Origin of the sequence: Nocardia sp. NPDC051833 (assembly GCF_040681225.1) — a bacterium.
Classification (GTDB): Bacteria; Actinomycetota; Actinomycetes; order Mycobacteriales; family Mycobacteriaceae; genus Nocardia.
Window position 1 is genome coordinate 2223626 of the sequence record NZ_JBFAYK010000001.1, and the last position, 55088, is coordinate 2278713.

Here is a 55088-nt window from a genome sequence, read left to right on the forward strand (position 1 = left end):
TCGGCGTAGAGCCGGACCTCGATCGAGTGGCCGCGCTGGGCGGGCTGGGTCGCCGGCAGCGGCAGGCCCGAGGCCACCTGCAACTGCAGGCGGACCAGGTCCAGGCCGGTGGTCTGCTCGGTGACCGGATGTTCCACCTGGAGACGGGTGTTCATCTCCAGGAAGAAGAAGTCGCCCTTCTCGTCGGCGAGGAACTCCACGGTGCCCGCGCCCTCGTAGCCGATCGCCTCGGCGGCCAGGCGAGCCGCCTCGAACAGCCGATCGCGCATGCCGTCGATCTTCTCGACCAGCGGCGAGGGCGCCTCCTCGACGACCTTCTGGTGCCGACGCTGGATCGAGCACTCGCGCTCGCCCACCGCCCAGGTCGTGCCGAAAGTATCGGACATGACCTGGACTTCGATGTGGCGGCCGGTCTCGAGGTAGCGCTCGCAGAACACGGTCGGATCGCCGAAGGCCGACTCCGCCTCGCGCCGCGCGGCGGCGATCTGATCGTTCAGCTCGCCCAGCTCACGCACCACGCGCATGCCGCGACCACCACCACCGGCGGACGCCTTGATCAGCACCGGCAGGTGCGCCTCGGTGACCTCGGCGGGATCGAGCTCGGCGAGGACGGGGACACCGGCGGCGTCCATCATCTTCTTCGACTCGACCTTGGAGCCCATCTGCTCGATCGCCGCGACCGGCGGACCGATCCACACCAGGCCCGCGTCCAGCACCGAGCGCGCGAATTCGGCGTTCTCGGAGAGGAATCCGTAGCCGGGGTGGATGGCGTCGGCCCCGGCCGAGAGCGCGGCCTCGATGATCAGCTCGCCGCGCAGGTAGGTCTCGGCGGGGGTGTTGCCGGGCAGCCGGATGGCCGCGTCGGCCTCGGCCACATGCGGGGCCGCGGCGTCGGCGTCGGAGTACACCGCGGTGGTGCCGATACCCATCCGACGGCAGGTGGCGAACACGCGGCGCGCGATCTCACCACGATTGGCAACAAGAACATTCGTAATCGCCATGTCGCGCCTCACATTCGGAAGACGCCGAAGCCCTCGGCGCCCTGGATCGGGGCTGTGTGAATGGCCGACAGGGCCATCCCCAGCACGGTGCGGGTATCGCGGGGGTCGATGATGCCGTCGTCGAAGAGCCTGCCCGACAGGAACATCGGCATGGCCTCGGCCTCGATCTGCGCCTCGACCATGGCGGCCAGCCCGGCGGCGGCCTCCTCGTCGAACGGCAGGCCCTTGGCCTCGGCCGCGCCGCGCTGCACGATGGTGAGCACGCCGCCCAGCTGCGCGCCGCCCATCACGGCCGACTTCGCGCTCGGCCAGGCGAACAGGAAGCGCGGGTTGAACGCGCGTCCGCACATGCCGTAGTGACCGGCGCCGTAGGACGCGCCGACCAGCAGCGAGATGTGCGGCACCGTCGAGTTGGCGACCGCGTTGATCATCATCGCGCCGTGCTTGATGATGCCGCCGTGCTCGTAGTCCTTGCCGACCATGTAGCCGGTGGTGTTGTGCAGGAACAGCAGTGGCGTGTTCTTCTTGTTCGCCAGCTGGATGAACTGGGTGGCCTTCTGCGATTCCTCGGAGAACAGCACGCCGCGGGCGTTGGCCAGGATGCCGATCGGGTAGCCGTTGATCTCGGCCCAGCCGGTGACCAGGCTGGAACCGTAGAGCGGCTTGAACTCGTCGAAGTCCGAACCGTCGACGACGCGGGCGATCACCTCGCGCGGATCGAACGGGATCTTCAGATCCGAGGGCACGATGCCGAGCAGTTCCTCGGGATCGTAGAGCGGCGAGATGACCTCGGCGCGCGGCTCGGGGCCCTGCTTCTTCCAGTTCAGCCTGCGCACGATGTTGCGGCCGATCCGGATCGCGTCCTGCTCGTCGGCGGCCATGTAGTCGGCCAGACCCGAGGTGCGGGCGTGCATCTCGGCGCCGCCGAGGGTCTCGTCGTCGGAGTCCTCACCGGTGGCCATCTTCACCAGCGGCGGCCCGGCCAGGAAGACCTTCGCGCCCTCCTTGACCATCACCACGTAGTCGGACATGCCGGGGATGTAGGCGCCACCGGCGGTCGAGTTGCCGAATACCAGCGAGATGGTGGGAATGCCCGCGGCGGAGGCCTGGGTGAGGTCGCGGAACATCGCGCCACCCGGGATGAAGACCTCCTTCTGCGTCGGCAGATCCGCGCCGCCGGACTCGACCAGCGAGATCACCGGCAGGCGGTTCTGCTTGACGATCTCGTTGATGCGCAAGGTCTTACGCAGGGTCCACGGGTTGGAGGTGCCACCGCGCACGGTCGGATCGGGCGCGACGATCATGCACTCGACGCCCTCGACGATGCCGATCCCGGCGATCGTGGACGCGCCGACATGGAAGTCGCTGCCCCAGGCCGCGAGCGGGCACAGTTCGAGGAACGGCGAGTCCTCGTCGAGCAGCAGCTCGATGCGCTCACGGGCGGTGAGCTTGCCGCGCTTGTGATGCCGGGCCACCTTGTCGGGGCCGCCACCGGCGATCGCCTTGGCGAACTCGGCCTCGACCTCGGTGAGCTTGGTGGCCATCGCCTCGGCGGCGGCGGTGTACTCCGGCGACGCGGTGTCGACGGCGGAACGGAAGGTCGTCACGACTGGTACCCCAATACTTTCGACGCCAGCATGGTCAGGATCTCGTTGGTGCCACCGCCGATGCCGATGATGCGCACATCGCGGTAGATGCGCTCCACCTCGGACTCGCGCATGTAGCCCATGCCGCCGTGCAGCTGGACCGCCTGGTTGGCGACCCATTCCGCGGCCTCGACGGCATTGTTCTTGGCGAAGCAGACCTGGGCGATCTGGTTCGTGTCCCCGGCGACGAAGCGCTCGACCAGGGCCCGGGTGTAGGTGCGCGACACGTCGACCCGCTGGGCCATCTCGGTCAGCGTCATCTGCACCTTCTGGCGGCTGATCAGCGGGCGGCCGAAGGTCTCCCGGTCCCGGCACCACTGCACCGTGAGGTCGAGGGCGCGCTGGGCCAGCGAGTACGCCTGCACCGCGAGGCCGACCCGCTCGCTGACGAACGCGTTGGCGATCTGCGCGAAGCCGGTGTTCTCGCCGCCGACCAGGTTCGCCGCTGGCACCCGCACGTCGACGTAGGAGAGCTCGGCGGTGTCCGAGCACAGCCAGCCCATCTTCTCCAGCTTGCGGCTGACGGTGAAGCCGGGCGTCTCGGTGGGCACGATGATCAGCGAGACGCCCGCCGCGCCGGCGCCGCCGGTGCGGACCGCGGTGACCACGAAGTCGGCCCGCGTGCCCGAGGTGATGTAGGTCTTGGCGCCGTTGATGATGAAGTCGTCGCCGTCGCGCACCGCCGTGGTGGTCAGGTGGCCGACGTCGGAGCCACCGCCGGGTTCGGTGATGGCCAGCGAGCCGATCAGATCACCGCGCAGCGTCGGCACGGCCCACTTCTCGATCTGCTCCTGGTTCCCGGAAGCGATGATGTGCGGCAACGCGATTCCACAGGTGAACAGCGAGGCCCACAGCCCGCCGGAGGCACCGGCGAGATGGATCTCCTCGCCGACGATCATCGAGTCGATGATGCTGCCGCCCTCGCCACCCGCCGATTCCGGGTGCTCGATGCCGAGCAGGCCGAGTTCACCGGCCTTCTTGTGCAGTTCGCGGGGCAGTGCGCCGTCGCGTTCCCAGGTGTCGAGGTCGGGCAGGATCTCCCGCTCGACGAAACCGCGCACCGTGGCGCGCAGTTCCCTACGTTCCGGTGTGTCCCAAACAGATGTCATGCGAACAGCTCCGTCGGCATATCGATGTGGCGGGAGCGCAGCCATTCGCCGAGCCCCTTGGCCTGCGGGTCGAACCGTGCCTGGTAGGCGACGCCCTTGCCGAGCAGACCGGAAATGATGAAGTTGACGGCCCGCAGGTTGGGCAGCACGTGCCGGGTGACGGTCAGCGTGGCCGTCTCGGGCAGCAGTTCCTGGAGCTTGCCGACCGTGAGCGTGTGCACCAGCCAGCGCCACTGCTCGTCGGTGCGGACCCAGACGCCGATATTGGCGTCGCCGCCCTTGTCGCCGCTGCGGGCCAGGGCGATGGTGCCGAGCGGGACGCGAGCGGTCTCCGACGGCGGCAGGTCGGCGGGCAACTCGGGCTCGGCGACCGGTTCCAGCACCGCGGTTTCCGCGGCGGGCTCGATCGCGACGCGGGTGCCGTCGGCCAGCACCGCGGTGTGCGGCACCTCGTGCGCGTCGACGAAGCCCGGCGTGAACACGCCGTAGGGCGAGCCGTTGCCCGGCAGGGTGGTGAAGGTCGCGCCCGGGTAGCTGGCCAGCGCCAATTCCACGGCGACATTGGAGAATCCGCGGCCCACCTTGTTCGGGTCGGGGTCGCGCACCACGCAGCGCAGCAGCGCGCTGGCCTGTTCCTCGGTGTCGGCGTCGGGACGGTCGAGCCGGGCCAGCGTCCAGGTCAGCTCGGCGGGCTTGGCGGGCAGCCAGGCTTCCAGCTGGCGTTGCGCCAGCGCGGCCTTGGCCTCGATCTCCAGGCCGGTGAGGATGAACTCCATCTCGTTGCGGAAGCCGCCGAGGGTGTTCAGCGAGACCTTGAGCTGCGGCGGCGGCGCCTCCCCGGTGACACCACTGATCAGCACCCGGTCCTTGCCGTCCTGGCTCAGCTCGATGCTGTCGAGGCGGGTGGTGACGTCGGGGCCCGCGTAGCGCACGCTCTGGATCTCGTACATGAGCTGGGCTTCGACGGTGTCGACGGTGACCGCGCCGCCGGTGCCGTCGTGCTTGGTGATGACGCTCGACCCGTCGCGGCGGATCTCGGCGATCGGGAAACCGGGGCGGCCGAGGTCACCGAGCTCGGTGAAGAACGCGAAGTTGCCGCCGGTGGCCTGGGTGCTGCACTCGATCACGTGACCGGCGACCACGGCACCGGCGAGGGCGTCGTAGTCGGTGCGGCCCCAGCCGAAGTGGGCCGCGGCGGGACCGACGATGACGGAGGCGTCGGTCACCCGGCCGGTCACGACGATGTCGGCGCCGGAGTTCAGGCACTCGACGATGCCCCACGCGCCGAGGTAGGCGTTGGCGGTCAGCGGCTGTCCGAGGCCGAGGTCGGCGGCGCGGCCGATCAGGTCGTCGCCCTCGACGTGCGCGATCTTGGCGTCCAGGCCCAGGTCGGCGGCGACCTTGCGCAGCCGCTCGGCCAGCCCGGCCGGGTTGAGGCCGCCCGCGTTGGTGACGATCTGGACGTTGCGCTCCAGCGCGAGGGCCAGGCAGTCCTCGATCTGCTTCACGAACGTCTTGGCGTAGCCGAGGCTGGGGTCCTTCATCCGGTCGCGGCCCAGGATGAGCATGGTGAGCTCGGCGAGGTAGTCGCCGGTCAGCACGTCGAGGTCGCCGCCCTCCAGCATCTCGCGCATCGCGCTGAGCCGGTCGCCGTAGAACCCGGAGCAATTTCCGATCCGGATCAGGTCCGGGTCCGCCGAGAGTGCACTCATGAACCCCAGGATCACATCGGTTCAGAAAAAAAGCAAGCATGCGTGCTTGTTAATTGCGGGCAATCCACCAGGCAAGATGGAAGCCATGTCATCGGTCCTCCTCTTCGCCCTGGCCGGCTTCCTGCTCGGCGGCGCCTACACGACCTGGAAGAACAACCGCGCGATGTCGATCGCCCTGATCGCCGCCGCCGTCCTCGCCGCCATCGGCGCGGCCCTCTGGCTGCAGTAGCGTCACCAAGCATTTCGAAAGCGGCGGGCAAGCCCACCGCGATTAGCTTTCGCCGTCCTGTTGTCCGGCCGGTCGGCCGCCTCGCGTCGGGGGAAGCATCCATGTTCGATTGGTACGTCGGTCTGCTCGCGTTCAGTGGTATCGCGATGATCGTGATGGCGAACGTCAAGGGCGGGCAGAGTGAGTTCGCGCAGGTCCTCAACGCCGTGTTCGGTATCGGGTTCCTCGGCTACGCGGGCTACCTGGCGTTCGTCTTCGACGGCGGCAGCTACCTGATCTTCTTCCAGGCTTTCATCCTGCCGGTGCTGCTGCTGATCAACTTCGTGAAGTCGACGAACTGGACGGCGCTGACCACCAGGCCGACGCCCACCCAGCAGGCCTGGCGCGCGTACCAGCGCGAACAGCAGCGTGGCTGAGGTCAGCTCGGGGCGGTGAGTTTGAAGATGCGGACGTCCTCGGGGACGCCGTTGAGGGGGGCCGCCCAGAAGTTGCGTTTGTAGGGCTTGACGGTGGCGCCCAGTTCGTCGAGGGTTTCCGGGCGCAGGGCGGCGAGGGTGGTGCTGGACAGCATCGTGTTGCCGTTGCCGCCCGCTTCCATCATGCGGGCGGCGATGTTGACGTCGACGCCGAGCCAGTCGCCGCCGATCTCGCGGGGGGAACCGGTGTGCAGGCCGACCCGCATGCGGGGCTTGTAGCCCTCCACCTCGACCGCGGCCAGATTGCGGCGGGCGGCGACGGCGGCGCGGACCGCGCGATCGGGGGACGAGAAGACCGCCATCAGGCCGTCGCCCATGCGCTTGACCACCTGACCGCCCCGCTCGGCGATCGGCGGCTCGATGGCCTTGGCGACCTTGCGCAGCAGTTCCAGGGTGCGCTCGTCGCCCGCGGACAGCGACCAGCTGGAGAACGCGACCAGGTCGGTGAACACGATGGTCACCTCCTCGGTACCGCGACCGCGGCCGATCCGCTCGAGCGCGGCCTGCCACACCTGGAGCGCGCCGAAACCGATCTCCCTGGCCGCGCTGGGAGTGCCACCCACGATCTTGTCCGCGGCACGGGCGACCGCGCGAGCGCCACCGGGACCGGAGACCGAGAGCGGATCGCCGAACGCCGGGTCACCGGGGAGCTGCTGACGAGCCTTGCGCACCGCACCGATCACATCGGCACGCCGATTGGCCGCCTGCAATTTCGAGGAGAACTGGACGCGCCGCCGACCGGACCGGGCATCGTCGGCGTCCGACGTCTCGGACCGCGCATTTTCGGTGGGCTCCAACGGGATAACCACCTCCGCGGCAGCGTCACGCCGCCGCGGATCAACCCCGCCAGAAGGCGTTTCACTCACGCCCAGATCGTACCTGTTCCGTCCCGCTGCTCTTCCAGACAAAAAGAAGCCCTCGGCGTCCGGGCAGCGGACGCCGAGGGCGGTCCCGGGCATCTGCGAGGGCAGCCCGGGACGTCTGTCAGGCGTCTCGGCGGTTGATCATCACCAAGGCACCGGCGAACACGATCGCCACGAACACAGCGAAGTAGATCAGACTGCCCCACACGCCCCAGTGCCAGTTACCCGAAACGTCCTCGACGGTCAGGAATCGGTTGGCGTTCTGGAACGGCAAGAACGGCTTGACGGTACGGCCGAAGCTGCCGAACGCGCCGAGCAGACCCTCCAGCAGCAGCGACCACAGCACGATCAGCGAGATCGCGGCGGCGGACTGGCGCACCAGCACGCCGACGCCGATGGCGAGCACCACGCACAGGAAGGCGTAGATCGGGATGCCGTAGATGGCGCGCCAGTTGCCGTCGAGCACCAGTTCCGGCGCGTCGTCGCCGACGAACAGCTTGGCCACCACGAAGGCGATCAGCGCGAGCACGCCGGTCAGCACCGCCGCGTACCCACCGACCAGGCCTGTCTTGGACAGCACCACCTTCGTGCGGTTCGGCACCGCGAGGAAGCTGGCGCGGATGACGCCGAACCGGTATTCACTGGTGACCGTCAGCGCGGCCATGATCATCAGCACCATCACGCCGAAGCCGGAGACACCGGAGACCACCACGCTCGGGGTGAGCAGCGTCGGCACGTCCCCCGGCTGGGTGTTCTCGGCCTTGGTGACGAGCGCGATCAGCACGGCGAGACCGATGCCGAGGAGCACGACGATCGCCGAGCACCACCAGGGCGACCGGGTCGAGGTGAGCTTGATTCGTTCCGCAGCGAGCACGCCCATCAGAGCGCACCTCCCATCACCTGGTCGAGGCCGGCGCCGTGGTACTCCACGGCGCCGCCGGTCATCCGCATGAACGCCTCCTCGAGCGACGCCTGCTGCGGCGCCAGCTCGTAGAGCGTGACGTTGTTGGTGCCCGCCACCTTGCCGACCTCGTCGCTGGTCACCCCGGCGACGATCAGCGCGGCGTCGCCCTCTTCCCGCACGGTCATGCCGTGCGAGGTGAGCAGGCTGCGCAGCTGATCCAGCTGCGGGCTGCGGACCCGGACCGACTGCTCGGAAGCGCGGTCGATGAAGTCCTTGGTGGTGGTGTCGGCGATGAGCTGACCCCGGCCGATGACGATCAGGTGCTCGGCGGTCTGGGCCATCTCCGAGAGCAGGTGGCTCGACACCAGCACGGTGCGGCCCTCGGCGGCCAGGCGCTGCATGAAGCGGCGGATCCAGAGGATGCCCTCGGGGTCGAGGCCGTTGACCGGCTCGTCGAACAGCAGCACCTTGGGGTCGCCGAGCAGCGCGCCCGCCAGGCCGAGCCGCTGGGACATACCCAGCGAGAAGCCGCCGGCGTTCTTGCCCGCCACCTCGGACAGGCCGACCAGCCGCAGCACCTCCTCGACCCGCGACTTGGGGAGGTCGTTGGAGGCGGCCAGCCACTCCAGGTGCGCGCGCGCCGATCGGTTCGGATGCACCCACTTGGCATCCAGCAGCGCGCCGACCTGGGTCAGCGGACGCTCCAGATCCTCGTAGCGCTTGCCGTCGATCAGCGCGGTGCCCGAGGTCGGCCGGTCCAGGCCGAGGATCATCCGCATGGTCGTCGATTTACCGGCACCGTTGGGTCCGAGGAACCCCGTCACCTGTCCGGGATGGACGGTGAACGAGAGGTCCTGCACCGCGACGGTCTGGCCGAATTGCTTCGTCAGGCCCTTCAGCTCGATCATGCGCCCCAGCTTGCCGCACGAAGATGGCGAGCGCGTCGCCGTGAGGTCGCGAGTCGGGTCATCCTCGAGGATGACCCGACCCCGAGACGGGGACTACCGGGCTGGGGAGGAAGCCTGAGCCCAGAAGCGCTTGGGGATGCGGCCCGCCTCGCGGGCCAGGTAGCCGGCGCGGACGGCGGCGGCCATGGCCGAGGCCATCAGTTCCGGGTCGCGTGCCCTGGTGACGGCGGTCGCCAGGAGGACGGCCGAGCAGCCCAGTTCCATGGCGAGGGCGGCGTCGCTGGCGGTGCCGATGCCCGCGTCGAGGATGACCGGCACGCCGGCGGCGGCCACGATCATCTCGATGTTGTGCGGGTTGCCGATGCCGAGGCCGGTGCCGATGGGGGCACCGAGGGGCATCACCGCGGCGCAGCCTGCGTCTTCGAGGCGGCGGGCAAGCACCGGGTCGTCGTTGGTGTAGGGCAGGACGACGAAACCGGCGTCGACCAGCTGTTCGGCGGCGTCGAGCAGCTCGAACGGGTCGGGCAGCAGGGTGCGCTCGTCGGCGACGACCTCGAGCTTGACCCAGTTCGTCTCCAGCGCCTCACGTGCCAGCTGCGCGGTGAGCACGGCCTCGGCGGCGGTGCGGCAGCCCGCGGTATTGGGCAGCAGGGTGATGTCGAGGCGTTTCAGCAGGTCGAGCACGCCGGTGCCGCCCGCGGCGTCGACCCGGCGCATGGCGACGGTGGTGAGCTCGGTGCCGGAGGCGATCAGCGCCTCCTCGAGGACGGCCAGGTTCTCGGCGCCGCCGGTGCCCATGATCAGGCGCGAGCCGAACTCCTTGTCCGCGATCCGCAGCGGTGCCGGCTCAGCCACCCTGCACCGCCGTCAGCACCTCGATGGTCCAGCCACGGCCGACCGGCTCGTCCCAGCGCGACTTCGGGAACACCGCGCCGTCGACCGCGAGGGCAACGCCCTGACACGGCAGTTCGAGCCTGGTCAGCAATTCGCGGATGCTGAGCGGCTCGGCGAACTCGTGGTCGACACCGTTGACGGTGACGCCGATCGGGATGGTCGAGGTCATCGAACTCCTCCTGGGGACAGCCGCAGCGCCGGAAAGCGTTGCGGTGATGCGATCTCCGCGATGGCGGACGACTCGGCGTCGAGCAGTCCGGGGACGAGGGTCGCGGTGAGCGCGAGGGTGAGCATGCCGTTGCGGCCGTGGCCGGTGGCGGCGACGACCCGGTCGTCGAGCGCGCCGAGCAAGGGCAGGTTGTCGGGGGTGCCCGGCCGCGAGCCCGCGTTCGCCTCGGCCAGTTCGTATTCCGCGATGCCGGGCAGGATCGCCTCGGCGTCGGCGATCAGATCACGGACCCCGCCGACGGTCACCGCGGTGTCGAACCCGGCCTCGTATTGGGTCGCGCCGACGACGATCCCGTCCGCGCGCGGCACCAGATAGACCTGCCTGCCGTGCACCCTGGCCCGGATCACCCGGCTCGGCGCCGGTTGCACACCCGGCCGGTGCCGCAGGCGCAGGATCTCGCCCTTGACCGGGCGCACCGGCAGCCCGGGCCACAGCTCGGCGGAGTGCGCGCCCGCCGCGAGCACGACCCGGTCGTGCGGCAGGTCGGCGAGCGCGGTGACGACTTCGGTCCGGATCCGCACCCCGGCGCCCGCGCAGGCGGCGCGCAGGGCGGTCAGCACCCGGCGATTGTCGACGGCGGGTTCGGTGGTGGCCAGCAGCCCGGCGCGCACGGTGCGGGCCAGCGCCGGTTCGAGCGCCCGCACCCCGGCCCGGTCGAGGACGCGCAGGTCGTGACCGAATCCGGCGAGCCAGTCGGCGACGGTGCGCAGGTCGGCGGCATCGGCGCCGTCGAGGGCGACGGTGAGCGTCTCGTCGGCGACGAACACCGACTCACCGGTGATCGCGCGCAGCCGCTCGGCGAAGGCGGGCCAGGCGGCCAGCGCGGCGGCGCCGAAGGCCAGCACCCGGTCCTCCCCCGGCCAGCCCTCCGACAGCGGCGCGAGCATGCCGCCCGCCACGAACGACGCGCCGGAGCCGGGCGCCGGATCGAAGACGGTGACGGTCCAGCCCGCCTCGGCGGCCTGCCATGCGACAGCGAGTCCGACGGCGCCGCCGCCAACGACCGCCAGAGTCCGCATCACGTTCCACCTGTCTTTTTCCGCCTACCGAACGCCTCGGCGTTCGCGTCTCCACGGTAGCGCGACTACCGTCGACACTGTGCAGCCCTCCCATCCGAATCGTTCCGTCCCGCCCAGGGAGCGCCTGTCGAACGCGCTGCTGTATCTGTGCACCGACGCGCGCCGGGAGAAGGGCGATCTGGCCCGTTTCGTCGATGCCGCGCTAGCCGGTGGCGTCGACATCGTCCAGCTCCGCGACAAGGGGTCGCCCGGTGAGGCCGAGTTCGGCCCGCTGGAGGCCAAGGCCGAGCTCGGCGCGCTCGCCGAGATCAAGGCCGCGACCCGCAGGCACGGCGCGCTGCTCGCGGTGAACGATCGCGCCGATATCGCGCTGGCCGCAGGCGCCGACGTCCTGCATCTCGGACAGGGCGATCTCCCGCCCGCCTACGCCCGCCGCATCCTCGGCCCCGACGTCGTCATCGGCCGGTCGAGCCACAGTCGCGCCCAGGCGGGCCTGGCGGCCATCGACGGCCATCTCGACTACTTCTGCACCGGCCCGATCTGGACGACCCCGACCAAGCCGGGCCGCCAGGCGGCGGGCATCGACCTGGTGCGCTCCACCGCCGACGGGCACCCGACGATGCCGTGGTTCGCGATCGGCGGCATCGACACCGAACGCCTGCCCGAGGTGCTCGCCGCCGGTGCGCGCCGGATCGTCGTGGTCCGCGCGATCACCGCGGCCGCCGATCCCGAAGCCGCGGCGCGCGAGCTCAAGCAGGCGCTGGTCGCCGCGTCGGGATAACGAATTCAGGTCAGCAGCGCGGTGAGCGCCTCGGCCAGTTCGTCGGTCGGCTCCGGGCCGATGGTCACCTCGTCGCCGGGTCCGTCGGCCTGCGCGTGCAACCAGAAGAACCCGCGATCGGCGAGTTCGACGGTCCGGGGCAGGTCGACGACGGGCTCGGCGGCGAACCGCAGACGCAGCGGCACCGCGCGCAGCTCCACCCACGCCGCGGCGAAACCCGGGTGCAGCGGGAGGTCGTCGACCTCGTCCTCGGCCACCCAGACCAGCTCGGAGCTCTCCTTGTTGGCGACGGTGGGCAGCGGGAACTCGGCGTCGGCCAGCACCGTGGTGTAGGTCCAGCCGCTCGGCGCGGTCATCGTCAGCCGTTCGGCGCGCACGCGCAGCGCGTCGGCGGTGATGCCCGCTTCCTCCCAGGCCTCCCGGACCGCGGCGTGTTCGGCGCTCTCGTGGGAATCGCGCGCGCCGCCCGGGATCGCCCAGGTACCGCCCTGATGACTCCACGGCGCCCGGTGCTGTAGCAGCACCGCCGACCCACCCCGGGGCAGCGGCGCGCGCAGCAACAAACCCGCCGCGCCGTACTTGCCCCAGTGCCGAACTCCGCCCGGACTGTTCGACCAGCCGTCTCCGTCACCGCGCATCCAATACTCTTTCCTCCGTAGCAGCCGAGCAGCAACCGCTTCGGGGGTGTCTGAGGGGCTGCGCCACCGGTAGGACCACAATAAACTCCGCACCACGAGGGGTGCGCGGACAGCACGGGGAGGTGAACGATGGTCGAACCCGGGAATCGCGATGCCTCGACCGAGGTCGCGGCCGTTCGTTCCGGCCCGTCGTCGCAGGCCACGCAGGGTGCGCAGGGCTCGGTGGCGGCCGCGGCCGAGCCGGTGACGGGCCGCCGCGCCGCGTTGCGGAAACCGGCGATCGTCGTCGACCGGCCGCCCGCGCCGGATGTGAAGGCGCTGCGTGCGCAGTTCCACCCCGCCCGGATGCGCGGCTTCGTGCAGTCCTCACCGGGCCGGCTGGTGGCTGCCGGCCTGGTGCTGATGGTGCTCTGCGTCACGGCCGGCGCGGTGACTTCGACGACCGTCAGCGACCGCCAGCAAGCTCTCGGCGTCCTGCTCGACGACACCGAACCCGACGCCCACTCGGCCAATCACCTCTACACCTCGCTCTCCATCGCCGACGCCGCGGCGGGCACCGCGTTCATCGCGGGCGGGCTGGAGCCGAAGGCCGTGCGCGACCGCTACACCCAGGCCATCGGCGAGGCCGCCGCCGAACTGGTGACCCAGGCCGGGCACATCTCCGTCGAGGAGGCCGCCGACCCGTCGGGCACCGATCGCAAACTCCGCACCGGCATCGCGACCGGGCTGCCGGTCTACACCGGCCTGATCGAGACCGCGCGCGCCAACAACCGCAACGGCTACCCGGTCGGCGCCGCCTACCTCAGCGAGGCGTCGCACCAGATGCAGACGACGCTGCTGCCGATGGCCGAGGAGCTGGAGAACCACCGGCTCGACGCGGTCACCGCCGCCCAGCACCGGCACGTGCTGCCGCCGTGGCCCGCGATCGTCCTGCTGATGGCGACCCTCGGCGCCCTGCTCTGGGTCCAGGTGGAGCTGGCCAAGCGCTCGCGCCGGGTGTTCAACATGGGTCTGCTGATCGGCACCGGCGCGCTCGCGCTGACGCTGGTGTGGACGGTGGCCGCCGGCTCGGTGTCGGCGGTGTCGATGATGCGCTGCCGCGACCAGGGCGCGGTGCCCGCCGCCCGGCTGGCCGAGAGCCGCATCCTGGTGCAGCAGGCCAGGTCGGCGGAGATGGTCAAGCTGGTCCGCCGCGACGCCACCGGCGACTACGACCGCATCTTCGACACCAACACCACCCGGCTCACCGAACTGCTCGCCGGCTACCCCCAGGACGCGCCGGCGCGCACCGAGGTCGCCGACGCCCGCGCCGCGCTCGCGCGCTGGCAGTCCGCGCATCAACGGATGAACGACACTCTCGCGCGCGGCGATTTCACCGGCGCCGCCGCGGTCGCCACCGGACCGAGCGCCGCGGACGCGGCCGCCCAGGTCGACGCGATCGACCGCGCCCTGGACAAGGCCGCCGCGGCGACCAGGGACACCTTGCGCGACAAGGTCTCCCAGGCCATCGACGTGCTGGCCTTCCTCGCCCCCGGCGCGTTCGTCCTCGGCATCGTCGCGGCGGTCTGCGTCGCGCTCGGGCTCTGGCCCCGGCTGCGGGAGTACCGGTGAGCCGCGGGCGGATCGCCGCGGCGCTGCTGCTCACGGCGGCGGCGCTGCTCGGCGGCTGCGCCGACAGCACCCCGGCACCGGACGACAACAGCGTCTACTCCGAACCGCCCCTGCCCGCCAAGGCGATCCCGATCGGCACCGACACCCCGGTGCCCGCCCGCGGCGGCGAGCAGTGCGGCGACCCGACGGCCAGCCTGCGCCCCAGCACCTCGCGCGGCCCGACGATCGACGCCATCCGCGCCCGCGGCAGGCTGATCGTCGGCCTCGACGCCGGCAGCAACCTGTTCAGCTTCCGCGACCCGCTGACCGGCCGGATCGTCGGCTTCGACGCCGACATCGCCCGCGAGATCGCGCGTGACCTGCTCGGCAACCCCGATCTGATCGAATACCGCAGCCTCGCTTCGGAAGAGCGCGAACGGGCGCTGCAGGACCACACCGTCGACCTGATCGCCAAGACGATGACGATCACCTGCGAGCGCCGCCAGCGGGTGGCGTTCTCCACCGTGTACCTGCGCGCCGACCAGCGCGTGCTCGCGGTGAAGAACTCCGGCATCAACAGCCTGGCCGACCTGGCGGGCAAGCGGGTGTGCGTGGTGCGCGGCACCACCTCGCTCGACCACATCCGCCGCGATCAGCCCGCCGCCACCATCCTGACGGTGCCGACCTGGGCGGACTGCCTGGTGGTGCTGCAACAGCGCCAGGTCGACGCGGTGAGCACCGACGACGCGATCCTGGCCGGCCTGGCCGCGCAGGACCCCTACACCGAGGTCGTCGGCGAGAGCATCAGCGCCGAGCCCTACGGCATCGGCATCCCGAAGGGCGACGACGACCTGGTCCGCTTCGTCAACGCCACCCTGGAGCGCATCCGCAACGACGGCACCTGGACGCGCATCCACCGCCGCTGGCTCGCCTCCCTCGGCGAGACGCCGAGCCCGCCCGCTCCGACGTACCAGGACTGATCGACGATGACCACACCGACGAACGGTGAACCGGCGCAAGAGGATCCGGCGCGGCAGGAACCGACCCAGCTGACCCACCGGCCCGAAGGCGAGCTGCCCGGCGGCTGGACGCTGCCGCCCGCGCCGGCCGACGACGAGACCATGCCGCTGCCGATCCAGGCGCCGCACGCGCCCACCGAGATCGCCGTCAGGCCCGCCGCACCGGACCAGCCGGCGGCCACCCAGCGCGCGGACGCCACCCAGCGCGCCGGCGCCGCGCACGCGGTGACCGAACCGCCCGGCACCCAGGCCACCCCGCCCCGATCCGGTTCCGGCGACGCCGCCTGGCCCTCCGGCGCGCAGACCGGGCCGAGCACGTCCAGGTCCGGGCGCAGTGTGCGCACCGCCAGGTCGCGCCCCACCCGCAGGCTCGGCGCCGGCCTGGTGCCGATCCCCACCGTCACCCCGGCCGACCCGCGCGAGGCGGTGCTGGCCGATCCGGTGGTCTCGGAGGGCAGGCGGTTCTGCTGGCGCTGCGGCGACCCGGTCGGCCGCTCGACCGCGACGCACGCCGGGACCTCGGCCGGGCAGTGCGCCACCTGCGGCGCCGCCTACGATTTCCGGCCGTCGCTGCACGAGGGCGACATGGTCGCCGGGCAGTACGAGATCCAGGGCTGTATCGCCCACGGTGGGCTCGGCTGGATCTACCTGGCCATCGACCGCAATGTCAGCGACCGGTGGGTGGTGCTCAAGGGCCTGCTGCACGCCGGTGACGCCGAGGCGCAGGCCGTCGCGGTGGCCGAGCGCCAGTTCCTGGCCGAGGTGGCGCATCCGAGCATCGTCAAGATCCACAACTTCGTCGAGCACACCGCGGCCGACGGATCGAGCACCGGCTACATCGTCATGGAGTACGTCGGCGGGCACTCGCTGCGCGACATCCTCGACGCCAAGCCCGTCGGCGAGCGGATGCCGCTGGCCGAGGCCATCGCCTACGTGCTGGAGATCCTGCCCGCGCTGGACCACCTGCACTCGATCGGCCTGACCTACAACGACCTCAAGCCCGACAACGTGATGATCACCGAGGACCAGGTGAAGCTGATCGACCTTGGCGCGGTCGCCACCATCGAGGCCTACGGAAATCTCTACGGCACCAAGGGCTTCCAGGCGCCCGAGATCGCCAGGACCGGTCCGACCCCGGCCTCCGACGTGCACACGGTCGGCCGGACCCTGGCCGCGCTCACTCTGGCGCTGCCCACCGAGCACGGCCGCTACCTGGACGGCATCCCCGACCCCGCCGACGAGCCGCTGCTGGCCCGCTACGAGTTCTTCCACCGGTTCCTGCTCACCGCCACCGACCCCGATCCGGCCCGGCGGTTTCCGTCGGCGCGGGCGATGTCGGCCCAGCTGGCGGGGGTGCTGCGGGAGATCCTCGCCTACGACACCGGCGCCGAGCATCCTCAGCTGTCCACCGTGTTCAGTCCCCAGCGCACCAGCTTCGGCACCGAGGAACTGATCAGCCAGACCGACTCCTACCTCGACGGCGTCGGCCGCTCGCCGCTGCTCGACTCCGGTGATGTGGTGGCCGCGCTGCCGATTCCGCTGATCGACCCGGCCGATCCGTCGGCTCCGCTGCTGGCCGCGACCGCGAACCTGGACCCTGAGCGGGTGCTGGAGGCCCTGCACGAGGCCCGCGAACGCGCCGAGGCCGACCCGGACAACGCGCCGGAGACCCTGGCGGGCGAACTGGTCTTCGCCGAGGCGCGGGCCCGCCTCGAACTCGGCGAATCGGCCGCGGTACTGCACCTGCTCGACCGTGTCTCCGGCGAATCCGATTGGCGCGCCGACTGGTTCACCGGTCAGGCGCACCTGCTCGAACTCGACTACGAGGCCGCCTTCGCCGCCTTCGAGGCAGTGCTGCGGGTGCTGCCCGGCGAGATCGCGCCCAAGCTGGCCCTGGCCGCCACCGCGGAACTGATTCTGCAGCACTGGGATTCCGACGCGCCCGAACAGTGGCGAGCCTTCGCCGAGCGCTACTACGACACCGTGTGGCGCACCGACCGCGCCGTCGTGAGCGCCGCCTTCGGCCTGGCCAGGCAGCTGGCGGTGGCGGGCCGGGTCGGCGAGGCGGTGCACGCCCTCGACGACGTCCCCGCGGCCTCGCGGCACTTCACCACGGCCCAGACCACCGCGATCCTGTTGCTGCTCACCAGCGCTCCCGTCGACCGGCTCGACGAGCAGGTGCTGCGCCTGGCCGCCTCGCGCGCCCAGTCCATCCCGCCCGGCGAACACCGATCCACCCTCATGCGCACCCTGGTGCAGGGCACGGCACTGGCCTGGCTACAGGCCGGGAACACCCCGAAGCGCAAGGACGCCAAGCTGTTCGGCCGCCCCTTCGACGAACGCGATCTGCGCGACGGCACCGAGACCGGCCTGCGCGCGCTGGCCCGCAACGCGCCCGATCGCGTGCACCGCTACGCCCTGGTCGACCTGGCCAACTCGCTGCGCGCGAAGTCCTGGTTCTAGGCGGACCCGCCGACCAGCGCGTGCGCGGCCCTGGCGATGGCAAGTTCCTCGTTGGTCGGCACCACCAGCACGTGCACCGGCGCGAACTCCGGCGAGATGTGCCGGACGCCGTGGGTTCTGGTCGCGTTGCGGACCGGGTCGACCTCGATGCCGAGGTTCGCCAGGCCGGCGAGGGCGTCCGCGCGCACCGACGCGCTGTTCTCCCCCACACCCGCGGTGAAGACGATGGCGTCGACGCCGCCGAGTTCCACCAGGTAGGCGCCGAGGTAGCGGCGCAGGCGGTGGATGTAGACGTCGTAGGCCAGTTTCGCGGCGACGTCGCCGTTGTCGATGAGCTGCTGTAGCTCGCGGAAGTCGTTCACCCCGGACAGGCCCTTGATGCCGGAGTTGCGGTTGAGCAGCTGCTCGACCGCGGGCAGATCCAGCCCGGCGACATTCATCAGGTGCGGCATGATCCCGGGGTCGAGATCACCGGGCCTGGTGCCCATCACCAGGCCCTCCAGCGGGGTCATACCCATGGTGGTGTCGATCGCGACGCCCCCGGCCACAGCCGAGGCCGACGCCCCGTTACCGAGGTGGAAGACGATCTGGTTCAGCTCCTCGACCGGCCTGCCCAGGTATTCGGCGGCCTTCGCCGACACGTACTGGTGCGAGGTGCCGTGGAAGCCGTACTTGCGGACACCGTGCGCGGCAGCCAGTTTCGCGTCGATCGCGTAGGTCTTGGCCGCCTCCGGCAGGGTGTGGAAGAAGGCGGTGTCGAACACCGCGACCTCCGGGATGCCGGGCAGCAGTTCCCTGGTCGACTCGATGCCGACCACATTGGCCGGGTTGTGCAGCGGCGCGAGGACCGACAGCTCGTCGATGGTGCGCAGCACCTCGTCGGTGATCAGCGTCGGCTGCCAGAACACCTCGCCGCCGTGCACCACCCGGTGCCCGACCGCGCCGATGCCGATCGTGGCCAGGTCGATGCCGGTCTCCTGGAACATCTCGAACGCCCGGCGCAGACCGGCCCGGTGATCGGCGATGACGCCCTCGTGCACCAGCTTGCGGTCACCGCACTCGTGCACGATCCGGCCGCCGTGCGACTCACCGATCTTCTCGACCAGCCCGGAGGCCAGCACTTCGGCCGAGCCCGCGTGCAGCAGTTGGTATTTGATCGAGGAGGAGCCGCAGTTCAGCACCAATACCAGGTCGCTCACGCGTCTTCTCCCTGCGCCTGGATGGCGGTGATCGCCACGGTGTTCACGATGTCGGCGACGAGCGCGCCGCGCGAGAGGTCGTTGACCGGCTTGCGCAGACCCTGCAGCACAGGGCCGATCGCGACCGCGCCCGCGCTGCGCTGCACGGCCTTGTAGGTGTTGTTACCGGTATTGAGGTCGGGGAAGACGAAAACCGTTGCCCGCCCGGCCACCTCGGAATCGGGGAGCTTGGTGCTGGCCACCGTCGGCTCGATCGCCGCGTCGTACTGGATCGGACCCTCCACCGGCAGTTCCGGTGCGCGTTCCCGCACGAGCTCGGTGGCGACCCGGACCTTGTCGACATCGGCGCCGGACCCCGAGGACCCGGTCGAGTACGACAGCATCGCCACCCGCGGGTCGATTCCGAACCGGGCCGCGGTGCCCGCCGAGGAGATCGCGATATCGGAGAGCTGTTCCGAGGTCGGATCGGGCACCACGGCGCAGTCACCGTAGGCGAGAACGCGATCGGCCAGGCACATCAGGAACACACTCGACACGGTGGCCACGCCGGGCACCGTCTTGATGATCTCGAAGGACGGCCGGATGGTGTGCGCGGTGGTGTGCGCGGCGCCGGAGACCATGCCGTCGGCGATCCCCTTGTAGACCATCATTGTGCCGAAATACGAGATGTCGGCCATGGTTTCGCGGGCGCGCTCGAGCGTCATGCCCTTGTGCTTGCGCAATTCGGTGTATTCAGCGGCGAATTCGTCGAGGTAGCCGGAGGTACGCGGGTCGAGCACCTGCGCGGCGGCGATGTCGACGCCGAGTTCGGCGGCGCGGGCGCGCACCGCGGTCTCGTCGCCGAGGATGGTGAGGTCGGCGATCTTGCGCTGCAGGACCCGGCCCGCGGCGCGCAGGATGCGGTCGTCGTCGCCCTCGGGCAGCACGATCCGCTTGCGATCGGCCCTGGCCCGCTCGATCAGCCGGTATTCGAACATCTGCGGGGTGACCACGTTCGACGGCGGTACCTGGATGCGCCGCAACAGTTCCGGCGCGTCGACGCGCTCTTCCATCAGCGCCAGCGCCGTGTCCACCTTGAGCGGGCTGCCCGCCCACATCCGGCCGCGGGTGCGGTGCACCGCGCTGGCGGTGTCGTAGGTGCCGAGTTCGGTGGTGAGGATCGGCAGTTTGGGGTGCAGGCCCTCCATCAGGCGCGCGATGGCCGGATGCGGGCGGATGCCGCCGTTCATGATGACCCCGGCCAGCGACGGAAAGCCCGCCGCCTCATGGGCGTTCACCACGCTGAGCAGAACATCGGAGCGGTCGCCCGGGGCGATCACGACCACTCCGTCGGATAGTCGTTCCAGGATGTGCTCGGCGGTCATGCCGCCGACCATGATCCGCAGCGCCTCGCGCTGGAGCAGTTCCGGGTCGCCACTGTAGATCTCGCCGTCGATGGCGCCGCACAGCTCGCCCATGGTCGGCGCCATCAGCAGCGGCACCTCCGGCAGCGTCCAGGACGGCACCTCGAAACCGGCCAGGGCGCTGCCGATCTCGTCGATCTCGTCCGGCGCGCAGCGGTTGGCGACGACGGCGACCAGCTGGGCGTGCTCGGCGGCCAGCTCGGTCGAACACAATTCGACCAGCTGCTTGACCTCGGCGGGCGTGCGGTCGGCGCCGCGCACCACCAGCAACACCGGCGCGCCCAGGTTCACCGCGATGCGGGCGTTGTAGCGCAGCTCGCTCGGGCTGGCGACATCGGTGTAGTCGCTGCCGACGATCACCACCGCGTCGCAGGCCTTGGCGACGTCGTGGAACCGCATCACGATCTCGCTGATCGCGGCGTCGGGGTCGCGGTGCACGTCCTCGTAGGTGACGCCGATGGCCTGCTCGTAGCCGATATCGGCGGTGCTGTGCTCGAGCAGCAGCTCGAGGATGTAGTCGGGCTCGGCGGTCGAGCGGGTGATCGGGCGGAACACCCCGACGCGCGCGGCGGTCGCGCACACCATCTGGAGCACGCCGAGCGCCACGGTGGATTTTCCGGTGTCACCCTCGGGTGAAGCGATGTACACGGTGGACGTGGCATGTTCGACCATGGTCGCGAGCTTAGTTAATCGATGGCGATTCGGGGGTTCGGTGTGGCGCGATCGGCCGCGTTATAGTCCGGCCCATGACATCGCAGTTCCCGGATCGGCAGTGGGGTTCGCGCACCAATCTCCTGTCCCGCGCCGCCAATCGTTTCGCCGCGACGAAGCCGGGTTCCTGGCTGATCCGCACCGTGACCCCGCTGGATCGGGCCCTGCTCGAGCGGACCGACGCCAAGTACACCGTGCTCGGCCCGATCGGCGCCCCGGTGATCCTGCTGACCACCACCGGCCGCAAGTCCGGTGCGCAGCGCACCCAGCCGCTGCTCTACGTGCACGACGGCGACACCCTCTACGTGGTCGGCTCCAACTTCGGCCAGGAGCACCACCCGGCCTGGACGGGGAACCTGCTGGCGAACCCGGCGGCCACCGTAGCCATCGCGGGCGAGCGCATCCCCGTCGTCGCCACCCCGGTCCCCGACGCGGAAAAGGAAGCCCTCTTCGCCCGCTTCATCGAGATCACCGGCGCCTACGCCGCCTACCGCGACCGAACCACCCGCAACCTGCGCATGTTCGCCCTGCGCCGGGCATAGCCCGAGCCGCCGCGGCGTTCTTGCCTTGACGCCGACGGCAAGGTCTACCTTGACGGCCACGGTCATCGAGGAGGTCGCATGCTGATCGGCGAACTGGCGGAACGCACCGGTTCCAGCGCTCGCGCGCTGCGCTACTACGAGCAGCACGGGCTGGTCGAACCGCGCCGCGACAGCAACGGCTACCGGATCTACGACGAGGTCGAACTGCGCGTCGTCCACAAGATCCACGCGCTGCGCACCGTCGGCTTCGAACTGGCCGACATGCACCCGTTCGTCGCCTGCCTGCGGGCCGGCGACGGCTCGGGCGACGGCTGCCCCGATTCCGTCGAGGAGTTGCGCCGCAAACTCGACGAGGTCGACGCGGCCACCCGGCGCCTCGCGACCATCCGTGGGCAGCTGGCCGCCCAGCTCGCCGACGCTCTCGCCGCCGAGCCGGGCGAGCCCGCCTGCGGCCTCCACCGATCGGTCGTCCGGTGAAGTTCGCGATCAGCTACAACACCCCGCTCTACGGCACCGACCCCGATCGGCTCGTCGCCTTCGCCCAGCACGCCGAACGGTGCGGGTTCGACGGGCTCTACCTGCCCGACCACATCGCGCTGCATCCCGGCGCGACCGTCGGCGCGATCGAACTGGATCCGACGCTGGCGTTCGTCGACCCGCTCGACACGCTGAGTTTCGTCGCCGCGTCGACGAGCCGACTGCTGCTCGGCACCGGCGTGCTGCTGCTGCCGTACCGGCATCCGGTGGTGCTGGCCAAACGGCTGGCCACCATCGACCAGCTCTCGCGCGGCCGGATGCGTCTGCTCACCGTCGGGCTCGGCGCGCTGCCCGCCGAGGCGGCGGCCGTCGGGGTGGACTATCGCAGTCGCGGCAGGCGGGCCGACGAGGCTATCCAGGTATTGCGGGCGCTGTGGTCCGGCGGCGGCGACGGCGCCGAATTCCACGGCGAGTTCTTCGATTTCGCCGAGCTGACCAGCTATCCCAAGCCCTACGGCACCGCCCGGCTGCCGATCCACGTCGGCGGTTCCAGCCGGGCCGCCGCGCGCCGGGCGGGACTGCACGGCGACGGCTGGTTCCCCGGCGGCATGCTCGCCCCGCTGGAGCGGGATGAGCAATGGAAGCTGGTGCGCGACACCGCGATCGAAGCCGGGCGCGACCCGGCGGCGCTCGACTACACCCGCTGGGGCTCGATCGACATGCCGCCCGAACGCGTGGAAGGCCTTGCCTCCCAGGGTGTCACGCGGATCGTCGTCGGTGCGACGGCGAGCGAACCCGCCCGGCAGTTCGACGAGATGTCGGAACTGGCCGAGCGGTTCGCGCTCGCGGTCAGCCCAGGGCGCGCAGGCGCGGGGCCAGGTCGCGCTTGAAGAGGTCGAGGAAGCGCAGCTGGTCGTGGCCGGGGGCGTGGAAGACCAGGTGGTTGAGGCCCGCGTCCAGGTAGGGCTTGATCTGGGCGACGGCCTCGTCGGGATCGCTGGCCACGATCCAGCGCTTGGCGACCTGCTCGATCGGCAGCGCGTCGGCGGCGGCCTCCATCTCGATCGGGTCGGTGATGTCGTGCTTCTGCTCGGCGCTCAGCGACAGCGGGGCCCAGAAGCGCGTGTTCTGCAGCGCCAGTTCGGGATCGGTGTCGTAGGAGATCTTGATCTCGATCATCTTGTCGATACCGGCGAGGTCGCGCTCGGCCTTGGCCGCGCCCTCGGCGACGGCGGGCAGCAGCTTCTCGGTGTAGAGGTCCATGCCCTTGCCCGAGGTGCAGATGAAACCGTCGCCCGCGCGACCGGCGTAGCGGGCCACGACCGGGCCGCCCGCGGCGATGTAGACGGGGATGCCGCCCTTGGGCACGTCGTAGATGGAGGCGCCGACGGTGTGGTAGTACTCGCCGTCGAAATCGGTGCGCTCGCCGGTCCACAGCGCGCGCATCAGCGACACCGATTCACGCAGGCGGGCGAACCGCTCCTTGAAATCGGGCCATTCGCCCTTGTAGCCGGTGGCGATCTCGTTGAGCGCCTCACCGGTGCCGACACCGAGCATGACCCGGCCCGGGTACAGGCAGCCGAAGGTGGCGAAGGCCTGGGCGATCACCGCCGGGTTGTAGCGGAAGGTGGGGGTGAGCACGGAGGTGCCGAGCATGATGCGCTCGGTGCGCTCACCGGTAGCGGCCAGCCAGGCCAGCGAGAACGGCGCGTGCCCGCCGTTGTGCCGCCACGGCTGGAAGTGATCACTGACGGTCGCGCTGTCGAGACCGTGTTCCTCGGCGGCCACCGCCAGCTCGACGAGCTCACGCGGCCCGAACTGCTCTGCCGATGCCTTGTATCCGAGCTTGAGATCAACCATCTCAGCCACTCCTGTCGTTCGCTTCGTCGCGGCCCCTGCCGCATCGACACTAACCAACACCGCCGCCGACTTCTCCGGTAGCGGTGGCTCGCACCGCCGCCGGTTTTAGCGGATGATTAGCTGGTGACCGCCAAGGATGAGCAGATCTTGTCGTACCTGACCGACATGGACGGCGTGCTGGTGCACGAGGATCAACTGATCCCGGGCGCCGACGAATTCCTCGCCGAGCTGCGCGACAACGAGATCCCGTTCCTTGTCCTCACCAACAACTCGATCCGCACCCCGCGCGATCTGCAGGCCCGGCTGCGCCAGACCGGCCTGGACATCCCCGAGGAATCCATCTGGACCTCGGCGCTGGCCACCGCCACCTTCCTCGACGATCAGCGACCCAACGGCACCGCGTACGTGGTCGGCGAGTCCGGCCTGACCACCGCGCTGCACGAGATCGGCTACGTCCTCACCGATGTCGATCCCGACTATGTGGTCCTCGGCGAGACCCGCACCTATTCGTTCGAGGCGATCACCACCGCGATCCGGCTGATCGATCGCGGCGCCCGCTTCATCGCCACCAACCCCGACGCGACCGGCCCGTCCCGCGACGGCGTGCTGCCAGCCACCGGCTCGGTCGCCGCGCTGATCACCCATGCCACCGGCAAGGACCCCTACTACGTCGGCAAGCCGAACCCGCTGATGATGCGCTCGGCCCTGCGCCGGATCGGCGCCCACTCGCAGACCACGGTGATGATCGGCGACCGCATGGACACCGACGTCATCTCCGGCCTGGAAGCCGGCCTGCGCACGATCCTGGTCACCTCCGGCATCTCCACCAAGACCTCGGTCGAGAAGTACCCCTTCCGCCCCACCCTGGTCGTCGACTCGGTCGCCGACCTGATCGGCCGCACCCGCACCCCCTTCCGGGAGTAGCTGGATGTGAGCTGCCTCACAGCGGAATAGGTTCCCACCCTCGCTGGTTATAGTTGCCATGGCAACCAAAGCGAGTCGAGGAGGGCCCGTGCAGTTCGGAATCTTCACCGTGGGCGATGTGACCACCGATCCCACGAACGGCCGCACTCCCACCGAGGCCGAGCGGATCAAGGCGATGGTCGCGATCGCGCAGAAGGCCGAGGAGGTGGGGCTCGACGTGTTCGCGATGGGCGAGCACCACAACCCGCCCTTCGTGCCGTCCTCGCCGACCACCATGCTCGGCTACATCGCGGGCCGCACCGACAAGATCACGCTGTCCACCTCCACCACGCTGATCACCACGAACGACCCGGTCAAGATCGCCGAGGACTTCGCGATGCTGCAGCACCTGGCCGACGGCCGGGTCGACCTGATGCTCGGCCGCGGCAACACCGGCCCGGTCTACCCCTGGTTCGGCAAGGACATCCGCGACGGCATCCCGCTGGCCATCGAGAACTACCACCTGCTGCACCGGCTCTGGCGCGAGGACGTCGTCGACTGGGAGGGCAAGTTCCGCACCCCGCTGCAGTCGTTCACCTCCACCCCGCGCCCGCTCGACGACGTCCCGCCGTTCGTCTGGCACGGCTCCATCCGCAGCCCGGAGATCGCCGAGCAGGCCGCCTACTACGGTGACGGCTTCTTCGCCAACCACATCTTCTGGCCCACCGACCACTTCCAGCGGCTGATCGAGCTGTACCGGCGCCGCTACGAGCACTACGGCCACGGCAGCGCCGACCAGGCCATCGTCGGCCTCGGCGGGCAGGTGTTCCTGCGCAAGAACTCCCAGGACGCGATCCGGGAATTCCGCCCGTACTTCGACAACGCGCCCGTCTACGGACACGGCCCGTCGCTGGAGGAGTTCACCGAGCAGACTCCGCTCACCGTCGGCAGCCCGGAGCAGGTCATCGAGAAGACGCTCACCTTCCGCGAGCACTTCGGCGACTACCAGCGCCAGCTGTTCCTGGTCGACCACGCCGGCCTGCCGCTGAAGACGGTGCTCGAGCAGCTCGACCTGCTCGGCGAGGAAGTGATTCCGGTGCTGCGCAAGGAATTCGCCGCCGGACGTCCCGCACACGTCCCCGACGCGCCGACCCACGAATCACTGCTCGCCGCCAAGACGTCCACGGAGGTGACCGCATGACGACCCGTATCGCGGTGGTGTCGGCCGGGCTCTCGCAGCCCTCGTCGACCCGGCTGCTGGCCGACCGGCTGGCCACCGCCACCGCCCGCGAGCTGCGCGCCGCCGGGGGCGAGGTCGAACTCGACTTCGTCGACCTGCGCGATCACGCCCGCGACCTGGCCGACAACCTGATCACCGGCTTCCCGGCCCCGTCGCTGCGGTCGGCGATCGATCAGGTCGTCACCGCCGACGGCCTGATCGCGGTGACCCCGATCTTCAGTGCCTCCTACAGCGGTCTGTTCAAGACCTTCTTCGATGTGCTGGAACCGGATTCGCTCGCGGGCAAGCCGGTGCTGGCCGGGGCCACCGGCGGGACCGAACGGCACTCGCTCGCTCTCGAACACGCGGTGCGTCCGCTGTTCGCCTACCTGCGCTCGATCGTCGTACCCACCGCCGTGTACGCCGCGTCGACGGACTGGGGCGCCAACGGCGCCGACCAGTCGCTCAACAACAGGATCGACCGCGCCGCGGCCGAATTCGCCACCCAGATCCTCGGCAGGCCCGCCACCGGACCCGCCGACCCGTACGACGAGCCGACCCCGTTCGCGGATCTGCTCGCCGCCAACCTTCCGCGCTAGAACCCAACCCCCACAAGGAGTTCCCATGACCACCGCCATCGCCAACGGCCTCACCGCGGGCACCTGGGCCATCGACCCCACCCACTCGACCGTCGGCTTCTCGGTCCGCCACCTGATGGTGAGCAAGGTCCGCGGCCGCTTCACCGACTTCGACGGCGCCCTCGTCATCGGCGCGGACGGCTCCGCCTCGGCCACCGCCGAGATCCGTGTCGACTCCCTCACCACCGACAACGCCCAGCGCGACGGCCACCTGCGCACCGCCGACTTCTTCCACGCCGAGCAGTTCCCGGTGATGACCTTCAAGTCCACCGGATTCCGCGGCGAGGGCAGCGATTTCGTCGTCGACGGCGAGTTCACCGTCCGCGGCAACACCAAGCCGGTCTCCCTCGAGGTCGAGTTCCTCGGCGTCAACGCGGGCATGGGCAACGGCCCGGTCGCCGGCTTCGAAGCCAAGACCGTCGTCTCCCGCCGCGACTTCGGCCTCGACATCGACATGCCGCTCCCCGACGGCGGCGCGGTCATCGGCGACAAGATCACCCTCACCCTCGAGATCGAGGTCGGCCTCCAGAGCTGACCCCGGCCCCACCTCCCGACGCCCCCGTCACCACAGTGGTGACGGGGGCGCCGTGCTGCCACCGACCCGGCGATAGGCTGTCTCGCGGCTTCCGCGGACCGATGACATTCGGCTAGAGGGCGCCGTCGTTTCGATCCTCGGCCGTGATCGCGTCGACCGCGACGGACAGTCGGGTCAGTGCGGCGACGATCGAGGCGAACTCCGCCGGGCCGAGTTCCTCGGCGAGACGGTGGGAGAGTTTCGCGTGCTGCGGGTTGATGCGCTGCACCGCCGCGCGGCCCGATTCCGTCGCCGCGACGAGCTTGGCCCGCTTGTGCGCCGGGTTGGGGCGGTACTCGCACAGGCCCTTGTCGACGAGCAGGTCGGCGATGCGCTGCACGCTCTGGCGGGTGATGCCCATCGCGCGGGCGATGCCCGCGACCGGGAGCGGTTCGGCGAGCACGGCGCCGAGCACCTGCCACCACGCGGCGGTCAGGCCGGCGGGGGCGGCCAATTCCTCGGCGATGGCGAGGAATTGGCCGTTGAGCTTGAACGAGGTGATCGCCGCCGTGGAGAAGAGTTCCTGGTCGCGGGCTGTCACGCGTGTGCGGCTTCGTATTCGGCGAGCACGGCGTACGCCGCCGGGTCGCGGTGCGCGAACAGCTGGTACCACGCCTCGATGACGTGCGGCTCGGACACCTCGAGCCGGGTGAAGACCTCCCTGGCGAACTCGAACGGCGACATGCCGTCGGCGGTGATCACGTCCCGGTCGGTGACGGCCGGTGCGTCGACATAGTGCTCGGCGCCCGAGTATCCGCTGTAGACAAGGTATTCGGCGGCATTGGAGGTGTGCGCGCGGTCGTCGAGCAGGCCCGCCTTGGCCAGGCCGAAGGTGGCGCCGCAAATGCCCGCGACCGGCACGCCCGCGGCGACGAACTCGCGCGCCTTGTCCGCGAACGGCACCAGCTCCTCACCCTCCCAGAGATCGGCGCCGGGCAGGATCAGCATCGCGCTGTCGGCCGGATCGAGATCGGCCAGCGCGAGGTCGGGCGTGACCCGCAGGCGGCCCATCGTGGTGATCGGCTCGGTGGTCAACCCGACCGTCGTCACCTGGAAAGTACCCGGCTCGCGATGCCAGCTGCCGTTGGCGAGCTGCGCGGTGGCGGCACCCACCTCCCAGTCGGCGAGGGTGTTGTACACGGCCATGTGAACTGTTCGCATCGTCATGACAGTATCCTGTCATATTTGACAGCTTGCTGTCAATAAGAAAATTGAAACCCACCGAAAGGCCGTCCGCCGTACGCTGACGTCACTCGGTGCGAGACAAGGAGACTCAGCGCGATGACCGACCCGGTACACGGCCTGACGGGCACCCTCACGTCACCGATCCGGGCCGCGGGCGCGCTGGGCGAGGTACTCGTGGCGATCCGCGGGGGAACCGAGACCTACCTCGCGCGGGCCGACGAGCCGCTCGCGGCCGGCGCCACCGTACTGATCGTCGCGGTGCATCCCGGCCGGCTGGTCGACGTCGTCGCCTGGATTCCGCTCACCAAGGAGGACTGAACATGCTGGGTTATCACGTTCCCGATCCCGACGAGGCGATGCTGGTCAGCGGCGCCAAGACCAAGGACAACGCCCCCTTCAAGGTGGTCATCGGCCGCGGCGCCTGGGTGGTGCCGCTGTTCCGCAAGGTCCGCTACCTCTCGCTGGCCATGTTCGAATCCGAGATCAGGGAACGCTGCGTCACCAAACAGGCCATCCAGCTCGACGTGCGCGCGGTGATCGCCTTCAAGGTCGCCAACGACACCTCCTCGATCGTCAACGCGGCCCAGCGCTTCCTGTCCGAGCAGGAGCAGGAGATGTCGGTGCTCACCGGCCGCATCTTCTCCGGCCACCTGCGCTCCATCGTCGGCTCGATGACGGTCGAGGAGATCATCCGCGAGCGCCAGAAGCTGGCCGACGAGGTCCTGCTCGCCTCGAAGGTGGAGATGGGCAATATCGGCCTGTGGGTCGACTCGTTCCAGATCCAGTCGATCGACGACGGGAACCTCGGCTACATCAACGCCCTGGCCGCACCGCACAACGCGGCCGTGCAGCGCGACGCCCAGATCGCCCAGGCCCAGGCCGCCCAGCGCGCCGCCGAGGCCGAGCAGGAGTCGCTGCGCCGCCGGGCCGAGTACGAGCGGGAGACCTCGATCCTCAAGGCGCAGTACCAGCGCGACATCGACAAGGCCAATGCCGAAGCGGCCCAGGCGGGTCCGCTCGCCGATGCCATCGCCCGGCAGGAGGTCCTCACCGCCCAGGCCGAGCAGGCCCGCAAGAACGCCGAACTGCGGGAACAGGAACTGCAGGCCGAAGTCGTGAAACCCGCACTGGCCGAGGCGGAACGCGTCCGCATCCTCGCCGAGGCCGAGGCCGACCGCACCCGCATCCAGGCCGAGGCCGCCGCCTCCAACAACCGGATCGCCCTGGACCAGTTGCTCATCGAGCAGTTGCCCGAGATCGTCAAGCAGGCCTCCAACGGCCTCGCCAACGCGAATCTCACCGTCCTCAACGGCCCCGACGGCGTCGGCGAACTGGTCAACGGCATGGTCGGCCAGGGGCTGACCGTCTTCAACTCCCTGCAGAAGGCGCTGTCGAACGGCGATACCGACAACGCCTGATCCCGGCATCCGGCCGGGCGCCATTAACGGCGCCCGGCCGGATGTCGATTCTCTGGCACGAACGCCGGATCGACGCAAGGAATGACTGATGGGATTGTGGATCGGCAGCCCCGAGCTGGACGCCTCCGAGAAGGTGATCTGGCAGCAACTCGCCAATCGAACGCAGGGCGGCAGGGCCGTCGGCGGACGTCTCTACCTGACCGGAGCCCGCCTGCTCTTCGTGCCCAACCACTTGGACGCGCTCACCGGCGGCAAGCGCTGGGAGGTGGCACTGAGCCAGGTGCGCGCCGTCGGCAGGCAGAGCCCGGACGGCGGCCTGTTCAGCGGCGGCCTGCGCACCCGCCTGCTCATCGAGACCGATACCGGCACCGAGCTTTTCGTCATCGGCCAGGTCGACGAGGTGATCGGGATCCTCGAAACGGCGGTCCCCCTGTAGCGCCGCCGGATCAGCCCCGCCAGTTCGACGGAGCCTGCTGGAACCCCGGCCGCGGCGTATCGAAGGTCGCGATCACCTCGCGCACGACCCGCACCGCGGCCCCAGGGCCGACCTCGGGCCATCGCTCGATCGCCTCGAACTTCACCGCCGAGCCGCTGTAGACGATCAGCTCGTCGGTCCGGGCGGGGTAGAAGCCGTAACCGATGCCGTCGGTGGTCTCGTAGTACTCGTGCCGCGTCGAGTAGGCCGAGTCGATCCGACCCGGTTCGGGCAGCGACACGATGCCGTCGGCGACCGCGCGATCGAGAATCTTCCCCATGACCCCGGTGAGCCCGATGGCCGTGGCGTAACCGACCTCGGCCGACCACGGGCCCCGATGCTCCTCACGCAGTGGCAGCTCGGCGGCGGGCCCGGTGAAAGTCCGGCCCGCCCACGCCACGATCGCGTCGTCGATCGGGAAAGTCCAGGTGCGCTCGTCGAAGAGCTCTTTCGCCCGCTGCCGACGGCGATCGTTCTCGGCGTAGTAGGCCTGACGTTCTTCCGCGTCCATCACCCGAAACTAGCAGCGCGCCAGCACATCCGGCGGTCGATGACCGTCGATGGGCTGGCGCGCAGCGGGTTTCAGCTCAGGGCGTGGTCGAGGTCGCCGAGGAGGTCCTCGATGTCCTCCAGGCCGACCGAGATGCGGACCACGCCGTCGGACAGGCCGATCGACGCGCGGCCCTCGGGGCCCATCGCGCGGTGGGTGGTGGTGGCGGGGTGGGTGATCAGGGTCTTCGCGTCGCCGAGGTTGTTGGAGATGTCGATGATGCGCAGGCGGTTCAGGACCTCGAAGGCGCGCTTCTTGCCGTCGTCGCCTGCCAGCTCGAAGGTGACGACGGTGCCGCCGCCGGACATCTGCGCGGTGGCGAGGGCGTGCTGCGGATGCGATTCCAGGAAGGGGTATTTCACCCAGTTCACGGACTTGTTCGTCTCCAGGAACTGAGCGACCTTCAGCGCGGATTCGGTGGACTGGCGCACGCGCAGCGGCATGGTCTCCAGGCCCTTGAGCAGGGTCCAGGCGTTGAACGGGCTCAGTGCGGGGCCGGTGTGGCGCATCAGGTTCTTCACCGGGCCGTCGATGTAGTCCTGGGCGCCGAGGATCGCGCCGCCGAGCACGCGGCCCTGGCCGTCGATGTGCTTGGTGCCGGAGTAGACCACCACGTCGGCGCCGAGTTCGAAGCCGCGCTGCAGCAGCGGGGTGGCGAAGACGTTGTCCAGCACCACCTTCGCGCCCGCGGCGTGCGCGAGCTCGGTGACCTTGCGGACGTCCACCAGGGTCTGCATCGGGTTGGCCGGGGTCTCGAAGAACACGGCCTGGGTGGGCACCGAGAGCGCCTGTTCCCACTGCTCGAGGTCGTCACCGTCGACGAAGACGGTCTCCACGCCCCAGCGCGGCAGGATCTCGTTGCACACCACGAAGCAGGAGCCGAACAGGCTGCGGGCGGCGACGAGGCGGTCGCCCGCCTTCAGCAGCGCGCCCAGCGCCGTGAACACCGCGGACATGCCGGACGCGGTCGCGAACGCGGCCTCGGCGCCGTCGAGCAGCCGGATGCGCTCCTCGAACATAGCCACCGTCGGGTTGCCGTAGCGGGAGTAGACGAAGTGCTCGACCTCGCCGGTGAACGACGCCTCGGCGGCCTCGGCGCTCTCGTAGACGAAGCCCGAGGTCAGGTAGAGCGCCTCGGAGGTCTCCTCGAAGCCGGAGCGGCGCAGACCGCCGCGGACGCCGAGGGTGGCCGGGCCGACGCCCTCGGGCAGTGGCTTGTCGAACGAACCACCGGTGATCATGCGTTTCTCCTTATGCCTGACGCCACGGCAGGCCGACCGCGCGCCAGCCGACGCTGCCGCGCTGCCCGAACGCGTCGGGGCCGCCCTCGAAACCGTCCAGCACGTTGTAGGACGGGGTGATGCCCGCCGCGGTCGCCACCGTCGCCGCTCCGATGGAGCGCTGACCGGAGCGACACAGGAACACCACGGGCGCGTCGTCCGGCCGCCCGGCCAGCGCCTGCTCGAGCTGCGCGCCGAAGTTCGGATTGCGGGTCCCGGTGCCGTCGACCCACTCGATGAAGTGGGCCGGACGCTCGATCGAGCTGGTGTCGGGGATGCCGATCTGTGCCCACTCGCCTTCGGTGCGCACGTCGACCAGCACCGCGTCGGGGTGCTCGGTCAGGATCTCCCACGCCTTCTCAGGGGTGATGTCGCCGGCGTAAGTCATGTCGAACCTCCTGCGTGAATCCGCTCTTGCCGTGCCGGTTCTCCGGGCACACGGCCAGGTCGTCACCCGGAGCACCCCACCGCGGAGGAGGGTTGCCGACCAGCGAGCCGGGGCTTGGCGCTGGTACTCATGACCTTGCGATCTGAGATTGCCCCGGCGGAGGTCACCGTGTCAAACAGTTCTACGGGGTGCAGACCAGCCAGTTGCCATCCACCCTGGTCAGGTTCCAGGTGCTGGTGGACGCCGTGTCGCCGATCCGCACGGTGGCGTCGATCTTGGCCCGGTCGCCGTTCACCGTCGCCTTGTCGAAACCCTTCTTGTCGATCGTCACTTCCGATTTCGGGCCACCGAGCCGTTCCGACAGGCCCGACTTCTCCTCGTCGAAGCCGGGGCAGGCGACACCGGGCGGCGGACGCAGCTCACTGCGCGAGCGCGCGTCGATATAGTTGGTGACGGCGGCCGCGAGCCGGTCGGCCTCTGTGACATTTTTCTCAGCGGGCGAGAGCAGCCCGCCGAGCACGATGCCGACGAGCACGATCACCGCGATCACCGCGGCCGCGACGAACGGGACGATGGAACGCTTGTCGGTCTGATCCACCACGATGGGCTGGTCTTCCGAGCCTGTCTGCTCCTCGTTCATGCTGTAATCCTGACAGACCAGGTGCGGGCAACCACACCGCACGCCGGGTGGCCACAACGCCGCAGATAGAATCGCCAGAATGCGGTGTGCCGCCGATCTCGAAGGCGGCTGCCAGCAGCCGGATCGTCAACTTAGCCTAAGCTAAATTGACGCCGTCAACAGTTCTCGACCAAAGGGTGCGCGTAGAAAATGACCGAACAGAGTGCAGCGACCCGCCCGCTCCGCATTGCGATCGTGGGCGCAGGACCGGCCGGTATCTACGCCGCCGACGCATTGATGAAGTCCGATGCCGATGTCAGCATCGACCTCTACGAGCGCATGCCCGCGCCCTTCGGCCTGATCCGCTACGGCGTCGCGCCCGACCACCCGCGCATCAAGGGCATCATCACCGCCCTGCACAAGGTCCTCGACAAGGACCAGGTGCGCCTGCTCGGCAACATCGACTACGGCACCGACATCACCCTCGACGACCTGCGTCAGTTCTACGACGCGGTCATCTTCTCCACCGGCGCCAACGCCGACCGCGCCCTGCCCATCCCGGGTATCGACCTCGACGGTTCCTACGGTGCCGCGGACTTCGTGTCCTGGTACGACGGGCACCCCGACGTGCCGCGTTCGTGGCCGCTCGAGGCGGAGAAGGTGGCCGTGCTCGGTGTCGGCAACGTCGCCCTCGACGTCGCCCGTGTGCTGGCCAAGACCGGTGACGAACTGCTGCCGACCGAGATCCCGCCGAACGTCTACAAGGGCCTGAAGGCCAACAAGGCCGTCGAGGTCCACGTCTTCGGCCGTCGCGGTCCCGCCCAGGCCAAGTTCACCCCGCTCGAGCTGCGCGAACTCGACCACTCGCCGACGATCGAGGTCATCGTCGACCCCGAGGACATCGACTACGACGAGGGCTCCGAAGCCGCGCGCCGCAACTCCAAGCAGGTCGACATGGTCGCCAACACCCTCGAGCAGTGGGCGATCCGCGATCAGGGCAACCGCCCGCACAAGCTGTTCCTGCACTTCTTCGAGTCCCCGGCCGAGGTCATCGGCGAGGACGGCAAGGTCGTCGGTCTGAAGACCGAGCGCACCCAGCTCGACGGCACCGGCAACGTCAAGGGCACCGGCGAGTTCAAGCAGTGGGACGTGCAGGCCATCTACCGCGCCGTCGGCTACCTGTCGCAGAACATCACCCAGCTGCCGTTCGACGACCAGGCGGGCACCGTGCCGAACGAGGCCGGTCGCGTGATCTCCGACGAGACCGCCGAGGGCGACGCCCGCTTCATGCCCGCCACCTACGTGACCGGCTGGATCAAGCGCGGCCCGGTCGGCCTCATCGGCCACACCAAGGGCGACGCCAACGAGACCATCGCCTGCCTGCTCGACGACGCCAAGGACTTCGCCCCGGCGCCGCAGCCCGAGCTGGACGCGGTCACCACGTTCCTCGAGAGCAAGGGCATCCCGTTCACCACCTGGGCGGGCTGGTACCGCCTCGACGCCCACGAGCGCGCCCTCGGCGAGCCCGAAGGCCGTGAGCGCGTCAAGGTCGTGGAGCGCGAGGACATGCTGCGCGCCTCCGAGCCGAACAAGGTCTAGCCACGGACGTCGGGCCCGAACTGTTCCATTCCGCCGAACTCGAGGCATTCTGTACAAGTGTTCGATGCCCACGTCCACATCATCGATCCGCGGTTCCCGCTGATCGAGAACGAAGGCTATCTGCCCGACCCCTACACCATCGCGGACTACCGAAAGCGGATGGAGCACTTCCATGTTCGCGGTGGTGCGGTGGTCAGCGCGTCGTTCCAGGGTTCCGACCAGTCCTATCTGAAGGCCGCGCTGGCGGCCCTCGGTGAGGACTGGGTCGGGGTCACCCGGCTGGATCTGGACGCCACCGACGACGAGATCATCGAGCTGGATCGCGCCGGCGTGCGCGCGCTCCGGTTCAATCTCAAGCGCGCCGCCGCCGACATCACCGAGATGACGTTGCAGGCGCTGCGCGCGCACGAGCTGGCCGGCTGGCACGTGGAGCTCTACATCGACGGCCAGATGCTGGCCTCACTGCAACCGGTGATCTCGAAACTGCCCGCGCTGTCCATCGACCACCTCGGCATGTCCGAGGAGGGCCTGCCCTACCTGCTGGATCTGGTCGATCGCGGCGCCAGGGTGAAGGCCACCGGTTTCGGCCGGGTCGACATGGACGTCGCCGAGACGCTGCGCCGCATCTACGCGGTCAACCCCGGTGCGCTGATGTTCGGCAGCGACCTGCCCGGCACCAGGGCGGGCAGGCCGTTCGCCGACGCCGATGTCGAACTGATCTGGCAGGTGGTCGGCGCCGACCTGCACTCGGTGCTCGAGGACAACGCCAGGGAGTTCTACCGGCTGCCGATCGCGGACCGGTCCACGGCCGATCCGCTGCCGACGACGCCCATCCCGCGCACCGACAATCCGACCGTGCCGATCCCCCGCGACGAACTGCCCGGCGCGGGCGAGCACACCCGCCCGCTGCCGGTCATCGAATAACTCAGGCCAGCATCGCGCCGGTGAACCAGACACCGGCGGCGATCAGCGCGCCGAAGAGCTCGACCAGCATCGACAGGCCGACACCCTTGAGCGCGTGCAGCGTCGCGGGCCAGGCCAGCTCGTTGGTCTTCAACCGGTACAGCTCGGCCAGGTACACGCCGAGCACGAAGCCGATGAACAGCCCGACGATCGGGATGACGAAGAAGCCGACGACGCCGAGGACCGCGCCGAACAGCAGCGCCTTGTTCGACACCCCCGCCTCGCGCATCCGCCTGCCCGGCCAGGTGTACTTGACGACGCCGGAGATGACCAGCGCGACCGAGGCGATCGCGAGCACCGTCCACGCGGTGCTGCCACCGGTCATGAAGGCCCACACCGCGATTGCCGCGAAGATCAGAATGACGCCGGGCAGAATCGGTACGATCACACCGATCAGGCCGACCAGAATGACAAGGCCTACAATGACCTCACCCCACACGCTCACTACCGGGTTCCTCCCATTGTGGCGCAGAGTCGCGCCACCGGAATTCTGACCCATGCCCTACCCGGCTCGCCATCCCGACGCTATTGTCAATGTGTCAATACCGTTCGACGATGAACAGAGGTCAGGTGTGAGCGAGCCTTGGCGAGCGAACCAGAAGCACAGCGCGCGATCGCGCACGACGGAACCGAGCGCCAGCGAGGTGCAGTCGTGAGCGAGTCCGCCGCCAAGCAGGGACCCCTCGCGGGTATCAAGGTCATCGAGCTGGCCGGCATCGGGCCCGGTCCCCACGCCGCGCTACTGCTGGCCGATCTCGGCGCCGATGTGGTTCGCGTGCAGCGTCCCGGCATGATGCCCGGATACATGGAGCGACCGCAGTGGCGCGGCCGGACCATCGTCGAGGCGAACCTGAAGGATCCGGCCGACGTCGCCAAGATCCTCGACCTGGTCGAGCGGGCCGATGTGCTGCTGGAGGGCTTCCGCCCCGGCGTCACCGAGCGCATGGGCCTCGGCCCCGACGACGCGCTGGCCCGCAACCCGCGCCTGGTCTACGGCCGGATGACCGGCTGGGGCCAGTACGGTCCGCTCGCCGATCGCGCAGGCCACGACATCAACTACATCTCGCTGACCGGTGTGCTCAACGCCATCGGCCGCAAGGGTGAGCGGCCGGTGCCGCCGCTGAACATGGTCGGCGACTTCGGTGGCGGCTCGATGTTCCTGGTGTTCGGTGTGCTGGCCGCGCTGGTCGAGCGGCAGAGCTCCGGGCAGGGCCAGGTCATCGACGCCGCGATGGTCGATGGCGCGCTTGCCCTTTCGCACATGATGTGGGGCATGCGCGGGGTCGGCCTGTGGTCCGACGAGCGCGGCACCAACCTGCTCGACACCGGCATGGCGTTCTACGACACCTACGAGACCTCCGACGGCAAGTACATGGCCGTCGGCGCGATCGAGCCGCAGTTCTACGCCCAGCTGCTGGCCGGGCTGGAGATCGACGCGGAGGGTCTGCCGATGCAGCTCGACCCGAACGGGCAGGACCAGCTGCGCAAGCTGTTCGCGGACAAGTTCAAGACCAAGACCCGCGACGAGTGGGCCGCGATCTTCGACGGTACCGACGCCTGCACCACCCCCGTGCTCACCTTCACCGAGGCCACCGAGAATCCGCACATCGCGGCCCGTACCGGCCTGATCGAGATCGAGGGCGTGGTCCAGCACGCGCCCGCGCCGCGGTTCTCCCGCACCCCCGGCGGCGTGCCGACCCCGCCGCCGTCGGAGACGACACCGATCGAATCGGTCTGGGCTGACTGATTCTCCGGCCTGTCGTCGGTAGTCTCAGCGACTATCGACGACAGGCCACGGATCCGAACCGGCCACCGGCCACCGAAGGTGCTCACCGCGCTGATCGCGGTCACCACCTTCGGCGCCGCGCTGCTCGCCTTCGCGGTGGCCGAGGCCCTGCTCGACGATCGCCACGCGCAGCTCGCCGAATCCCGTTGCCGCAGCGACCTGCCGGTCCCGATCACGGTCAGCCTGCTCAACGGGCTCGCGGCCGGGCTGCTGGCGGCCACCACCATCGCGCTGGTGTGCCTGCTGATGCTGCTGTTCCGCTATCCGTCCGCGCGTGGCGTCGCCGTGCCGCTCACCACCGTGGCCATCGTGATCTCGACGCTGTTCATGCTCGGCGCCGGGTACGAGACCGTGCGGCCGCACCCGGCCACCTACCACTCGTGCGGATTCGGCTGACTCAGTAGCAGGTCAGCGGCTGGAGCGGATCGGCGGCGCGCGGGGTCAGCGCGTCGTAGGCGGCGGCGATGGACTTCACGGCCAGGCGCAGCTCGGCCTCCGGGTGGGTGAAGGGCAGGCGCAGGAACCGCTCGAACGCGCCCTGGACGCCGAAACGCGGTCCGGCGGCGAGCAATACACCGTGATTGGGCGCGGTGGCGGCCAGTGCCGTCGACACCGGGCTCGGCAGCTGCGCCCACACCGACATGCCGCCCGCGCCGGGCGTGATGTGCCAGCCGGGGAGATCCTCGGCGACGGCGTCGAGCAGGGCGGCGCGCTGGGCACGCAGCTGCTCGCGACGGCGCGCCAGGATCGGTTCGGCGTGCTCGAGCAGGTGCACGGTGGCCAGCTGGTCCATCACCGGCGTGCCGAGGTCGACAGTGGCGCGGATGCCGAGCAGCTTGGTGATCAGCGCCTGGTTGGTGCGGATCCAGCCGACCCGCAGGCCACCCCAGAACGACTTCGACGCCGAGCCGATGGTGATGATCTCCGGGCCCTTGGCGAACGCGGCGACCGGCGGCGGCATGGTGTCGCCGGACAGGTTCAGCTCGCTCATCGACTCGTCGACGACGATGGTCATCCTGGTGTCGCGGGCGATGGCCGCCAGTTCGGCGCGGCCGTCGGCGTCGAGCAGCAGGCCGGTGGGGTTGTTGAAGTCGGGGACCAGGTAGGCCAGCGTCGCCGCGGTCTGCCTGGCGGTGCTGCGCAGCCCGTCGAGATCCCAACCGGCGTGCGGTGATTCGGGCCGCAGCGGCACCGGGATCGGGCGGGCGCCGACATCGCGGATGGCCTCGATGGCATTCGGGTAGCTGGGGTGCTCGATCAGCACGCGCGCGGCGGGCGAGGTGAGGACGTTGAGCAGCAGCCGCAGGCCGTGCTGGGCGCCGAGGGTCACCAGGATCTGGTCGGGTTCGGTGGGCAGGCCACGGGCGGTGTAGCGGCGGGCCAGCGCCTCGCGCAGCGCCAGCACCCCGACCGGGTCCATGCCGTGCGTACCGAGGTAGGCCGGAATGCCTTGTAGTGCGGCGGAATACGCGTCGTGCAGCTCCGGCGGCGCCGACATCGCCGCGTAGGTCATGTCGATGGTCGGCAGCTCGGGCTGCGCCATCAGGGCCATGATGCCGCGGGTCGGCTTGGAACCGTCGTGCTGGATGGCCGGCGGCAGCGCCACCGTGCTGCGCGAACCCTGACGGCTGATCAGGTAGCCGTGCTCGCGCAGCAGCGAGTAGGTGGAGGTGATCGTCGTGCGGCTGACGCCGAGGGTGGCGGCCAGGTCCCGCTCGCTGGGCAGCGCGACGCCGAGCGGGGCGCGGCCGTCGTGGATCAGCAGCCGGATGGCCTCGGCCAGGGCCAGATAGGCGGGCCGGTGCGGACGGCGCTCCGGGGAATCGCCGTCGGTTTCGGGGTCACGCCACCGGCCGAGGTCGCGGGCCAGGCCGGACGCGCCGATCACTCTTGTCGCCATGGAGTCCAGTATTCCGTAAGTGGATATTTCTAGGCAAGGCCAGTCGGAGGATTCTTACGTCATGACCACTTTTCTCGCCCTCGCCGTCGCCACCGCCTTCGGATACGCGGTCTACCACTTCTCCCCGAAACAGGGCGAGCTGCCGTTCTGGCCGTTCCAGTCCTCGCCGCACGACCGCGCCTTCGGCACCTATGATGACCAGCGACTCTTCCGCGACCTCGATGCCGTGCGGGTGCACGACGACGAGCCGCCGACCGAAGCGCCGAAGGCCACCGAAACCAGTCCAGTCCAGTTGCCGGAAACTGGCCTTCTCAAGGCCGGTGAGCGCGGGCCACTCGCCGCGTGACCGGGGGCGGACCCGAATCTGTCACCGGGTCGGCGCACACTGTGCTCATGAGTTCCGGAACCCGGACCGAACCGGTTGCCGCGGCACTGTTCGACACCGCGATCGGCCTGTGCGCCATCGCCTGGCACGGCGACACCGTCGTGCGGTTCCAGCTGCCCGAGGCGAGCGAGGAGGAGACGCTCGCCCGGATCACCAGGCCACTGGCGGGCGCGCCGGCCGTCGAGGACGAGCCAGGACCCGTGATCACCGCCGCGATCACGGGCATCCGCGCGCACCTAGCGGGCACGCTGGACGCCCTGCGCTGGATCGACGTCGACCTGCGCGGCGTGCCCGAGTTCTACCGGGGCGTCTACGCCGTCACCCGCGACATCGACCCCGGCCACACCCTCAGCTACGGCGACATCGCCACCCGCCTCGGCGCTCCCGGCTCGGCCCAGGCCGTCGGACAGGCACTGGGCCGCAACCCCATTCCGCTCATCATCCCGTGTCACCGCGTGCTCGCCGCCGACCACGCGCTGCACGGCTTCTCCGCACCCGGCGGCATCGGCACCAAGGCCCGGCTGCTGGAGATCGAGCGCACCCCCGGCTTCGGCGAGCCGATGCTGTTCTGACCCGGCCCGACCGATGAGTTCCCGGTCGCCGGGCCGTCCTCATGGCGGGTGACGCAGCACGCGCACCTCGGGAAACCCGTGCCGACCTGCGATGGACGCGATCGCGTACCGTCGAGTCCGGTGGTCACACGGCCCGAATGCGAGAGGAACCACGATGCAGACTGTGACGTCGGCCGACGGCACCACGATTGCCTACGACCGGGTCGGGGACGGAACGGCGGGCACCGTCATCCTGATCGGCGGGGCGTTCAGCTACCGCGAGTACACGACCATGGTCGAGCTCGCGCAGACCCTGGCGACCGATTTCGGTCTGACGGTGCTCAACTACGACCGGCGCGGGCGCGGTGACAGCGCCGACTCCCCCGGCGTGTACGACGTGGCCAACGAGATCGCCGACATCGCCGCGCTGGTCGAGGCCGCGGGCGGGCAGGCGGCGCTGTTCGGCTGGTCCTCGGGCGCCGCGCTGGCACTGCTCGCCGCGCGTGAGGTGGCGGGGGTGACCGCGGTGGTCGCGTTCGAGCCGCCGTTCGTCGTCGACCCGAAAGACCATGTGCCGCCGAAGAATCTGGCCGACAAGCTGCATCCGATGATCGCCGCGGACAAGCGCAACAAGACGGTGCGGTACTACATGACCAAGGCGATGGGCATGCCGTGGCTGATGGTGTCCGCGATGCGGCTGACCCCGTTCTGGAAAAACCTTGCCGCGACCTCGAATTCGACGGCCCACGACTGGGCGGTGATGCGGCCGTACATGCTCGGCAAGTCGCTCGATCCCGCCGACTGGAGCGAGGTGAAGGTCCCGGTCCTCGTCCTCGCCGGCGACCGCACCTCCCCGATGCTCACCCGGGGCGCCAAGGCCGCGGCCGCGGCCCTGCCCGACGCGACCTTCGCCGAACTCCCTGGCGTGAGCCACAACCCGAAGATCTCCATCCTGGCCCCCGCCATCGGCGATTTCCTCACCGCCACCCCCTGAACGGACCTGCCGATCAGGGTGGCGGTGGGTGATCGCGGTAGAACTGGCAGGGCTCGCCGGTGAGGTAGCCGTCCATGCAGGCGAAGTAGGTCTGGACGCAGGCATTGCTGGTGCAGCCCGCCGTGTACAGCATGCCCCGGATGCGCTCGTTGCGCTGTTGCGACGGCGCGAGGGTCTGCGCGGGCGGGAGCACCGAGCTCACCGGCGCCGGGCTGGGTGGCGGCGTTGTCTCGCTGGGCGACGAGCAGCCGGACACGACAGCGAGCGTCAGCAGCGCTGACAAGGCCAGACCCGCGCGCACCGTCATCCGTCACCTCCGTCCGAAACCCGACTCGACGGTACTACCGCCGGGTCCGGCCTGCCCAGGGCGGCGCGGTGGAGACCGACCGTGCGCGACGAAACTGGGCTCGTCCGCACCGTGGATCGCCGCGACCGGCACATCGACCTCGTCGAAACCGCGGGCAGGCCCGGCCGGACGCGTGAAGTCGCCTCCTGGCCGCTGCCGACTACCTCACAGGCGGCCTGAAGCACCGCGGCGGGGAGGCGAGCGCCGCCCGATTCAGTGTCTAGAGCGTGGCGCCGTAACCGCTGCCGAGCACACCGCCCGCGACCGCACCGGCAGCCGCGGCGGGGATTCCGAGCGCCGCGGCGCCGACGGCCGCGCCTGCGGCGGCACCGATCGCGGCGCCCGCCCCTGTGGTCGCCGCCGCGATCGGCCACGCAGCGGCGAAGCCGCCGGCGATAGCGGGGAGCGCGCCGGCGCCGGCGGTGGGAATGGCGGCCGCACCGGCGAGGATCGCGGTCGCGCCCGCGGTGCCCGCGGCACCGACCGCGAAGCCGACACCGGCACCGATTCCGGCGCCGATCAAGCCACCGCCCACAGCGCCGACGGCGGCGGCGGGGACACCAACGAGGGCCGCACCGGCCAGCGCGCCACCGACCGTCGCGGCGGCGATCTTGTCGGAGCGGCTGGGGTTGATGCCGATGGAGCGGCCCTGGGTCGCGATGGCGGCCTCGACGTCGGCGGCGGTTGTGTTCACGCCGTCGAGGACCTCGCCGGGAACCTCGTCGGGGACGGGGCTGGTGAAGTCGCCGACGCGCAGGGTGCGCGGGGGCGGGGCGATGGGCGCCACGGGCTCGACCGGCTCGGGGAGATGCAGTTCCTCGATGACGATCGGCGGCGGCGGGGCGGTGTACTCGGGCACCGGACGCGATTCCGGGCGCTCGGGGGCGAGGCGCTCCAGGGTGTCGGGAACGTCGAAGTTCGCGAGATCGGAACGGCCGTCGTCGGCGGGCGCCGGCGTGTTCACGCCGGGCTGTTCCGGGTTGATCCCCGGCTGCGGCACCGCGATCGCGATACCGGCGCAGGCGACGGCCAGCGCCATCGGCAGCACGCCGACGAGCGGGCGAGCGACCCGCCGCGCCGTCGAAGAGTTCACATCATCGGACCGACGGATCACGCCGAACACCCACTCACACACTCGACACAGTGCGGCACGTCCCCGCGTACCGCGCAGCGACGATAGCGGTAGCCGAGCGGATGCTGTCAAATCGATAGCGAGTCGACATCACTCGCGCGTGTCACCACTGAGCTGCGACGACGACCCACCCAGCCCCGGAACCCCGACCTCGAGGAGGGGTCGCCGCGCAGCGGCGGTCGCGGCCGTCCCGTCGATCGGGCGCCGTTGCGCAAGCGACGAAGGAGCAAGCAACGGTGCCTGATCGACGGGACAGGAGGGGCCGCGACTCGAGCGCGCCAGCGCTCAGATCAACCCAGCACGTCGTGGCGCACGATCGTCTGATCGCGGCCGGGGCCGACGCCGATGCACGAGATCCGCGCGCCCGAAAGCTCTTCCAGCCGCAGCACATACGCCTGCGCGTTGGCGGGCAGCTCCTCGAAGGTGCGGGCGTGCGAGATGTCCTCCCACCAGCCGGGCATCTCCTCGTAGATCGGCTTGGCGTGGTGGAACTCGGTCTGGGTGGTCGGCATCTGCTCGACCCGCTCACCGTCGATCTCGTAGGCGACGCAGATCGGCACGGTGTCCAGACCCGACAGCACGTCGAGCTTGGTGAGGAAGTAGTCGGTGATGCCGTTGACGCGCGTGGCGTAGCGGCTGATCACCGCGTCGAACCAGCCGCAGCGACGGGCGCGGCCGGTGGTGACACCCACCTCGCCGCCCTGCTTGGCCAGGAACTCGCCGAAGTTGTCGAACAGCTCGGTCGGGAACGGGCCGGAGCCGACGCGGGTGGTGTAGCACTTGAGGATGCCGAGCACCGTGTCGATCTTGTTCGGGCCGATGCCGGAACCGACCGCCGCGCCGCCCGAGGTCGGGTTGGACGAGGTGACGAACGGGTAGGTGCCGTGGTCGACGTCGAGCAGGGTGCCCTGCGAGCCTTCCAGCAGGATGGTGTCGCCGCGCTCGAGCGCCAGGTTCAGCTCGAGGCGGGTGTCGGCGATGCGGTGCTTGAACGACTCCGCCTGGCCGAGCACCTCGTCGACCACCTGCTGCGGGTCCAGCGCGCGGCGGTTGTAGATCTTCACCAGCACCTGGTTCTTGAATTCCAGTGCGGCCTCGACCTTCTGGGTGAGGATCTTCTCGTCCAGCACGTCGGCGACGCGGACGCCGACGCGGGCGACCTTGTCCTGGTAGCAGGGGCCGATGCCACGGCCGGTGGTGCCGATCTTGCGGCTGCCGAGGAAGCGCTCGGCGACCTTATCGATGGCCACGTGGTACGGCATGATCAGGTGCGCGTCGGCCGAGAGCAGCAGGCCGGAGGTGTCCACCCCACGCTCTTCGAGACCGGCCAGCTCTTCGAGCAGCACGCCGGGATCGACCACGACACCGTTGCCGATGACGTTCTGCACACCGGGGGTGAGGATGCCGGACGGGATCAGGTGCAGCGCGAACTTGTCGCCGTTGGGGAGCACGACCGTGTGGCCTGCGTTGTTGCCGCCCTGGTAACGAACGACCCACTGCAACCGCTCACCGAGCAGGTCGGTAGCTTTGCCCTTACCCTCGTCGCCCCATTGGGCGCCGATGAGGACGATTGCCGGCATTTCGCGTCTCCTACAGATCGACAGCAGCACACGGTGTACTGCAGCTACCTGCCGATTGAGGCGGTGGCCGGAGACACAGTCTAGTCGACGCCTGATCAGGGCCCTCCGACCTGCCCTGTCCGAGCACGCCGACCCCCGGCCGCTCCGGGTGCCACGATCGGTTACGGTTACTTGCCGGCAGGGGGTTTGGCCGTGTTCGAGGGCGACACACCGTCGACCCGACCGAGGAGGGTGTACCGCAGTTTGAGTACCCACGTTCTCCGATGTGGTGACATGCCGGTCCCGATCGCGCTGGCCTCGCAGCCGACCACGCAGACCGAGCCGGTGCCCGATACCGCCGTGATCGATGAGCTGCTGCCGGTGCTGGCCGCCGACAGCCTGCCGCGCCTGATCGTGCTCGGCTCCGACGCCGCCCTGGCCGCCGTGCTCACCCATCTGATGCGCACCGAACGCCTGCATGTCGAGGTCGGGTTCGTCCCGGTCGAGACGACCTACGCCTCGCGGGTCTATCAGACCGCGACCGGCAACGCCGCCGCGAAGATCGCGCTGGAGGGCCGGGCCATCGAGACCCCGCTGATCCGCGACGACACCGGCACCGTGCTCGTCGGCCGGGCCAGTATCACCGGCATCGATGGCGCCAAGCTCGAGGGCGAGGCCTACGTCGACGACACGCTGCTGTTCACCGGCATCGTGACGACGATGCTGATCTCACCGACGATGACGATGCCCGGTGTCCGCGCCAGGGTCCGCAAGGGCTTCCGCAAGCGCACCTGGGTGTCGGGTCGCGCCGCGCAGCTCGGCACGCCGGGCGCGATCGTCACCCGCGACGGGATCACCACCGAACGCAAGGTGCCCCGCTCGACCTTCTACCGCTTCGAACAACCCTGGCTCCTGGTGCGATGACCTCTTCCTTCCCCACCGGCAGGCAGACCGGCCACAGCGCCGTCCGCCCGAGCCCGGTCTTCCTGCTCATCGTGCTGATCACCGTGCTCGGTGGCGCGCTCGCCTGGGACGCCGACATCGAGTCGGTGCGCGCGAAGGTCGGCGTGTTCGTGCTCGTGGTGTTCGGCTGGATCATCAGCCTGTGCCTGCACGAATTCGCGCACGCCTATGTCGCGTGGCGCGCGGGTGATCATGAAGTGGAAGTGCGGGGATATCTCACCCTGAATCCGCTGAAATACAGCCACCCGGTGCTCTCGATCGGATTGCCGCTGATTTTCATCGCGCTCGGCGGTATCGGATTGCCCGGCGGCGCGGTGTATGTGGACACGACCCGATTCCGCTCGGGGGTGCAGCGGCTGGTCAGCGCGGTCGGTCCGGCGTCCAATCTGCTGTGCGCGGTGGTGCTGCTCGTGGTGATCCGCGCGTTCGGGACGATGCAGGAGCACGCCGGGTTCTGGTGTGGGCTCAGTTTCCTGGCGTTCTTGCAGATCACCGCGTTTCTGCTGAACATCCTGCCGGTGCCGGGCCTGGACGGGTTCGGGATCATCGAGCCCTCGCTGAGCTACGAGACCCGGCGGTCGCTCGACCAGATCAAGCCCTACGGAATGCTCGTTCTCTTCGCTGTCATCTTCTTCACACCATTGAGCCGGGTGTTTTTCGACGCTGTTTACGCTTTGTTCGAACTTTCCGGGGTACCTGACGGGTGGGCTGCCTACGGTAGCCACATGACCCGCTTCTGGCGTTGATAGCCTGTCGCCGGTCAACCTCGACTCTGGAACGGAAACGCGTATGGGCACCACCGAATCGCCCGTCATCCTCTCTGTCGTCATCCCGGTACTCGACGAAGCCTCGGTCATCGCCGCCTGCCTGGAGCGGCTGGTCGGTCAGGACGCCATCGACGAGATCGTCGTCGTCGACAACGGCAGCACCGACCGCACCAGGGAGATCGTCGCCGAGCTAGCCGCCCGACATCCGAAGATCGAGCTGATCGAGGAGCCGAATCCCGGCGTCGCGCACGCCCGCAACACCGGCTTCGACAAGGCGCGCGGCGACTACCTCGGCCGTATCGACGCCGACACCATGGTCGCGCCCGACTGGGGCGCCACCGTGCGCGCGCACCTCGACGCGCATCCGGACACCGTCGCAGTGACCGGCATCAGCACCTACCACGACTCCCCGATCGGCTTCTTCCTCGCCGCCGCGATCGGTGGCCAGCAGCGCCTCGGCCTGATCAAGCACCAGCCCGTCGGCAATGTGCACGGCGCCAATATGGCGATCCGGCGGACCGCGTGGGAGCAGGTGCACGCGGACACCACCACCCGTCGCGACCTGCACGAAGACCTCGACCTCGCGCTCTGCCTGACCAAGGCGAAGCTGCGCATCGACCAGCTGCCGCGGCTGCGCGCGGAGATCTCGGCGCGCCGCCGCCAGACCCCGCCGAGCGTCTGGTGGAAGTACCAGCTGCGTGGCCTGGAGACCATCGCCAACCAGGGTTACAACGTGGTGGGCTTCCACCGCGCCGTGATCACCGGCGCCTGGGTGATGCACACCTCGCAGTGGCCGATCTACCGGGTGTGGGACTTCGACCGCAAGCGGTTCACGCTGCGTCCCGGCCGCCCCAGGGTCTCCCCCGTCGGCGACTGATCCCTCACTCTTCGGGCGTCACATACGGATTGGGCACGGTGGGCGGGAGCAGCGCCATCGCCGAGATGCGCTGCATCCCGCACACGACCATCAGATCCACCACGATCGACCGGATCTGCGCGAACACCACGTGCGCCGAAAGACCGGCCCCGACAACGAGTTCGGGTCTGGCCTTCTTGGCGACGCTGCGCAGCGCGCGGGTGGCCTCGGCCTGATCGGGCTGCTCGCCCGGATCGGCCAGCATCATCCTGCGGACCACATCGGTGGCGTTGCCGAGCTGGTCGACCAGGTCGATCAGGCGGGGGTCGAGCACCTCGTCGTCGCGGACGAGGGTGAGGGAACGGCGTAGCAGCACCCGGGTATTGCGGACGGCGTTGTCGAGCGGGTCGGCCGCCGAATGGATGCGGGCCAGGCGCTTGCGGGAGTTCCAGTACAGCGGCGAGATCCGGCTGACCTCGCGACCGCCCTCCAGCGCCGAGCGCAGGGCGTCGATCTGCTTCTGGGTGGCGCGCACCGCGGTCAGCGACTCGTGCACCTTGTCCGAGTCCTGCTCGAGCAGGCCGTCGGCGCAGGTGATCATCGATTTGCTCATCACCGACAGCACGTCGGCCGCGTGCTCGCGGGCCCGGCGCACCGGATGCAGCGGGATCAGCCCGACCATGAGCACGCCGACCAGCCCGCCGACCAGGGCGTCGATCATCCGGCTCGGGCCCGCGCCCGGCGATTGGCTCAGCGTCGAGACCAGCACCGCCGACCCCGCGGCCTGGATGGTGATGATCGAGCCGCCGTCGAGGAACACCGAGCACGCCATCGCGGCGGCGACCACCAGGCCCACCTGCCAGACCCCGGTGCCGACCTGGGCGATGAACAGGTCACCGATGCCGATGCCGACGGCGACCCCGACCACCAGCTCCACCGAGCGCCGGATCCGGGCGCCGAAGGAGATGCCGATCGAGACGACCGCGGCGGTGGGCGCGAAGAACGGGTCGGGATGCCCGATGACGTTGTGCGCGATGAACCACGCCAGCGCGGCGCCGAGCGAGCACTGGATGATCGGGATGGTCGACAGACGCAGACGCACCGCCGACGCCTTCAGGCGATCGACGGTGCTGTCCTTGGCGGCGGCGACGACCGGAGTCGCCGCGGCGACGACGGAATGGGGATCGCTCACCTACGGCTCGGATCCGGTCGCCGGCTCAATCCAGGCCGAGTTCGGCCGCCGCGTGCGGATCGCAGTCCTCGAGCAGGTCCAGGCAGCGGGCGTATTCCTCGGTCTCGCCGATGAGCTTGGCCGCCCTGGCCAGCGCGCCGACGCTGCGCAGGAAACCCTGGTTCGGCTCGTGATTCCACGGGACCGGGCCGAAACCCTTCCAGCCGTTGCGGCGCAGCAGGTCGAGGCCGCGGTGGTAGCCGGTGCGGGCGAAGGCGTAGGCGGCGACGGTGTCGTGGGTGACCTCGTCGCCCGCGCGCTCGAGCGAGGCCTCGGCCAGCTGTGCCCAGGCGATCGAGGCGGCCGGATGATCGGCGGCGACCTTCACCGGGTCGGCGCCAGCCGCGATGGCGTCCTCGGCGTCGATCAATTCGGGAAGGAGGACCGGCTGCGGTCCGAGCAGGTCACCGAAGGAGGTCATGGGTTCATTGTGCACCGCGGCCCGTCACGACGTCGCCCGGCCCGCCGCGAGGCGATCGGCGAACCCCTCGGCGCGACGCGCACTAGGCTGAGGCGCGAGTGGAACGTTCGAGCCTGAGCGAGGGGTACTAGGTGTCCGACCCGACCGACGAGAACAACGCGGCAGCCGAATCTGCCGAGCCCGGCGCGACCGCCCAGCGCGGCGCCGATTCGTCGAGCACCGCGCCGTCGACCGGCGCGCCCAAGTCGACCCCCGAAGCGGTCACCGAACCGGGCAGGCCGACCGTTTCCCCAGGTACCACGGAGACCGTGGTCATCCGGCGCGGTGATCTGCCGGGTGCGGCCGGGCAGGGTTCGAGCCCGTCCGGACGGGCTGCCGACTCGGCCGGTCCTTCGGGCGGATCGGGCACCGCGCCGGGCAGTTCCTCGGGACCCGGCAACGCGACCGGTGGCCGACGCCCCGATGACCAGTCGACCGAGCGACATACGAACGCGCCCGGCGGACGCCAGTCGTCGGAACGACCCGCGAACGGCCCCGGCGGCCACCAGCCGTCCGCGCCCGGCGGCCAGCGGCCGGGCAACCCACCGGCCGGACAGCAGCCGCCGGGACGTCCCGGTGGCCCGCGCCCGCAGGCAGAACCCGCCGCACCTCCGCCACGCCGAGCCCAGCCGGTCCGTTCCTCGAACCCGGCTGCCGGACAGCGTCCTTCCGGCCCCGGCAGTCCGGGCAACCAGCCCGGCGGCCCCCGACCCCAGGGCGGACCCGGTGTGCCGCCGGGCCGTCCGATCGATGGTCCCGGTGGTCGTCCGGCATCCGGTCCGGGCAACACCCCGGGCGGCCCCGGTCCCCAAGGTGCGTCTGGTGCCCAAGGTCGGCCTGCGGCCCAGGGCGGCCCAGGCGCGCTTGGCGGCCAGAATGGGCCCGGCGCGCAGGGTGGACCCGGCGCTACCTTCGGTCGATCCGGCAATGCGCCTGGTGGACAACAGCATTCGGGCCAGGGTGGGCCTCGGGTGGCGGGCGGCCCTGGCACGCCGCCGCACGCGGGACGTCCCGGTGCGGGCCCCGGCGGGCAACAACCTTCCGTGCCCGGCGCGCGGCAGGGTTTCGGTCCGGGCAACGCACCCGGGCAGCCCTCCGCTCGCCCCGGCGGACAGCCGGGTTCCAGCCCGGGCGATGATGGCCGGCGCCCCGCAGGTCCCGGGTCCGAGCGCCCTTCGGACGCGCGCGGACCACAGGCCGCCGGTCCCGGTAGCGGGCCTGGCTCGCAGCGAACCTCGGGTCCGGGCGCACCGCAGGTGGGTCGCGCGCCGGGCGCACCGGCCGGTGGTCGACCCGGCAATGCGCCTGGCGGACAGCCCGTTTCGGGTCCGGGCAACAGTGGCGGCGTCTCGGCGGGGGCCTCGCCGCTGGCTGGTCTCTCGCAGGGCCTGCCCGGTGGGGATCGCGCGGACCAGAGCGGTGCGGACCCGGCGGAACGCGGCAACGAGCGCCCCGCCGACCTCGCCGGACCGGACGCACCCACCACCGCGATGTCGATCCCGGGCCGGAAACCGGCCACCAAGGCCGAATCCACCGACGACCGCACGGTCAAGGTCACGAGCGCACAGTCCAAAGCGGCCCAGGCCGACATCTCGACCGCCGAGATGAACCAGGCCGACCGCCCGTCGAAGCCGGACGCGAAGCCCGGCAAGGCAACTGCCGCGGCAGCAGGCGTCGCGGTCGGCGCGACCCTCGCCGGAGCCGCCGCCGTGGGCGCACGCGATTCCGACACGGACCAGGCAGCAGACGCGGCCACCAGCACCCCTGAAGACTCAGCGCAGGCGGACCGTAGCGCCGGTGCGAGTGATGCGACTCGAAGTGGTGAGTCCCCGGCTACCGACACCACGACGGATGCCGATGCCGCAGCAGCAGGCGGCTCACCGACCAGCACAGGCGCCGCGGGCTCAGATGCCGCAGGCGCTGGCACAGCAGCCGCTGGCGCAGGCGCGGGCGGGCCAGGCGCAGCGGGCGCAGGCGCAGGCGCAGGCGCAGGCGCAGGCAACGCTGGCGCGGCAAGCGCAGGCGCAGGCGCAGGCAACGCTGGCGCGGCAAGCGCAGGCGCAGGCGCAGGTGGCGCAGGCGCGGGCACAGCAGGCGACGCTGGCGCGGCAGGCGCAGGCGCAGGTGGCGCAGGCGCGGGCGGGCCAGGTGCGGCAGGCGCAGGTGGCGCGGCAGGCGCTGGCGCGGCATCGAGCGCAGGTGCCAACGCGGCTGGCTCACCGACCGGGGCGGGCGGTGCGGCGGCTGGATCGAAATCCGGTGACGGAGGTGCTGATTCGGCAGCGACCGGCTCCGCGGGGGCTGGAGACAGCGCTGCGGCGCGTGCGGACTCTGCGGCAGCCGCGGGGGCTACCGCCCAGGCGGGTGGTTCCGCGAGCGGTGGCTCGGCCGGCGCCGCGGGCGTGCAGGCAGACGGCACCGGGGCCGACGGATCGGCGGCAGCTGGTCCGGTGGCAGGCGGGGCTGGGGCGAACGCCGCCGGTCCACGCGGTGCCGAGGCCGCGCACGCGGATGCCGACGCGCCCACGATCTCCGGAGTTGTCGCCGGCGAGGGTGTTTCGCGGTCTCGGGATGTCGACGCGACCGAGAAGTTCCAGACCGCAGCGGGTTCCGGCGACAAGCGCACGCCGCAGGGAGCGGGTACCGAGCAGGGAGGCCGACCCGGCGCGGACGCGGGTAATCGGCCGGGCGCTGCCGCTGCGGCGGCGGGGGCGGCGGGCGCTGCCTCGTTGCGCAAGGGCGGGGGTGAGCCGCCCGCGTCGGAGGATCAGACGATCGCGATGCGAGTGGTGAATCCGGCGGACGCGCCGACCACCGCCATGCCGGTGCAGCGGCCGCAGGGCACGGATCGGGTGGTGCCGCCGTCGGGTGGCAGGCCGATGACGCCGCCGCCGAACACGCCGCGTGGGCCCGCGGGGCCGCGGCAGGCCGGGCATCAGGGACCCGCCGGGCCGCACGGGCCGGGGGTCGAGGAGACCCAGCCGTCGCCGCCGCGTGCGCCGATCGCCCCGCCCAAGCCGGCCTCGGCGCCGTCGCCCGCCGACATCCAGCCGACGCGCCCCGCGCAGCAGCTGGCCGAGGGCAAGCGTCAGGTCGCCCCGCCGGAGGCACCGCGCCCGGTCGCGCCGCCGCAGCGGATCGAAGCTCCGCAGGAGCCCGCGGCCGACAAGCCGGCCCGCTCGAAGCGCTGGCTGCTGGCTGCGGCAGGCGCCGCGGTGCTGGTCATCGCCCTGATCGTGACCGTGGTGACGCTGATGACCGGCGGGGACAACTCGCCGGAGGGCCAGGTCCGCACCGCGATCGGCGCCTACGCCGACGCGCTGGGCTCCGGCGACCTGGACGACCTGCGGTCGAGCACGTGCGGCCAGCTGCACGACTTCTACCAGGGCATCACCGCCGACCAGTTCAAGGGCGTGCATCAGCTCTCGACCGAGCGCGGTTCCATCCCGGTCGTCGCCAGCGTGGATGCGGTGCGCATCACAGGCGACACCGCGCTGGCCGAGGCGACCGTGTACACCTCGGCCGATCCGGCGAAGCGGACCGCGCGGACCTTCGACCTGCAGCGCACCGACGGTAGCTGGAAGGTCTGCGACCCCGCGGGCACCCCGTAGCAGCGGTGTCGACCCGTCGTAGCGGCAGTTCATGGCCGCTATGACGGGTCACACATAACTGGTCATCCGCTTGGGTACTCGAGTAACATTTTCCGGATCATGAGCAGGGAACAGACAGTGTCGCAGCCGGGCACCGAAGCTGTGGTCCCGGATGCGGCGCTGGTCGGCCAGCGCTTCGGTTTCCGCGATCACTACGAGGTCGGCCGCGAGAAGATCCGGGAATTCGCCAGGGCCGTGCAGAACACGCACCCCGCCCACCACCAGGAAGTCGACGCGCGCAAGCTCGGGTACGACGGCGTCATCGCGCCGCCGACCTTCGCCTCGGTGATCGGGATGAGCGCCACCAGGGCGCTGCTCGACAGCGTGCTGACCGAGTACGACCTCTCCCAGGTACTGCAGACCGACCAGGTCTTCGAGATCTACCGGCCCATGCTGGCCGGCGACCGGATCCGCACCGAGATCGAGATCGAGTCGATCCGCCAGTTCGGCGACAACGACTTCGTCAACGTCGGCTTCAAGCTGATCAACTCCGACGACGAGATCGCCGTGCAGGGCACCACCACCATCGTGGCCCGCCGCGGTGTCGAGGTGGACCCGAACATCGTCGAGGCCGTCGAGAACATCAGCATGCACGCCCGCCCGGCGGCCATCGCCGGCGTCGACACCGACGACATCCTGATCCGCCGCACCGGGCCCGCACCCGCCGCCCCGGAACGTGAATTCGCGCCGGTCAACACCGTCCCCGAGTTCGGCTCGGTGGCCAAGGGCGACGAACTGCCCGCCGGTATCGCCAAGGTGACCCGCGGCGACCTGGCCAACTACGCGGGCGTCTCCGGCGATCCGAACCCGATCCACTTCAGCGATCGCGCGGCCGAACTGGCCGGCCTGCCGACCGTGGTCGCCCACGGCCTGCTCACCATGGGCCTGGCCGCCCAGTACCTGAGCGACTGGCTCGGCGATCCGACCGCCATCGCGAAGCTGGCCGTGCGCTTCTCCGGTTTCGTGCCGGTGCCGCCGGCCGCCGCGGGCGTCATCGAGTTCTCCGGCAAGGTGAAGTCGGTCGACCCGGAGCGGCGCGGCGCCACCATCCTGCTGAGCGGAATCTCCGAGGGCCGCAAGCTCTTCGGCCGCGCGGTCGCCGAAGTCCGCCTCACATAACCGCCTCCCCGCGATTTCTGGCCAGGCTCAGGCGGGTGTCTTCTCGGGCCGGCGTCCGACGGTCCGTGCGGTGATCAGTCAGCCCGTTCCCGGCGAGTTACCCATGTGCTTGCGAAATACGTGGGTAATTCGCCGGAGCTTCATGCGACGGCGATGAAGGTGAGGATCGTGGCGCCGATGCGGATGAGGTCGCCGTCGGCGAGCAGGGCGCCGCTGTCGATCGGCACCTCGTTCACGTAGACGCCGTTGGCCGAATGCAGGTCCTTGATCAGCAGGCCGGCGCGGCTCGGCATGATGTGGGCGTGGTAGCGGCTGGCCTTCGGGTCGTCGAGGACCAGCTCGTTGTCGGTCATCCGGCCGATCCGTAGGCCGCCGTGCGGAATCGGGATGGTGCGGCCGTCGGCGAAGCGCAGGTTGCCGTTGCGGATCGAGCGCGGCACCTCGGTGACCGTCTCGGTCATGGCGGCCGCGAGCTGCTCGGATCGCTTGGCCTCCACCACATTCAGCGGTTCCTGCCGCAGCACCCGCTGTTCCAGGTCGATCAGCGCGGCGCCGGGGTCGATGCCGAGTTCCTCGGCCAGCACGGCACGCACCCGGCGGCACGCCTCCAGCGCGTCGGCCTGGCGCCCGGACAGGTAGAGCGCGGTGATCAGCTGACCCCACAGCGGCTCGCGCAGCGGGTGCTCGTTGGTCATCGAGACCAGCTCGCCGATCACCGAAGACGCTCGGCCGCAAGCGATCTCGGCGTCGACGCGGGCGGAGACGGCCAGCAGCCGCTCCTCGTCCATCGCCGTGGCGAAACCGTCGGCGAACTGCAGCCCGGCCAGGTCGGCCAGCGCGCGGCCGGACCATTCCCGCAGCGCGGCACCGAACAGATTGGCCGCGCCGGGATGATCGCCCACCTCGAGGCAGCGGCTCCCGGCCTCGCGCGCGTTCTCGAAGCGGCCGAGATCGCACGCGGTGTCCGGGATCTCGAGCCGGTAGCCCGCGCCCTCGGTGCGCAGGACCTGAGCCGAGTCGATGCCCGCGTTGCGCAGGGCCTTGCGGATGTTCGAGACGAACACCTGCAGGCTGGCGGCGTAGGAGTCCGGCGGATCCTCGTTCCAGACCATCTCGGCCAGCACGGCAGAAGACACCGCGCGCCGTCGATTGACGGTGAGCGCGGCTAGCAGAGCGCGCGGCTTGGGCCCGCCGACCGCCACCGGCTCACCGCCGACCAGCAGTCGAACGGGCCCGAGCACACGGACATCAAGACTCATGAGCTCGGGCCCCGTTTGATTGTCGCGAAAGGCCGATCAGGAACCGCTGACGGAGCGTCCGGCCGACTTCAGGTCGTTGCAGGCCTCGACGACGCGCGCGGCCATCGAGGTCTCGGCCTTCTTCAGGTAGCTGCGCGGGTCGTAGACCTTCTTGTTGCCGACCTCACCGTCGATCTTCAGCACACCGTCGTAGTTGGCGAACATGTGGCCGGCCACCGGGCGGGTGAAGGCGTACTGGGTGTCGGTGTCGACGTTCATCTTCACGACGCCGTAGCGCAGCGAGTCCTCGATCTCGGACTTCAGCGAGCCCGAACCACCGTGGAAGACGAAGTCGAACGGCTGCGAGCCCTCGGGCAGCGCCAGCTTGGCGGCCGCGACGCGCTGGCCCTCGGCCAGCACCTCGGGCTTGAGCACCACGTTGCCCGGCTTGTACACGCCGTGCACGTTGCCGAAGGTGGCGGCCAGCAGGTACTTGCCGTTCTCCCCGGCGCCGAGCGCGTCGATGGTCTTCTCGAAGTCCTCGGGCGAGGTGTAGAGCTTGTCGTTGATCTCGGCCTCGACGCCGTCTTCCTCGCCACCGACGACGCCGATCTCGACCTCGAGGATGATGTTGGCGGACTTCGAGAGCTTCAGCAGCTCCTTGGCG

At 70.2% G+C, this 55088-nt stretch carries 60 protein-coding genes and 1 riboswitch (2 of these 61 running past the window's edge); of the genes, 29 read left to right on the plus strand and 31 right to left on the minus strand.

The genetic code is table 11. The features are described 5' to 3' along the window. The 4 genes in view from AB0L91_RS09990 to AB0L91_RS10005 are tightly spaced (at most 8 nt apart) and all read right to left on the minus strand, a layout consistent with a single transcriptional unit that may run on beyond the window. On the minus strand, positions 1–1001 hold the 5' portion of the coding sequence (locus AB0L91_RS09990) for a biotin carboxylase N-terminal domain-containing protein (protein ID WP_365008760.1). Its footprint begins 1003 nt before the window's first position; 1001 of the gene's 2004 nt are visible here — the first part of the coding sequence; its start codon is at positions 999–1001; its stop codon lies beyond the left edge, outside the window. 8 nt (positions 1002–1009) lie between these two features. Further along, the gene (locus AB0L91_RS09995; RefSeq protein WP_355274500.1) at positions 1010–2608 is read right to left on the minus strand and encodes a carboxyl transferase domain-containing protein; all 1599 of its coding nucleotides are present in this window, start codon (positions 2606–2608) and stop codon (positions 1010–1012) included. Beyond that, positions 2605–3756 carry an acyl-CoA dehydrogenase family protein gene (locus AB0L91_RS10000; protein ID WP_365008762.1) on the minus strand — a complete coding sequence of 384 codons (1152 nt, stop codon included), beginning with the start codon at positions 3754–3756 and terminating at the stop codon, positions 2605–2607. Before AB0L91_RS10000 ends, AB0L91_RS09995 begins: the two co-directional genes overlap by 4 nt. Further along, entirely contained in the window at positions 3753–5468 is a 1716-nt protein-coding gene (locus AB0L91_RS10005; protein ID WP_365008764.1) for an acyclic terpene utilization AtuA family protein, read from the minus strand. The genes AB0L91_RS10000 and AB0L91_RS10005 overlap by 4 nt, the downstream gene beginning before the upstream one ends. Positions 5469–5553: 85 nt before the next feature. On the opposite strand from AB0L91_RS10005, the gene AB0L91_RS10010 reads away from it, so the two are divergent. After that, on the plus strand, positions 5554–5697 hold the full coding sequence (locus tag AB0L91_RS10010; RefSeq protein WP_355274678.1) for a hypothetical protein: 144 nt from the start codon (positions 5554–5556) through the stop codon (positions 5695–5697). Between the two features lie 101 nt (positions 5698–5798). Beyond that, the gene (locus AB0L91_RS10015) at positions 5799–6113 is read left to right on the plus strand and encodes a hypothetical protein (RefSeq protein WP_355274507.1); all 315 of its coding nucleotides are present in this window, start codon (positions 5799–5801) and stop codon (positions 6111–6113) included. Positions 6114–6115: 2 nt separating this feature from the next. On the opposite strand, the gene AB0L91_RS10020 is transcribed toward AB0L91_RS10015, so the two are convergent. From AB0L91_RS10020 to thiO, 6 genes are all read right to left on the minus strand, one after another. After that, on the minus strand, positions 6116–6883 hold the full coding sequence (locus AB0L91_RS10020) for an adenylate/guanylate cyclase domain-containing protein (RefSeq protein WP_365011233.1): 768 nt from the start codon (positions 6881–6883) through the stop codon (positions 6116–6118). Between the two features lie 274 nt (positions 6884–7157). Continuing rightward, positions 7158–7916 (minus strand): ABC transporter permease, encoded by a 759-nt coding sequence (locus tag AB0L91_RS10025; protein WP_357342289.1) that lies wholly within the window; start codon positions 7914–7916, stop codon positions 7158–7160. Beyond that, the gene (locus AB0L91_RS10030; protein WP_355274513.1) at positions 7916–8848 is read right to left on the minus strand and encodes an ABC transporter ATP-binding protein; all 933 of its coding nucleotides are present in this window, start codon (positions 8846–8848) and stop codon (positions 7916–7918) included. Before AB0L91_RS10030 ends, AB0L91_RS10025 begins: the two co-directional genes overlap by 1 nt. 93 nt (positions 8849–8941) lie before the next feature. Then, positions 8942–9703 (minus strand): thiazole synthase, encoded by a 762-nt coding sequence (locus tag AB0L91_RS10035; protein ID WP_365008768.1) that lies wholly within the window; start codon positions 9701–9703, stop codon positions 8942–8944. Continuing rightward, positions 9696–9911, minus strand: coding sequence for a sulfur carrier protein ThiS (gene thiS / locus AB0L91_RS10040; RefSeq protein ID WP_189025092.1), 216 nt, complete (start codon positions 9909–9911; stop codon positions 9696–9698). The genes AB0L91_RS10035 and thiS overlap by 8 nt, the downstream gene beginning before the upstream one ends. Then, positions 9908–10990: a glycine oxidase ThiO gene (gene thiO, locus AB0L91_RS10045; RefSeq protein ID WP_365008770.1), complete on the minus strand. Its 1083-nt coding sequence runs from the start codon at positions 10988–10990 to the stop codon at positions 9908–9910. Before thiO ends, thiS begins: the two co-directional genes overlap by 4 nt. 79 nt (positions 10991–11069) lie before the next feature. Between thiO and thiE the strand changes: the two genes are divergently transcribed. Next, positions 11070–11771, plus strand: coding sequence for a thiamine phosphate synthase (gene thiE, locus AB0L91_RS10050; protein WP_355274522.1), 702 nt, complete (start codon positions 11070–11072; stop codon positions 11769–11771). 5 nt (positions 11772–11776) lie between these two features. On the opposite strand, the gene AB0L91_RS10055 is transcribed toward thiE, so the two are convergent. Further along, positions 11777–12409 carry an NUDIX hydrolase gene (locus tag AB0L91_RS10055; protein ID WP_365008773.1) on the minus strand — a complete coding sequence of 211 codons (633 nt, stop codon included), beginning with the start codon at positions 12407–12409 and terminating at the stop codon, positions 11777–11779. A 129-nt stretch (positions 12410–12538) separates the two neighbouring features. Here AB0L91_RS10055 and AB0L91_RS10060 point away from each other — a divergent pair, with 129 nt between their 5' ends. Genes AB0L91_RS10060 through AB0L91_RS10070 form a run of 3 tightly spaced genes read left to right on the plus strand, consistent with a single transcriptional unit; the run spans position 12539 to position 17481 of the window. Continuing rightward, entirely contained in the window at positions 12539–14020 is a 1482-nt protein-coding gene (locus AB0L91_RS10060; RefSeq protein WP_355274528.1) for a hypothetical protein, read from the plus strand. Further along, entirely contained in the window at positions 14017–14979 is a 963-nt protein-coding gene (locus AB0L91_RS10065; RefSeq protein WP_355274530.1) for a glutamate ABC transporter substrate-binding protein, read from the plus strand. The genes AB0L91_RS10060 and AB0L91_RS10065 overlap by 4 nt, the downstream gene beginning before the upstream one ends. A gap of 6 nt (positions 14980–14985) precedes the next feature. Then, positions 14986–17481 carry a tetratricopeptide repeat protein gene (locus AB0L91_RS10070; RefSeq protein ID WP_365008775.1) on the plus strand — a complete coding sequence of 832 codons (2496 nt, stop codon included), beginning with the start codon at positions 14986–14988 and terminating at the stop codon, positions 17479–17481. Here the strand turns inward: AB0L91_RS10070 and AB0L91_RS10075 are convergent. Beyond that, the gene (locus AB0L91_RS10075) at positions 17478–18680 is read right to left on the minus strand and encodes an acetate kinase (protein WP_365008777.1); all 1203 of its coding nucleotides are present in this window, start codon (positions 18678–18680) and stop codon (positions 17478–17480) included. The genes AB0L91_RS10070 and AB0L91_RS10075 overlap by 4 nt on opposite strands. After that, positions 18677–20755: a phosphate acetyltransferase gene (gene pta / locus AB0L91_RS10080; RefSeq protein WP_357342278.1), complete on the minus strand. Its 2079-nt coding sequence runs from the start codon at positions 20753–20755 to the stop codon at positions 18677–18679. The genes AB0L91_RS10075 and pta overlap by 4 nt, the downstream gene beginning before the upstream one ends. A gap of 74 nt (positions 20756–20829) precedes the next feature. On the opposite strand from pta, the gene AB0L91_RS10085 reads away from it, so the two are divergent. The 3 genes from AB0L91_RS10085 (at position 20830) to AB0L91_RS10095 (ending at position 22703) form a co-directional block, all read left to right on the plus strand. Then, positions 20830–21336, plus strand: a complete 507-nt coding sequence (locus tag AB0L91_RS10085; protein ID WP_357342276.1) for a nitroreductase/quinone reductase family protein — start codon at positions 20830–20832, stop codon at positions 21334–21336. Between the two features lie 78 nt (positions 21337–21414). Beyond that, positions 21415–21813, plus strand: a complete 399-nt coding sequence (locus AB0L91_RS10090) for a MerR family transcriptional regulator (RefSeq protein ID WP_365008780.1) — start codon at positions 21415–21417, stop codon at positions 21811–21813. Beyond that, positions 21810–22703, plus strand: a complete 894-nt coding sequence (locus AB0L91_RS10095; protein ID WP_365008782.1) for a TIGR03619 family F420-dependent LLM class oxidoreductase — start codon at positions 21810–21812, stop codon at positions 22701–22703. The genes AB0L91_RS10090 and AB0L91_RS10095 overlap by 4 nt, the downstream gene beginning before the upstream one ends. On the opposite strand, the gene fgd is transcribed toward AB0L91_RS10095, so the two are convergent. Beyond that, positions 22663–23673 carry a glucose-6-phosphate dehydrogenase (coenzyme-F420) gene (gene fgd, locus AB0L91_RS10100; RefSeq protein ID WP_355274550.1) on the minus strand — a complete coding sequence of 337 codons (1011 nt, stop codon included), beginning with the start codon at positions 23671–23673 and terminating at the stop codon, positions 22663–22665. The genes AB0L91_RS10095 and fgd overlap by 41 nt on opposite strands. Positions 23674–23796: 123 nt before the next feature. On the opposite strand from fgd, the gene AB0L91_RS10105 reads away from it, so the two are divergent. From AB0L91_RS10105 to AB0L91_RS10120, 4 genes are all read left to right on the plus strand, one after another. Beyond that, the gene (locus tag AB0L91_RS10105) at positions 23797–24597 is read left to right on the plus strand and encodes an HAD-IIA family hydrolase (protein WP_365008785.1); all 801 of its coding nucleotides are present in this window, start codon (positions 23797–23799) and stop codon (positions 24595–24597) included. A gap of 88 nt (positions 24598–24685) precedes the next feature. Beyond that, the gene (locus AB0L91_RS10110) at positions 24686–25777 is read left to right on the plus strand and encodes an LLM class flavin-dependent oxidoreductase (protein WP_365008788.1); all 1092 of its coding nucleotides are present in this window, start codon (positions 24686–24688) and stop codon (positions 25775–25777) included. After that, entirely contained in the window at positions 25774–26394 is a 621-nt protein-coding gene (locus AB0L91_RS10115; protein ID WP_365008791.1) for an FMN reductase, read from the plus strand. The genes AB0L91_RS10110 and AB0L91_RS10115 overlap by 4 nt, the downstream gene beginning before the upstream one ends. A gap of 25 nt (positions 26395–26419) precedes the next feature. Then, complete coding sequence (locus tag AB0L91_RS10120; RefSeq protein ID WP_365008793.1) at positions 26420–26968, plus strand: YceI family protein; 549 nt, start codon at positions 26420–26422, stop codon at positions 26966–26968. Positions 26969–27080: 112 nt separating this feature from the next. Here AB0L91_RS10120 and AB0L91_RS10125 read toward each other — a convergent pair whose 3' ends face one another. Both AB0L91_RS10125 and AB0L91_RS10130 read right to left on the minus strand, forming a co-directional pair. After that, the gene (locus AB0L91_RS10125) at positions 27081–27548 is read right to left on the minus strand and encodes a MarR family transcriptional regulator (protein WP_365008795.1); all 468 of its coding nucleotides are present in this window, start codon (positions 27546–27548) and stop codon (positions 27081–27083) included. Continuing rightward, the gene (locus AB0L91_RS10130; protein WP_365008798.1) at positions 27545–28174 is read right to left on the minus strand and encodes a DJ-1/PfpI family protein; all 630 of its coding nucleotides are present in this window, start codon (positions 28172–28174) and stop codon (positions 27545–27547) included. The genes AB0L91_RS10125 and AB0L91_RS10130 overlap by 4 nt, the downstream gene beginning before the upstream one ends. Before the next feature lie 114 nt (positions 28175–28288). Here AB0L91_RS10130 and AB0L91_RS10135 point away from each other — a divergent pair, with 114 nt between their 5' ends. The 3 genes from AB0L91_RS10135 to AB0L91_RS10145 all read left to right on the plus strand — a co-directional run bounded on the left by AB0L91_RS10135 (position 28289) and on the right by AB0L91_RS10145 (position 30046). Beyond that, on the plus strand, positions 28289–28510 hold the full coding sequence (locus AB0L91_RS10135) for a hypothetical protein (protein WP_355274578.1): 222 nt from the start codon (positions 28289–28291) through the stop codon (positions 28508–28510). 2 nt (positions 28511–28512) lie between these two features. Beyond that, entirely contained in the window at positions 28513–29610 is a 1098-nt protein-coding gene (locus AB0L91_RS10140; RefSeq protein ID WP_365008799.1) for an SPFH domain-containing protein, read from the plus strand. A gap of 88 nt (positions 29611–29698) precedes the next feature. Next, positions 29699–30046, plus strand: coding sequence for a hypothetical protein (locus AB0L91_RS10145; protein WP_365008802.1), 348 nt, complete (start codon positions 29699–29701; stop codon positions 30044–30046). Between the two features lie 10 nt (positions 30047–30056). Here the strand turns inward: AB0L91_RS10145 and AB0L91_RS10150 are convergent, their stop codons facing one another. From AB0L91_RS10150 to AB0L91_RS10165, 4 genes are all read right to left on the minus strand, one after another. Beyond that, the gene (locus AB0L91_RS10150; protein WP_365008804.1) at positions 30057–30596 is read right to left on the minus strand and encodes a hypothetical protein; all 540 of its coding nucleotides are present in this window, start codon (positions 30594–30596) and stop codon (positions 30057–30059) included. 71 nt (positions 30597–30667) lie between these two features. Then, a complete protein-coding gene (locus AB0L91_RS10155; RefSeq protein WP_365008806.1) occupies positions 30668–31876 on the minus strand; it encodes an O-succinylhomoserine sulfhydrylase in 1209 nt (402 codons plus the stop codon). Between the two features lie 10 nt (positions 31877–31886). After that, the gene (locus AB0L91_RS10160) at positions 31887–32303 is read right to left on the minus strand and encodes a rhodanese-like domain-containing protein (protein ID WP_365008809.1); all 417 of its coding nucleotides are present in this window, start codon (positions 32301–32303) and stop codon (positions 31887–31889) included. A gap of 17 nt (positions 32304–32320) precedes the next feature. After that, positions 32321–32438: riboswitch (SAM riboswitch) on the minus strand. A gap of 46 nt (positions 32439–32484) precedes the next feature. Continuing rightward, a complete protein-coding gene (locus tag AB0L91_RS10165) occupies positions 32485–32943 on the minus strand; it encodes a hypothetical protein (RefSeq protein WP_365008811.1) in 459 nt (152 codons plus the stop codon). A 189-nt stretch (positions 32944–33132) separates the two neighbouring features. Here AB0L91_RS10165 and AB0L91_RS10170 point away from each other — a divergent pair, with 189 nt between their 5' ends. Next, the gene (locus AB0L91_RS10170; RefSeq protein WP_357342248.1) at positions 33133–34521 is read left to right on the plus strand and encodes an FAD-dependent oxidoreductase; all 1389 of its coding nucleotides are present in this window, start codon (positions 33133–33135) and stop codon (positions 34519–34521) included. Positions 34522–34578: 57 nt separating this feature from the next. Further along, positions 34579–35445, plus strand: coding sequence for an amidohydrolase family protein (locus AB0L91_RS10175; RefSeq protein WP_365008814.1), 867 nt, complete (start codon positions 34579–34581; stop codon positions 35443–35445). A 1-nt stretch (position 35446) separates the two neighbouring features. On the opposite strand, the gene AB0L91_RS10180 is transcribed toward AB0L91_RS10175, so the two are convergent. Beyond that, positions 35447–35929 carry a DUF456 domain-containing protein gene (locus tag AB0L91_RS10180; protein ID WP_355274691.1) on the minus strand — a complete coding sequence of 161 codons (483 nt, stop codon included), beginning with the start codon at positions 35927–35929 and terminating at the stop codon, positions 35447–35449. Between the two features lie 207 nt (positions 35930–36136). On the opposite strand from AB0L91_RS10180, the gene AB0L91_RS10185 reads away from it, so the two are divergent. Both AB0L91_RS10185 and AB0L91_RS10190 read left to right on the plus strand, forming a co-directional pair. After that, positions 36137–37231: a CaiB/BaiF CoA-transferase family protein gene (locus AB0L91_RS10185; protein WP_355274694.1), complete on the plus strand. Its 1095-nt coding sequence runs from the start codon at positions 36137–36139 to the stop codon at positions 37229–37231. A 78-nt stretch (positions 37232–37309) separates the two neighbouring features. Then, positions 37310–37666 (plus strand): hypothetical protein, encoded by a 357-nt coding sequence (locus AB0L91_RS10190; protein ID WP_365008817.1) that lies wholly within the window; start codon positions 37310–37312, stop codon positions 37664–37666. A gap of 1 nt (position 37667) precedes the next feature. Here the strand turns inward: AB0L91_RS10190 and AB0L91_RS10195 are convergent, their stop codons facing one another. Then, positions 37668–39170, minus strand: coding sequence for a PLP-dependent aminotransferase family protein (locus tag AB0L91_RS10195; protein ID WP_365008819.1), 1503 nt, complete (start codon positions 39168–39170; stop codon positions 37668–37670). Positions 39171–39231: 61 nt separating this feature from the next. On the opposite strand from AB0L91_RS10195, the gene AB0L91_RS10200 reads away from it, so the two are divergent. The 3 genes from AB0L91_RS10200 (at position 39232) to AB0L91_RS10210 (ending at position 41100) form a co-directional block, all read left to right on the plus strand. Further along, positions 39232–39516, plus strand: a complete 285-nt coding sequence (locus tag AB0L91_RS10200) for a hypothetical protein (RefSeq protein WP_365008820.1) — start codon at positions 39232–39234, stop codon at positions 39514–39516. A 47-nt stretch (positions 39517–39563) separates the two neighbouring features. After that, a complete protein-coding gene (locus AB0L91_RS10205) occupies positions 39564–40127 on the plus strand; it encodes an MGMT family protein (protein WP_365008823.1) in 564 nt (187 codons plus the stop codon). A 154-nt stretch (positions 40128–40281) separates the two neighbouring features. Next, the gene (locus tag AB0L91_RS10210; protein WP_365008825.1) at positions 40282–41100 is read left to right on the plus strand and encodes an alpha/beta hydrolase; all 819 of its coding nucleotides are present in this window, start codon (positions 40282–40284) and stop codon (positions 41098–41100) included. 13 nt (positions 41101–41113) lie between these two features. Here AB0L91_RS10210 and AB0L91_RS10215 read toward each other — a convergent pair whose 3' ends face one another. After that, positions 41114–41407 (minus strand): hypothetical protein, encoded by a 294-nt coding sequence (locus AB0L91_RS10215; RefSeq protein WP_357342238.1) that lies wholly within the window; start codon positions 41405–41407, stop codon positions 41114–41116. A gap of 81 nt (positions 41408–41488) precedes the next feature. Between AB0L91_RS10215 and AB0L91_RS10220 the strand changes: the two genes are divergently transcribed. Beyond that, the gene (locus AB0L91_RS10220) at positions 41489–41626 is read left to right on the plus strand and encodes a hypothetical protein (RefSeq protein WP_365008828.1); all 138 of its coding nucleotides are present in this window, start codon (positions 41489–41491) and stop codon (positions 41624–41626) included. Between the two features lie 40 nt (positions 41627–41666). Here AB0L91_RS10220 and AB0L91_RS10225 read toward each other — a convergent pair whose 3' ends face one another. Together AB0L91_RS10225 and AB0L91_RS10230 are read right to left on the minus strand one after the other, a co-directional pair. Then, positions 41667–42539 (minus strand): hypothetical protein, encoded by an 873-nt coding sequence (locus AB0L91_RS10225; protein WP_365008830.1) that lies wholly within the window; start codon positions 42537–42539, stop codon positions 41667–41669. Positions 42540–42868: 329 nt separating this feature from the next. Then, entirely contained in the window at positions 42869–44158 is a 1290-nt protein-coding gene (locus AB0L91_RS10230; RefSeq protein ID WP_355274712.1) for an adenylosuccinate synthase, read from the minus strand. Positions 44159–44431: 273 nt separating this feature from the next. Between AB0L91_RS10230 and AB0L91_RS10235 the strand changes: the two genes are divergently transcribed. Genes AB0L91_RS10235 through AB0L91_RS10245 form a run of 3 tightly spaced genes read left to right on the plus strand, consistent with a single transcriptional unit; the run spans position 44432 to position 46744 of the window. Then, positions 44432–45061 carry a hypothetical protein gene (locus AB0L91_RS10235; protein WP_355274714.1) on the plus strand — a complete coding sequence of 210 codons (630 nt, stop codon included), beginning with the start codon at positions 44432–44434 and terminating at the stop codon, positions 45059–45061. Beyond that, a complete protein-coding gene (locus tag AB0L91_RS10240) occupies positions 45058–45846 on the plus strand; it encodes a site-2 protease family protein (RefSeq protein ID WP_365008833.1) in 789 nt (262 codons plus the stop codon). The genes AB0L91_RS10235 and AB0L91_RS10240 overlap by 4 nt, the downstream gene beginning before the upstream one ends. A gap of 43 nt (positions 45847–45889) precedes the next feature. Continuing rightward, on the plus strand, positions 45890–46744 hold the full coding sequence (locus AB0L91_RS10245) for a glycosyltransferase (protein ID WP_365008835.1): 855 nt from the start codon (positions 45890–45892) through the stop codon (positions 46742–46744). 4 nt (positions 46745–46748) lie between these two features. On the opposite strand, the gene AB0L91_RS10250 is transcribed toward AB0L91_RS10245, so the two are convergent. From AB0L91_RS10250 to AB0L91_RS10265, 4 genes are all read right to left on the minus strand, one after another. Continuing rightward, the gene (locus tag AB0L91_RS10250; RefSeq protein ID WP_357342234.1) at positions 46749–47915 is read right to left on the minus strand and encodes an FUSC family protein; all 1167 of its coding nucleotides are present in this window, start codon (positions 47913–47915) and stop codon (positions 46749–46751) included. Positions 47916–47940: 25 nt separating this feature from the next. Then, positions 47941–48375, minus strand: a complete 435-nt coding sequence (locus tag AB0L91_RS10255) for a DUF3151 domain-containing protein (RefSeq protein WP_355274722.1) — start codon at positions 48373–48375, stop codon at positions 47941–47943. Positions 48376–48502: 127 nt separating this feature from the next. Further along, the gene (locus AB0L91_RS10260) at positions 48503–48691 is read right to left on the minus strand and encodes a hypothetical protein (RefSeq protein WP_365008839.1); all 189 of its coding nucleotides are present in this window, start codon (positions 48689–48691) and stop codon (positions 48503–48505) included. Positions 48692–50247: 1556 nt separating this feature from the next. Then, complete coding sequence (locus AB0L91_RS10265) at positions 50248–50634, minus strand: hypothetical protein (protein ID WP_365008841.1); 387 nt, start codon at positions 50632–50634, stop codon at positions 50248–50250. A 230-nt stretch (positions 50635–50864) separates the two neighbouring features. Here AB0L91_RS10265 and AB0L91_RS10270 point away from each other — a divergent pair, with 230 nt between their 5' ends. Beyond that, positions 50865–52025 carry a hypothetical protein gene (locus AB0L91_RS10270; RefSeq protein WP_365008843.1) on the plus strand — a complete coding sequence of 387 codons (1161 nt, stop codon included), beginning with the start codon at positions 50865–50867 and terminating at the stop codon, positions 52023–52025. A gap of 99 nt (positions 52026–52124) precedes the next feature. Continuing rightward, complete coding sequence (locus tag AB0L91_RS10275; protein WP_365008845.1) at positions 52125–53183, plus strand: fused (3R)-hydroxyacyl-ACP dehydratase subunits HadA/HadB; 1059 nt, start codon at positions 52125–52127, stop codon at positions 53181–53183. Positions 53184–53323: 140 nt separating this feature from the next. Here AB0L91_RS10275 and AB0L91_RS10280 read toward each other — a convergent pair whose 3' ends face one another. Both AB0L91_RS10280 and fbaA read right to left on the minus strand, forming a co-directional pair. Further along, entirely contained in the window at positions 53324–54442 is a 1119-nt protein-coding gene (locus AB0L91_RS10280; RefSeq protein ID WP_355274732.1) for a BTAD domain-containing putative transcriptional regulator, read from the minus strand. A gap of 36 nt (positions 54443–54478) precedes the next feature. Then, positions 54479–55088, minus strand: partial view of a class II fructose-bisphosphate aldolase gene (fbaA, locus tag AB0L91_RS10285; RefSeq protein WP_355274735.1) — the 3' portion only. 428 nt of this gene lie beyond the right edge of the window; only the last 610 of its 1038 coding nucleotides appear in the window; its start codon lies off the right edge, out of view — the gene reads right to left on this strand; it ends in the stop codon at positions 54479–54481.

Coding starts and splice junctions, on each gene's coding strand:
- AB0L91_RS10000 (WP_365008762.1), bottom strand. CDS start 3,756: ATGACATCTGTTTGGGACACACCGGAACGTAGGGAACTGCGCGCCACG.
- AB0L91_RS10005 (WP_365008764.1), bottom strand. CDS start 5,468: ATGAGTGCACTCTCGGCGGACCCGGACCTGATCCGGATCGGAAATTGC.
- AB0L91_RS10010 (WP_355274678.1), top strand. CDS start 5,554: ATGTCATCGGTCCTCCTCTTCGCCCTGGCCGGCTTCCTGCTCGGCGGC.
- AB0L91_RS10015 (WP_355274507.1), top strand. CDS start 5,799: ATGTTCGATTGGTACGTCGGTCTGCTCGCGTTCAGTGGTATCGCGATG.
- AB0L91_RS10025 (WP_357342289.1), bottom strand. CDS start 7,916: ATGGGCGTGCTCGCTGCGGAACGAATCAAGCTCACCTCGACCCGGTCG.
- AB0L91_RS10030 (WP_355274513.1), bottom strand. CDS start 8,848: ATGATCGAGCTGAAGGGCCTGACGAAGCAATTCGGCCAGACCGTCGCG.
- thiS (WP_189025092.1), bottom strand. CDS start 9,911: ATGACCTCGACCATCCCGATCGGCGTCACCGTCAACGGTGTCGACCAC.
- thiO (WP_365008770.1), bottom strand. CDS start 10,990: ATGCGGACTCTGGCGGTCGTTGGCGGCGGCGCCGTCGGACTCGCTGTC.
- AB0L91_RS10055 (WP_365008773.1), bottom strand. CDS start 12,409: ATGCGCGGTGACGGAGACGGCTGGTCGAACAGTCCGGGCGGAGTTCGG.
- AB0L91_RS10060 (WP_355274528.1), top strand. CDS start 12,539: ATGGTCGAACCCGGGAATCGCGATGCCTCGACCGAGGTCGCGGCCGTT.
- AB0L91_RS10070 (WP_365008775.1), top strand. CDS start 14,986: ATGACCACACCGACGAACGGTGAACCGGCGCAAGAGGATCCGGCGCGG.
- pta (WP_357342278.1), bottom strand. CDS start 20,755: ATGGTCGAACATGCCACGTCCACCGTGTACATCGCTTCACCCGAGGGT.
- AB0L91_RS10085 (WP_357342276.1), top strand. CDS start 20,830: ATGACATCGCAGTTCCCGGATCGGCAGTGGGGTTCGCGCACCAATCTC.
- AB0L91_RS10090 (WP_365008780.1), top strand. CDS start 21,415: ATGCTGATCGGCGAACTGGCGGAACGCACCGGTTCCAGCGCTCGCGCG.
- fgd (WP_355274550.1), bottom strand. CDS start 23,673: ATGGTTGATCTCAAGCTCGGATACAAGGCATCGGCAGAGCAGTTCGGG.
- AB0L91_RS10115 (WP_365008791.1), top strand. CDS start 25,774: ATGACGACCCGTATCGCGGTGGTGTCGGCCGGGCTCTCGCAGCCCTCG.
- AB0L91_RS10120 (WP_365008793.1), top strand. CDS start 26,420: ATGACCACCGCCATCGCCAACGGCCTCACCGCGGGCACCTGGGCCATC.
- AB0L91_RS10130 (WP_365008798.1), bottom strand. CDS start 28,174: ATGACGATGCGAACAGTTCACATGGCCGTGTACAACACCCTCGCCGAC.
- AB0L91_RS10135 (WP_355274578.1), top strand. CDS start 28,289: ATGACCGACCCGGTACACGGCCTGACGGGCACCCTCACGTCACCGATC.
- AB0L91_RS10140 (WP_365008799.1), top strand. CDS start 28,513: ATGCTGGGTTATCACGTTCCCGATCCCGACGAGGCGATGCTGGTCAGC.
- AB0L91_RS10145 (WP_365008802.1), top strand. CDS start 29,699: ATGGGATTGTGGATCGGCAGCCCCGAGCTGGACGCCTCCGAGAAGGTG.
- AB0L91_RS10150 (WP_365008804.1), bottom strand. CDS start 30,596: ATGGACGCGGAAGAACGTCAGGCCTACTACGCCGAGAACGATCGCCGT.
- AB0L91_RS10155 (WP_365008806.1), bottom strand. CDS start 31,876: ATGATCACCGGTGGTTCGTTCGACAAGCCACTGCCCGAGGGCGTCGGC.
- AB0L91_RS10160 (WP_365008809.1), bottom strand. CDS start 32,303: ATGACTTACGCCGGCGACATCACCCCTGAGAAGGCGTGGGAGATCCTG.
- AB0L91_RS10165 (WP_365008811.1), bottom strand. CDS start 32,943: ATGAACGAGGAGCAGACAGGCTCGGAAGACCAGCCCATCGTGGTGGAT.
- AB0L91_RS10170 (WP_357342248.1), top strand. CDS start 33,133: ATGACCGAACAGAGTGCAGCGACCCGCCCGCTCCGCATTGCGATCGTG.
- AB0L91_RS10195 (WP_365008819.1), bottom strand. CDS start 39,170: ATGGCGACAAGAGTGATCGGCGCGTCCGGCCTGGCCCGCGACCTCGGC.
- AB0L91_RS10200 (WP_365008820.1), top strand. CDS start 39,232: ATGACCACTTTTCTCGCCCTCGCCGTCGCCACCGCCTTCGGATACGCG.
- AB0L91_RS10205 (WP_365008823.1), top strand. CDS start 39,564: ATGAGTTCCGGAACCCGGACCGAACCGGTTGCCGCGGCACTGTTCGAC.
- AB0L91_RS10210 (WP_365008825.1), top strand. CDS start 40,282: ATGCAGACTGTGACGTCGGCCGACGGCACCACGATTGCCTACGACCGG.
- AB0L91_RS10215 (WP_357342238.1), bottom strand. CDS start 41,407: ATGACGGTGCGCGCGGGTCTGGCCTTGTCAGCGCTGCTGACGCTCGCT.
- AB0L91_RS10230 (WP_355274712.1), bottom strand. CDS start 44,158: ATGCCGGCAATCGTCCTCATCGGCGCCCAATGGGGCGACGAGGGTAAG.
- AB0L91_RS10235 (WP_355274714.1), top strand. CDS start 44,432: ATGCCGGTCCCGATCGCGCTGGCCTCGCAGCCGACCACGCAGACCGAG.
- AB0L91_RS10240 (WP_365008833.1), top strand. CDS start 45,058: ATGACCTCTTCCTTCCCCACCGGCAGGCAGACCGGCCACAGCGCCGTC.
- AB0L91_RS10245 (WP_365008835.1), top strand. CDS start 45,890: ATGGGCACCACCGAATCGCCCGTCATCCTCTCTGTCGTCATCCCGGTA.
- AB0L91_RS10255 (WP_355274722.1), bottom strand. CDS start 48,375: ATGACCTCCTTCGGTGACCTGCTCGGACCGCAGCCGGTCCTCCTTCCC.
- AB0L91_RS10260 (WP_365008839.1), bottom strand. CDS start 48,691: ATGACCACGGTCTCCGTGGTACCTGGGGAAACGGTCGGCCTGCCCGGT.
- AB0L91_RS10275 (WP_365008845.1), top strand. CDS start 52,125: ATGAGCAGGGAACAGACAGTGTCGCAGCCGGGCACCGAAGCTGTGGTC.
- AB0L91_RS10280 (WP_355274732.1), bottom strand. CDS start 54,442: ATGAGTCTTGATGTCCGTGTGCTCGGGCCCGTTCGACTGCTGGTCGGC.